At 63.9% G+C, this 54,540-nt stretch carries 57 protein-coding genes (1 of these 57 running past the window's edge); 30 read left to right on the forward strand and 27 right to left on the reverse strand.

From position 1 onward, the window contains the following. The 3 genes from EJ079_RS06765 to EJ079_RS06775 all read left to right on the forward strand — a co-directional run. Positions 1-499, forward strand: the 3' portion of a protein-coding gene (locus tag EJ079_RS06765; protein WP_127808466.1) for a LysE family translocator. 119 nt of this gene lie to the left of the window's left edge; the window shows 499 of its 618 coding nt (coding positions 120-618); the start codon falls outside the window, past its left edge; its stop codon occupies positions 497-499. 177 nt (positions 500-676) lie between these two features. Further along, on the forward strand, positions 677-1,657 hold the full coding sequence (gene cysK, locus EJ079_RS06770; RefSeq protein WP_127808468.1) for a cysteine synthase A: 981 nt from the start codon (positions 677-679) through the stop codon (positions 1,655-1,657). Positions 1,658-1,787: 130 nt separating this feature from the next. Further along, entirely contained in the window at positions 1,788-2,414 is a 627-nt protein-coding gene (locus tag EJ079_RS06775) for a glutathione S-transferase family protein (RefSeq protein WP_127398827.1), read from the forward strand. A 3-nt stretch (positions 2,415-2,417) separates the two neighbouring features. Here EJ079_RS06775 and EJ079_RS06780 read toward each other — a convergent pair whose 3' ends face one another. After that, the gene (locus tag EJ079_RS06780) at positions 2,418-3,662 is read right to left on the reverse strand and encodes an RNA polymerase sigma factor (RefSeq protein WP_127382779.1); all 1,245 of its coding nucleotides are present in this window, start codon (positions 3,660-3,662) and stop codon (positions 2,418-2,420) included. A gap of 7 nt (positions 3,663-3,669) precedes the next feature. Continuing rightward, the gene (locus EJ079_RS06785) at positions 3,670-4,038 is read right to left on the reverse strand and encodes a YciI family protein (RefSeq protein WP_127267556.1); all 369 of its coding nucleotides are present in this window, start codon (positions 4,036-4,038) and stop codon (positions 3,670-3,672) included. A gap of 259 nt (positions 4,039-4,297) precedes the next feature. On the opposite strand from EJ079_RS06785, the gene EJ079_RS06790 reads away from it, so the two are divergent. From EJ079_RS06790 to EJ079_RS06800, 3 genes are all read left to right on the forward strand, one after another. Continuing rightward, positions 4,298-5,257, forward strand: coding sequence for a TAXI family TRAP transporter solute-binding subunit (locus EJ079_RS06790; RefSeq protein ID WP_127395885.1), 960 nt, complete (start codon positions 4,298-4,300; stop codon positions 5,255-5,257). Between the two features lie 86 nt (positions 5,258-5,343). Next, positions 5,344-7,449 carry a TRAP transporter permease gene (locus EJ079_RS06795; protein ID WP_127808470.1) on the forward strand — a complete coding sequence of 702 codons (2,106 nt, stop codon included), beginning with the start codon at positions 5,344-5,346 and terminating at the stop codon, positions 7,447-7,449. After that, on the forward strand, positions 7,446-7,829 hold the full coding sequence (locus EJ079_RS06800) for a DUF1850 domain-containing protein (protein WP_127808472.1): 384 nt from the start codon (positions 7,446-7,448) through the stop codon (positions 7,827-7,829). Before EJ079_RS06795 ends, EJ079_RS06800 begins: the two co-directional genes overlap by 4 nt. Before the next feature lie 49 nt (positions 7,830-7,878). Here EJ079_RS06800 and EJ079_RS06805 read toward each other — a convergent pair whose 3' ends face one another. Together EJ079_RS06805 and EJ079_RS06810 are read right to left on the reverse strand one after the other, a co-directional pair. After that, positions 7,879-8,265, reverse strand: coding sequence for a DCC1-like thiol-disulfide oxidoreductase family protein (locus tag EJ079_RS06805; protein WP_256754965.1), 387 nt, complete (start codon positions 8,263-8,265; stop codon positions 7,879-7,881). 254 nt (positions 8,266-8,519) lie between these two features. Beyond that, a complete protein-coding gene (locus tag EJ079_RS06810) occupies positions 8,520-8,660 on the reverse strand; it encodes a hypothetical protein (RefSeq protein WP_013528645.1) in 141 nt (46 codons plus the stop codon). Positions 8,661-9,037: 377 nt separating this feature from the next. Here EJ079_RS06810 and EJ079_RS06815 point away from each other — a divergent pair, with 377 nt between their 5' ends. Together EJ079_RS06815 and ligD are read left to right on the forward strand one after the other, a co-directional pair. Further along, positions 9,038-9,907, forward strand: a complete 870-nt coding sequence (locus tag EJ079_RS06815; protein WP_127808476.1) for a Ku protein — start codon at positions 9,038-9,040, stop codon at positions 9,905-9,907. Between the two features lie 12 nt (positions 9,908-9,919). After that, the gene (ligD, locus tag EJ079_RS06820; RefSeq protein ID WP_127808478.1) at positions 9,920-12,436 is read left to right on the forward strand and encodes a DNA ligase D; all 2,517 of its coding nucleotides are present in this window, start codon (positions 9,920-9,922) and stop codon (positions 12,434-12,436) included. A gap of 12 nt (positions 12,437-12,448) precedes the next feature. Here ligD and EJ079_RS06825 read toward each other — a convergent pair whose 3' ends face one another. Then, complete coding sequence (locus EJ079_RS06825) at positions 12,449-13,123, reverse strand: winged helix-turn-helix domain-containing protein (protein WP_127331372.1); 675 nt, start codon at positions 13,121-13,123, stop codon at positions 12,449-12,451. Positions 13,124-13,191: 68 nt separating this feature from the next. Between EJ079_RS06825 and EJ079_RS06830 the strand changes: the two genes are divergently transcribed. The 3 genes from EJ079_RS06830 (at position 13,192) to EJ079_RS06840 (ending at position 14,133) form a co-directional block, all read left to right on the forward strand. Beyond that, positions 13,192-13,395: a DUF1127 domain-containing protein gene (locus tag EJ079_RS06830; protein WP_127808480.1), complete on the forward strand. Its 204-nt coding sequence runs from the start codon at positions 13,192-13,194 to the stop codon at positions 13,393-13,395. Positions 13,396-13,459: 64 nt separating this feature from the next. After that, the gene (locus EJ079_RS06835; protein ID WP_127808482.1) at positions 13,460-13,792 is read left to right on the forward strand and encodes an NIPSNAP family protein; all 333 of its coding nucleotides are present in this window, start codon (positions 13,460-13,462) and stop codon (positions 13,790-13,792) included. Beyond that, positions 13,789-14,133 carry an antibiotic biosynthesis monooxygenase gene (locus tag EJ079_RS06840; protein ID WP_127808484.1) on the forward strand — a complete coding sequence of 115 codons (345 nt, stop codon included), beginning with the start codon at positions 13,789-13,791 and terminating at the stop codon, positions 14,131-14,133. The genes EJ079_RS06835 and EJ079_RS06840 overlap by 4 nt, the downstream gene beginning before the upstream one ends. A 165-nt stretch (positions 14,134-14,298) precedes the next feature. On the opposite strand, the gene mbfA is transcribed toward EJ079_RS06840, so the two are convergent. Beyond that, positions 14,299-15,282, reverse strand: coding sequence for an iron exporter MbfA (mbfA, locus tag EJ079_RS06845; RefSeq protein WP_127269751.1), 984 nt, complete (start codon positions 15,280-15,282; stop codon positions 14,299-14,301). Between the two features lie 176 nt (positions 15,283-15,458). On the opposite strand from mbfA, the gene EJ079_RS06850 reads away from it, so the two are divergent. The 3 genes from EJ079_RS06850 to EJ079_RS06860 all read left to right on the forward strand — a co-directional run bounded on the left by EJ079_RS06850 (position 15,459) and on the right by EJ079_RS06860 (position 17,758). Next, positions 15,459-15,782: a hypothetical protein gene (locus tag EJ079_RS06850; protein ID WP_127808486.1), complete on the forward strand. Its 324-nt coding sequence runs from the start codon at positions 15,459-15,461 to the stop codon at positions 15,780-15,782. 295 nt (positions 15,783-16,077) lie between these two features. Continuing rightward, complete coding sequence (locus tag EJ079_RS06855; RefSeq protein ID WP_127808488.1) at positions 16,078-17,061, forward strand: threonine/serine dehydratase; 984 nt, start codon at positions 16,078-16,080, stop codon at positions 17,059-17,061. A gap of 97 nt (positions 17,062-17,158) precedes the next feature. Then, positions 17,159-17,758 carry a DNA-3-methyladenine glycosylase gene (locus EJ079_RS06860; protein ID WP_127808490.1) on the forward strand — a complete coding sequence of 200 codons (600 nt, stop codon included), beginning with the start codon at positions 17,159-17,161 and terminating at the stop codon, positions 17,756-17,758. A gap of 83 nt (positions 17,759-17,841) precedes the next feature. On the opposite strand, the gene EJ079_RS06865 is transcribed toward EJ079_RS06860, so the two are convergent. The 4 genes from EJ079_RS06865 to EJ079_RS06880 are packed head-to-tail and all read right to left on the reverse strand — an operon-like array spanning position 17,842 to position 21,545. Then, complete coding sequence (locus EJ079_RS06865; RefSeq protein WP_127808492.1) at positions 17,842-18,978, reverse strand: ABC transporter permease; 1,137 nt, start codon at positions 18,976-18,978, stop codon at positions 17,842-17,844. Further along, a complete protein-coding gene (locus tag EJ079_RS06870) occupies positions 18,975-19,895 on the reverse strand; it encodes an ABC transporter ATP-binding protein (RefSeq protein ID WP_127808494.1) in 921 nt (306 codons plus the stop codon). The genes EJ079_RS06865 and EJ079_RS06870 overlap by 4 nt, the downstream gene beginning before the upstream one ends. Beyond that, positions 19,892-20,845, reverse strand: coding sequence for an HlyD family efflux transporter periplasmic adaptor subunit (locus EJ079_RS06875; protein ID WP_023813487.1), 954 nt, complete (start codon positions 20,843-20,845; stop codon positions 19,892-19,894). Before EJ079_RS06875 ends, EJ079_RS06870 begins: the two co-directional genes overlap by 4 nt. Before the next feature lie 13 nt (positions 20,846-20,858). Then, entirely contained in the window at positions 20,859-21,545 is a 687-nt protein-coding gene (locus tag EJ079_RS06880) for a CerR family C-terminal domain-containing protein (RefSeq protein WP_127397826.1), read from the reverse strand. A gap of 90 nt (positions 21,546-21,635) precedes the next feature. Here EJ079_RS06880 and EJ079_RS06885 point away from each other — a divergent pair, with 90 nt between their 5' ends. The 3 genes from EJ079_RS06885 to EJ079_RS06895 all read left to right on the forward strand — a co-directional run bounded on the left by EJ079_RS06885 (position 21,636) and on the right by EJ079_RS06895 (position 23,926). Then, positions 21,636-22,109 carry a CYTH domain-containing protein gene (locus EJ079_RS06885; protein WP_127268427.1) on the forward strand — a complete coding sequence of 158 codons (474 nt, stop codon included), beginning with the start codon at positions 21,636-21,638 and terminating at the stop codon, positions 22,107-22,109. After that, entirely contained in the window at positions 22,106-23,038 is a 933-nt protein-coding gene (locus tag EJ079_RS06890) for a CHAD domain-containing protein (protein ID WP_127268426.1), read from the forward strand. Before EJ079_RS06885 ends, EJ079_RS06890 begins: the two co-directional genes overlap by 4 nt. An 81-nt stretch (positions 23,039-23,119) precedes the next feature. After that, positions 23,120-23,926 carry a YiiX/YebB-like N1pC/P60 family cysteine hydrolase gene (locus EJ079_RS06895; RefSeq protein ID WP_127808496.1) on the forward strand — a complete coding sequence of 269 codons (807 nt, stop codon included), beginning with the start codon at positions 23,120-23,122 and terminating at the stop codon, positions 23,924-23,926. 72 nt (positions 23,927-23,998) lie between these two features. Here EJ079_RS06895 and EJ079_RS06900 read toward each other — a convergent pair whose 3' ends face one another. Continuing rightward, the gene (locus EJ079_RS06900) at positions 23,999-25,000 is read right to left on the reverse strand and encodes an AraC family transcriptional regulator (protein ID WP_245481821.1); all 1,002 of its coding nucleotides are present in this window, start codon (positions 24,998-25,000) and stop codon (positions 23,999-24,001) included. A 146-nt stretch (positions 25,001-25,146) separates the two neighbouring features. Between EJ079_RS06900 and EJ079_RS06905 the strand changes: the two genes are divergently transcribed. The 4 genes from EJ079_RS06905 to EJ079_RS06920 are packed head-to-tail and all read left to right on the forward strand — an operon-like array spanning position 25,147 to position 26,560. Further along, the gene (locus tag EJ079_RS06905; protein ID WP_127808498.1) at positions 25,147-25,290 is read left to right on the forward strand and encodes a hypothetical protein; all 144 of its coding nucleotides are present in this window, start codon (positions 25,147-25,149) and stop codon (positions 25,288-25,290) included. Between the two features lie 11 nt (positions 25,291-25,301). Beyond that, positions 25,302-25,646 carry a hypothetical protein gene (locus EJ079_RS06910; RefSeq protein WP_127808500.1) on the forward strand — a complete coding sequence of 115 codons (345 nt, stop codon included), beginning with the start codon at positions 25,302-25,304 and terminating at the stop codon, positions 25,644-25,646. After that, complete coding sequence (locus EJ079_RS06915; protein WP_127808502.1) at positions 25,639-26,157, forward strand: hypothetical protein; 519 nt, start codon at positions 25,639-25,641, stop codon at positions 26,155-26,157. The genes EJ079_RS06910 and EJ079_RS06915 overlap by 8 nt, the downstream gene beginning before the upstream one ends. A 1-nt stretch (position 26,158) precedes the next feature. Next, positions 26,159-26,560 (forward strand): hypothetical protein, encoded by a 402-nt coding sequence (locus EJ079_RS06920; RefSeq protein WP_127808504.1) that lies wholly within the window; start codon positions 26,159-26,161, stop codon positions 26,558-26,560. Positions 26,561-26,687: 127 nt separating this feature from the next. On the opposite strand, the gene EJ079_RS06930 is transcribed toward EJ079_RS06920, so the two are convergent. The 5 genes from EJ079_RS06930 to EJ079_RS06950 form a co-directional block, all read right to left on the reverse strand. After that, the gene (locus EJ079_RS06930; protein ID WP_127808506.1) at positions 26,688-28,064 is read right to left on the reverse strand and encodes an adenylate/guanylate cyclase domain-containing protein; all 1,377 of its coding nucleotides are present in this window, start codon (positions 28,062-28,064) and stop codon (positions 26,688-26,690) included. 339 nt (positions 28,065-28,403) lie between these two features. After that, on the reverse strand, positions 28,404-30,125 hold the full coding sequence (locus tag EJ079_RS06935) for a SulP family inorganic anion transporter (RefSeq protein WP_127808508.1): 1,722 nt from the start codon (positions 30,123-30,125) through the stop codon (positions 28,404-28,406). Positions 30,126-30,194: 69 nt separating this feature from the next. Then, positions 30,195-30,473: a helix-turn-helix transcriptional regulator gene (locus EJ079_RS06940; protein ID WP_127808510.1), complete on the reverse strand. Its 279-nt coding sequence runs from the start codon at positions 30,471-30,473 to the stop codon at positions 30,195-30,197. A 242-nt stretch (positions 30,474-30,715) separates the two neighbouring features. Then, positions 30,716-31,435 (reverse strand): phosphatase PAP2 family protein, encoded by a 720-nt coding sequence (locus EJ079_RS06945; RefSeq protein WP_127267185.1) that lies wholly within the window; start codon positions 31,433-31,435, stop codon positions 30,716-30,718. A 14-nt stretch (positions 31,436-31,449) separates the two neighbouring features. Then, entirely contained in the window at positions 31,450-31,791 is a 342-nt protein-coding gene (locus tag EJ079_RS06950) for a hypothetical protein (RefSeq protein ID WP_013528672.1), read from the reverse strand. A gap of 171 nt (positions 31,792-31,962) precedes the next feature. On the opposite strand from EJ079_RS06950, the gene EJ079_RS06955 reads away from it, so the two are divergent. Together EJ079_RS06955 and EJ079_RS06960 are read left to right on the forward strand one after the other, a co-directional pair. After that, the gene (locus EJ079_RS06955) at positions 31,963-33,357 is read left to right on the forward strand and encodes a sensor histidine kinase (RefSeq protein WP_127808512.1); all 1,395 of its coding nucleotides are present in this window, start codon (positions 31,963-31,965) and stop codon (positions 33,355-33,357) included. Then, positions 33,354-34,013 carry a response regulator transcription factor gene (locus EJ079_RS06960; protein WP_023813468.1) on the forward strand — a complete coding sequence of 220 codons (660 nt, stop codon included), beginning with the start codon at positions 33,354-33,356 and terminating at the stop codon, positions 34,011-34,013. Before EJ079_RS06955 ends, EJ079_RS06960 begins: the two co-directional genes overlap by 4 nt. Positions 34,014-34,293: 280 nt before the next feature. Here EJ079_RS06960 and EJ079_RS06965 read toward each other — a convergent pair whose 3' ends face one another. Further along, on the reverse strand, positions 34,294-34,752 hold the full coding sequence (locus EJ079_RS06965) for a hypothetical protein (protein WP_127808514.1): 459 nt from the start codon (positions 34,750-34,752) through the stop codon (positions 34,294-34,296). A gap of 197 nt (positions 34,753-34,949) precedes the next feature. After that, entirely contained in the window at positions 34,950-35,132 is a 183-nt protein-coding gene (locus EJ079_RS06970) for a hypothetical protein (RefSeq protein WP_127808516.1), read from the reverse strand. A 177-nt stretch (positions 35,133-35,309) separates the two neighbouring features. Here EJ079_RS06970 and EJ079_RS06975 point away from each other — a divergent pair, with 177 nt between their 5' ends. After that, a complete protein-coding gene (locus tag EJ079_RS06975; protein WP_127808518.1) occupies positions 35,310-37,313 on the forward strand; it encodes a PhoX family phosphatase in 2,004 nt (667 codons plus the stop codon). A 225-nt stretch (positions 37,314-37,538) separates the two neighbouring features. Next, positions 37,539-37,763, forward strand: a complete 225-nt coding sequence (locus EJ079_RS06980) for a hypothetical protein (RefSeq protein ID WP_013528677.1) — start codon at positions 37,539-37,541, stop codon at positions 37,761-37,763. On the opposite strand, the gene EJ079_RS06985 is transcribed toward EJ079_RS06980, so the two are convergent. Next, positions 37,755-38,945 (reverse strand): NAD(P)/FAD-dependent oxidoreductase, encoded by a 1,191-nt coding sequence (locus tag EJ079_RS06985; protein WP_127808520.1) that lies wholly within the window; start codon positions 38,943-38,945, stop codon positions 37,755-37,757. The two genes, EJ079_RS06980 and EJ079_RS06985, sit on opposite strands and share 9 nt — an antisense overlap. Before the next feature lie 352 nt (positions 38,946-39,297). Between EJ079_RS06985 and EJ079_RS06990 the strand changes: the two genes are divergently transcribed. Beyond that, complete coding sequence (locus EJ079_RS06990) at positions 39,298-40,335, forward strand: phosphatidylglycerol lysyltransferase domain-containing protein (protein ID WP_127808522.1); 1,038 nt, start codon at positions 39,298-39,300, stop codon at positions 40,333-40,335. A gap of 192 nt (positions 40,336-40,527) precedes the next feature. Here EJ079_RS06990 and EJ079_RS06995 read toward each other — a convergent pair whose 3' ends face one another. Further along, entirely contained in the window at positions 40,528-41,289 is a 762-nt protein-coding gene (locus EJ079_RS06995; RefSeq protein WP_127268577.1) for an ABC transporter permease, read from the reverse strand. Next, entirely contained in the window at positions 41,286-42,212 is a 927-nt protein-coding gene (locus EJ079_RS07000) for an ABC transporter ATP-binding protein (RefSeq protein ID WP_127268578.1), read from the reverse strand. Before EJ079_RS07000 ends, EJ079_RS06995 begins: the two co-directional genes overlap by 4 nt. Positions 42,213-42,472: 260 nt before the next feature. Here EJ079_RS07000 and EJ079_RS07005 point away from each other — a divergent pair, with 260 nt between their 5' ends. Both EJ079_RS07005 and EJ079_RS07015 read left to right on the forward strand, forming a co-directional pair. Beyond that, positions 42,473-43,834: a cytochrome ubiquinol oxidase subunit I gene (locus EJ079_RS07005; RefSeq protein ID WP_127808524.1), complete on the forward strand. Its 1,362-nt coding sequence runs from the start codon at positions 42,473-42,475 to the stop codon at positions 43,832-43,834. A gap of 295 nt (positions 43,835-44,129) precedes the next feature. Continuing rightward, on the forward strand, positions 44,130-45,134 hold the full coding sequence (locus EJ079_RS07015) for a cytochrome d ubiquinol oxidase subunit II (RefSeq protein WP_127397543.1): 1,005 nt from the start codon (positions 44,130-44,132) through the stop codon (positions 45,132-45,134). 88 nt (positions 45,135-45,222) lie between these two features. Here EJ079_RS07015 and msrA read toward each other — a convergent pair whose 3' ends face one another. The 4 genes from msrA to EJ079_RS07040 all read right to left on the reverse strand — a co-directional run bounded on the left by msrA (position 45,223) and on the right by EJ079_RS07040 (position 48,545). Continuing rightward, positions 45,223-45,954: a peptide-methionine (S)-S-oxide reductase MsrA gene (msrA, locus tag EJ079_RS07020; protein WP_127319767.1), complete on the reverse strand. Its 732-nt coding sequence runs from the start codon at positions 45,952-45,954 to the stop codon at positions 45,223-45,225. Positions 45,955-46,272: 318 nt separating this feature from the next. Next, entirely contained in the window at positions 46,273-46,551 is a 279-nt protein-coding gene (locus EJ079_RS07030) for a hypothetical protein (RefSeq protein ID WP_127808528.1), read from the reverse strand. A 101-nt stretch (positions 46,552-46,652) separates the two neighbouring features. Next, entirely contained in the window at positions 46,653-47,345 is a 693-nt protein-coding gene (locus EJ079_RS07035; RefSeq protein WP_127808530.1) for a DUF1223 domain-containing protein, read from the reverse strand. Positions 47,346-47,492: 147 nt separating this feature from the next. Further along, the gene (locus EJ079_RS07040) at positions 47,493-48,545 is read right to left on the reverse strand and encodes a TadE/TadG family type IV pilus assembly protein (protein ID WP_127398809.1); all 1,053 of its coding nucleotides are present in this window, start codon (positions 48,543-48,545) and stop codon (positions 47,493-47,495) included. Between the two features lie 273 nt (positions 48,546-48,818). Between EJ079_RS07040 and lepA the strand changes: the two genes are divergently transcribed. Further along, on the forward strand, positions 48,819-50,624 hold the full coding sequence (lepA, locus tag EJ079_RS07045; protein ID WP_127808532.1) for a translation elongation factor 4: 1,806 nt from the start codon (positions 48,819-48,821) through the stop codon (positions 50,622-50,624). Between the two features lie 121 nt (positions 50,625-50,745). On the opposite strand, the gene EJ079_RS07050 is transcribed toward lepA, so the two are convergent. Beyond that, positions 50,746-51,813, reverse strand: coding sequence for a cyclic nucleotide-gated potassium channel (locus EJ079_RS07050; RefSeq protein ID WP_127808534.1), 1,068 nt, complete (start codon positions 51,811-51,813; stop codon positions 50,746-50,748). A gap of 289 nt (positions 51,814-52,102) precedes the next feature. On the opposite strand from EJ079_RS07050, the gene EJ079_RS33185 reads away from it, so the two are divergent. Continuing rightward, positions 52,103-52,615 (forward strand): hypothetical protein, encoded by a 513-nt coding sequence (locus EJ079_RS33185; RefSeq protein WP_164873743.1) that lies wholly within the window; start codon positions 52,103-52,105, stop codon positions 52,613-52,615. 212 nt (positions 52,616-52,827) lie between these two features. On the opposite strand, the gene EJ079_RS07065 is transcribed toward EJ079_RS33185, so the two are convergent. Further along, the gene (locus EJ079_RS07065) at positions 52,828-54,468 is read right to left on the reverse strand and encodes an ABC transporter substrate-binding protein (protein ID WP_127808536.1); all 1,641 of its coding nucleotides are present in this window, start codon (positions 54,466-54,468) and stop codon (positions 52,828-52,830) included. Positions 54,469-54,540 lie beyond the last annotated feature (72 nt).

The raw sequence follows: 54,540 nt of genomic DNA on the forward strand, positions 1-54,540 counted from the left end.
GGCGATGTCCTTTGGCCTGATGGTTGGCGACATCACCTATCTGACCGCCGTGGTGCTCGGCCTCGCCTTCGTCGCACAGAGTTTCGGCATGGTTTTCCTGGCCATCAAATGGCTCGGCGTCGCCTATCTCGCCTTCCTCGGCTGGCGCTTCTGGAACAGCGGCATCACGTCCGAGACCGTCGAAGCCCAAACGGGCAGGGCGGGATTGCTGTCGAGCTTTGCCGCCGGCCTGACTGTCACGCTCGGCAATCCGAAGACGATGATCTTCTATCTCGCCATCACGCCGACCATCGTCGACCTGAAAACCATCACGCTGGCAGACTATGGTATCCTCGTCGCGCTGACCGTTGTCGTGCTGTTGGTGGTGCTGGTGCCGTATCTTGCGCTGGCCGCCAAGGCGCGCTGGTTCCTGAAATCTCCGCGCGCGCTCAAGGCGCTGAACCGCACGGCTGCCGGCTTCATGGTCGGTGCCGCTGCAGCGATTGCCGCCCGCCAATAGCGGGCTTTCGGCCAAAGCATTTCGCAAACGGGCCTTTGCGGGAAATGCTTTTCCGAGACGGCACTGTTTTAGACACAGGTCCCACTCGGATATTTTCAATCGACAGTCTATCTTGCGCGGTCGAAGGTCCTATCTTGCCTGCAATTCCACTTGCCTGAAGTTCTGGGAGCGAAACAAATGAAGAAGCCCGCCACATCAGCCCGCGTGCCCGGCCGCGGCCGCGTCTACGATTCCATCACCGACACGATCGGCGATACGCCCCTGGTGCGGCTCGACAAGTTCGCCCGGGAAAAGGGCATCGTCGCCAATCTCATCGCCAAGCTCGAATTCTTCAACCCGATCGCCTCGGTCAAGGACCGCATCGGCGTGGCGATGATCGAGGCGCTGGAGGCGTCGGGCAAGATCTCTCCCGGCAAGACCACGCTGATCGAACCGACGTCGGGCAACACCGGCATCGCGCTTGCCTTCGCCGCTGCCGCCAAGGGCTACAAGCTGATCCTGACGATGCCCGAAACGATGTCGATCGAGCGCCGGAAAATGCTGGCGCTGCTGGGCGCCGAGTTGGTGCTGACAGAAGGCCCGAAAGGTATGAAGGGCGCCATCGCGAAGGCCGACGAACTGGCAGCGACGATCCCCAATGCGATCATCCCGCAGCAGTTCGAGAATCCGGCCAATCCGGAAATCCACCGCACGACGACAGCCGAGGAAATCTGGAACGATACGCATGGCGAGGTCGATATCTTCGTCGCCGGCATCGGTACCGGCGGCACCATCACCGGCGTCGGACAGGTGCTGAAGAAGCGCAAGCCCTCCGTGCATGTCGTCGCCGTCGAGCCGGACTCCTCGCCTGTTCTGTCGGGCGGCCAGCCCGGCCCGCACAAGATCCAGGGCATCGGCGCCGGCTTTGCGCCCAAAATCCTCGACACGACGATCTATGACGAGATCGTCAAAGTGTCGAACGAGGATTCCGTGGCCAATTGCCGCCTCGTCGCCCGCCTCGAAGGCGTGCCTGTCGGCATCTCTTCGGGCGCCGCCCTGCAGGCGGCCATCGTCGTCGGCTCGCGGCCGGAGAACAAAGGCAAAAACCTTGTGGTGGTCATCCCGTCCTTCGCCGAGCGTTATCTGTCGACCATCCTGTTCGAGGGGCTGGGATCGTAATCCGACGCTTCTTCGTGACCAAGCTGGCCCGCTGAAAAAACGCCCGTGGCCGCCATCGGCGGCTTGAGCGCCACACCGCTTCCGGTTCATATCTCCCCCGGCCTGCTTTGCGCGGGCCGGGGGAGAATTTATGTACAAGCTTTATACCCGTCCCGGCAGCGGCGGCTTCGTGGTCGAGGCGGCGCTGGCGCTGGCCAATGTACCATTTGAGCAGATCGACGTGCCGAAGACCGACCGGCCCGATCCCGCCTTCCTCGACATCAGTCCGTTGAACCAGGTGCCGGTGCTGACCTTGCCCGACGGAAGCTCGATGACCGAATCCGCAGCGATCTGCATCGTGCTTGCCGAGCGCCACCCCAACGCCAATTTGGCGCCGGGAGCAGAAGCGCCTGCCCGCGCGGATTTCCTGCGCTGGATGGCCTTTATGTCGTCTGTGCTCTATTCGGCGGTGCTGCGTTTCTACTACGCATACCGCTACACTGCCGATCCCGAAGGCACCAAGGCGGTCAAGCAGGCGGCCGTGGCCGAGATGGACCGCGGCTTTGCCGTTCTCGATGCCGCGCTCGAAGGCCGTGACTGGCTGGTCGGTGACCGGATGTCGCTGGCCGACATCTATCTGGTCATGCTGGTGGCCTGGTATCCCGACATCGACAGCGCGCGGACGGCATGGCCGAACATCGAACGCCTGTGGGCGCGGCTGCGCGACCATCCGCTGATGAAGACGCTCAACACCTCGCACGAGATGTGGCCGGGCTGAAGCTCAATTTCTGAGCACCGCTCTTTTTCCTTGCAGGAACCGGCGCACCGCCGGGTCGCGCTCGAGGCCGATCGCCCGGTCATAGGCTTCGCAGGCTTGCGGTACCTGACCAAGCCTGGCCAGGAGACCGGCGCGTGCGGCCCAATAGGGCTGGTACTCGTCAAGCCGCTTGTCGTCGCCCAGCACGTAAAGAGCCGCCAATCCGGCCACTGCGCCCTCGGCCTCGGCGATCGCCACCGCGCGGTTTATCGCCACCACCGGCGATCCTGCGATCGAAAGCAGCGCGTCGTAGAGTTCCTGGATCGCCACCCAGTCGGTGCGGCCGGTGAGCCTTCGTGCCGCATGCGCGGACTGCACGGCCGCCTCAAGCTGGTAGCGGCCGATGACGCCCTTGGCCGCGGCGTGGGAAAGCAGCGCTTCCGCCTCGTCGATGAGGGCACGGTCCCATAGAAGGCAATCCTGCTCCGCCAACGGCACGAAGTCGCCTTCGGCGCTGCGCCGTGCGGCGCGGCGAGACTCGGCAAACAGCATCAGCGACAACAGGCCCAGTGCCTCCGGTTCCTCCGGCATCAGCGAGGCCACCAACCGGCCGAGCCAGATGCCTTCGGTCGCCAGGTTGCGGCGCCGCGTTTCGGTGCCGGCCGGATCGGACCAGCCTTCGGCGAAGGCGGCATAGATCGCCTCCAGCACCGCGTCCAGCCTTTCGCCGAGTTCGGCCCGCTCCGGCACGCGGAACGGAATGCCGGTTTCACGGATGCGGCTCTTGGCCCGCACCAGGCGCTGGCCCATGGTTGCGGGGGAGACCAGGAAGGCGGAGGCGATCGTCGCGGCGTCGAACCCCAGCACCGTCTGCAGAATGAGCGGCGAACGTACGCTCGATTCGATCGCCGGATGGGCGCAAGCGAACATCAGCCGCAGCCGATCGTCGGGCAGGTCTTCCTCGGTCATGCGTGCCTCCGCCTCCTGCGCAATCAGCTTGAGATGCTCGCGACCGGCCTCGCTGGTGAGCCGCCGCCGCACCGCATCGACACGGCGCCGCCGCGCCACCGCCAGCAGCCAGGCTTCCGGCTTTTCCGGCACGCCGGTTCGCGGCCAGCGCTCGAGGGCGGCGGCAAAGGCATCGGCCAGCGCGTCCTCGGCGGCGGCCACGTCGCGCGTGCGCGCAGCGAGCCAGGCGACCAGCTTGCCGTAGCTCTGCCGGGCGGCAGCCTCGGCGGCCGCCCGGGCGGTCTCGGAGCGACTGTCCATCACATCGTCATTTCTCAGACAGGTACTCGGTCAGTTCCCAGATCGGCCGCAGCTCGACAGTGCCGGCGCTGGCCGCCGGGCAGCGCGCCGCCCAGGCGATCGCGGCGTCGGCATCCGCGGCCTCGATCATGTAGAAGCCTGCAAGCTGCTCCTTGGTGTCAGCATAGGGGCCGTCGAGGACGTTGGTCTTGCCACCAGCCACCCGAACCGAGGTGGTCGCCTGACTCGGGCGCAGCCGGTCACCGGCCAGCCACGCGCCGGATTTCTTCAGGGCCTCAGTATAGGCGCCATAGGCGGCACTCATCTGGTAGGTCGCCTCGGCCGGGGCATTCGCCATCGCGGCTTCGTCGGCGTAAATCAAAATCATGTATCGCATGGTCTTCTCCCGTTGTTTCGAAGGCCGCGTCGTTGCGAGCCGGACGTATGTCGCGCGGCAGCGCACGATTTCGACAGGCTGCGGAAAAACTTTCCGCTCCGACGGATTTTTGTGCAAGCCGCCATCTGCTTCCCGATCTCTCAACCGTTCGTCTAACGAGCACAATTGCGGGTTGGCATTTCCGGCCCACTGTCTAAACTCGCCCCGGTTCGCACCTGGGAGGCGGTGCGGTCGTCGATATTTCAGGGAGGGAAATCGGATGTTTCATTTCAGAACGAAACTTGTTGCAGCCGGCGCTGTGGCGCTGTCACTTGGCCTTGGCGCTGTGTCGGCAGGAGCCCAGGAATTCATCAACGTGCTGACCGGCGGCACATCCGGCGTCTATTATCCGCTCGGCGTGGCGTTGTCGGAAATCTACGGCAAGGGCATCGAAGGCGCGCGCACCCAGGTGCAGGCGACCAAGGCTTCGGTTGAAAACCTCAATCTGCTGCAGCAGGGCAAGGGCGAGATCGCTTTTGCGCTCGGCGATTCCGTCAAGATGGCCGCCGAAGGCAATGCCGAGGCCGGTTTCCCAGGCAAGCTCGACAAATTGCGCGGCATCGCCGCCATCTATCCCAATTACATCCAGATCGTCGCCAGCCAGGAGTCCGGCATCAAGACGCTGGCCGACCTCAAGGGCAAGAGCCTGTCGGTCGGCGCACCGGCGTCGGGCACCGAACTCAATGCGCGCGCGATCTTCGCCGCCGCGGGGCTGAAATACGAGGATCTCGGCCGAGTCGAATACCTGCCCTTCGCCGAATCGGTCGAGCTGATCAAGAACCGGCAGCTCGACGCCACGCTGCAATCGGCCGGGCTCGGCGTCGCCTCGATCCGCGACCTCGCCACCTCGGTGCCGATCAATGTCGTGGCGGTGCCGGCCGAGGATGTTGCGAAGATCGGCTCGCCCTATCTTTCGGTGGTCATTCCCAAGGGTACCTATGAGGGCCAGAGCGAGGATGTCGCCACCGCCGCCGTCGGCAATTTCCTCATCACCCGCGCCGATGTCTCCGACGAAACCGCCTATCAGATGACCAAGCTGATGTTCGACCATCTCGACCAACTGGCCGCGGCCCATGCCGCCGCCAAGGCGATCGACCCGGCCAAGGCGCTCGCCGGCATGCCGGTGCCGCTGCACCCCGGCGCTGAGCGTTATTACAAGGAGAAGGGGTTGTTGAAATAGCGGAGCATGGCTCGGCTATCTGAGATGCCCGGCAGGGCAGAGGGGGGCGCCTGGCGCTACAATTCGCTTGCTTTGGAGTGCGTCGGATGAGCGAAATAACCGACGGCAAATCCGCCACCTTCCATCTGCCTGCCGTCGAAGAACAGGTCGAAGGACTGCCACCCGGCTTCGGCGACGGCATCGCCGGCAAGGCCGCCTTTCTCATCGCCGTCGCCTTTTCCGTGTTCCAGATCTATGTCGCCGCCTATGGCAGCATTCCGAGCCAGGTGGTGCGGGCCATGCATGTCGGCTTCCTGCTGCTGCTCGGCTTCGGCCTGATCGCCAACCTGCGCGCCAAGAGCATGCCGGCCAAAGCAGCGTTCTGGGCGCTCGGCGCGCTCGGCTTCGGCACCGGCCTGTACAATTGGGTGTTCTACACCGACCTCATCCGCCGCTCCGGCTTCCTGACCACGCCGGATCTCATCGTCGGCGCGGTGCTGGTGGTGCTGGTCTTCGAGGCGGCGCGGCGGCTGATGGGGCTGCCGCTGGCGATCATCGCCTTCATCTTTCTCGCCTACTGCTTTTTCGGCAACCATCTGCCGCCGCCGCTCGTCCATCGCGGCTATGATTTCGCCCAGCTGGTCGACACCTTCGCCTACGGCACCGAAGGCATCTACGGCACGCCGATCTATGTCTCGGCCGCCTACATCTTCATCTTCGTTGTCTTTGCCGCCTTTCTCGAACGCGCCGGCATGATCGCGCTGTTCAACGATTTCGCGCTCGGCCTTGTCGGCACGTGGCGCGGCGGCCCGGCGCAGGTCTGCGTGCTGTCGTCGGCGCTGATGGGCACGATTTCCGGCTCGGGCGTCGCCAATGTGGTGGCCAGCGGCCAGTTCACCATCCCGCTGATGAAGCGCTTCGGCTTCCGCTCGGCCTTTGCCGGTGCCGTCGAGGCGACCTCCTCCATGGGCGGCCAGATCATGCCGCCGGTGATGGGCGCGGTCGCCTTCATCATGGCCGAGACGCTGAACGTGCCTTATGCGGACGTGGTCAAGGCGGCGATCATCCCAGCGCTGCTCTATTTCGGCGCGTGCTTCTGGCAGGTGCATCTGGAAGCCGGCAAGGCCGGGCTGCACGGCATGGCCAAAGCGGAGCTGCCCAATCCATGGGACGCGGTGCGGCAACACTGGCCGCTGGTGCTGCCACTGGCAGCCCTGATCTACCTGCTGTTTGCCGGCTATACACCGATCTTCGCCGGCACGATGGGCCTGGCGCTGACCATCGTGCTCATCCTCGGCACGCCGCTGGCAGCAGCGATCGGACCGCTCGCCTTCCGCATCGTCTTCTGGATAGCGCTCGGGCTTGCCGCCGCTTCGTTCATGAAGTTCGGCGTCAACCTCCTCGGCCTGGTGATCGCCGCACTGGTCGTCGCCTGCTTCACGTTCAGGGGCGGCCGCGAGACGTTGCAAATCTGTGTCGACTCTCTCGCAGAAGGGGCGAAGAACGCACTGCCGGTCGGCATTGCCTGCGCCATTGTCGGCATCGTCATCGGCACGCTGACGCTGACCGGCATCGCTTCGACCTTCATCGGCTGGATCATCTCCATCGGCGAGAACAATCTGTTCCTGTCGCTGTTGCTGACCATGCTCACCTGCCTGGTGCTCGGTATGGGCATCCCGACCATTCCCAACTACATCATCACCTCGTCGCTGGCCGGGCCGGCGCTACTCGAGCTAGGCGTGCCGCTGCTGGTCAGCCACATGTTCGTCTTCTATTTCGGCATCATGGCCGATCTGACGCCGCCAGTGGCGCTGGCCGCCTTTGCCGCGGCACCCATGGCTAGGGAAAGTGGCCTGAAGATCGGCATCCAGGCGACTAAACTCGCCATTGCCGGCTTCGTCGTGCCGTTCATGGCGGTCTACACGCCGGCTCTGATGCTGCAGGACGCCGGGCCGATCGCCGCCCAGTTCGGCTATCCCGTCGAGGTCGCCTACATCGTCGCCAAGGCGTGCATGGGCATCGTGCTGTGGGGTGCCGCCGCCGTCGGTTTCCTCGCCAGCCGCATGGCATTGTGGGAACGGCTCATCGCCTTCGCGGCCGGCGTGCTGCTGGTCGCCGCGGTGCCGCTGACCGACGAGGCCGGCTGGGCGCTGGCGCTGGCCTGGATCGGCTGGCACTGCTTTCGTTCGCGGCAGGCTTCAGTCAAAACATGAGCCTTTGCATCCTGGCCGCCGGCAAGATGGTGACGTTCTCCGTCGCCGCCTTTACGCTGTCCTGGACGCATTCGGTGGAACGGTCGCGTTGGGAGGAAGACTGGAAGGTCACGCCTATCGGCCTGCAGCTGGTCGAGGCGCGGGTCAAGGGCTCGGGCGCCGGCATGGAGCCTCCGGAAGATGCGGTGCTGAAGGAGGGTTGGTGGAGCTATGCGCCAAAGATCGGTCCACAACGACGCGTCATACTCGCCGCCTCTGGCGCAACCGGCGACGGCTGGACGCTGTGCTCGGTTCAAGGCTGCCGGGAATTGGGCAAGGGGGCCGGCGACGCGATCGTGCTGAAGCCGTGCGAATCCACCGGTTCGAGCCAACCGCGATAACGCCCGATCAATGCGCTGAGCGGCGGCTCGTTCTCCAGCAGCCACATCCTCAGTCAAGGAACCGCTCGCGCAGCTCCGGAGAAGGAACCTCGCAGCTGTCCTTCCTGCCGAACAGCGCGTAGCGATTCCTGGCAACGCGCTCATAGAGCCAGTCGCGCAGCGGGCGCGGCAGCAGCAGCAGCGTTTTTGCGGCCCGCCAGGGCCAGCCGAGTTCCGCCATGACAGCGACGAAGCTGTCGAGCCGCGTGAAGGCGACGCCGTCGATCAGGACGAGGTTGGTTTCGTAAGAGTCCGTGCGCAGTCCATGCTTCCGGAACAGCGTTTCACCGAAGGGCGACTGCGCGGTGGCGAAGCGGAAACGGCCTTGGCGATCGAGCCTGACCACCATGCGCACGAAGCCTGAGCAGAGCACGCAGACGCCATCGAAAACGATCAATCGATGGCGTGCGTCGAGAGTTGTTGCGGAGGGACGATTTGACTGGGGTCGACTGGGTTGGGAATGGTCGGTCACGCTGGCCTCGGCTGCTCGTGTCCTATGACACTAAGCCGGCCAGCGTCGGTATCAAAGCCGTGGCGTTGTCGCACGGCGCCTGTCGGCGAGAGCGGGACGCTCGGCGCGATAGGTGGTGGCGCGGATAGAGGCGGCCGGCCTGCAGATCCTGCTGTCGTGGCGATTTTCGAAAGCCATGATCAGTGCGCGCCCAGCGAGTTGCCGCGACGGGCGCAAGCAGGGCCGGGCCCGCGCATGTAATAGCGCTCGGGCCGATATGTCGGCGCGACGAATTCGCGGATGGCGGCGGCATAGCCGATGAGGTGCGCGAGGAAGTTCATTACCCTTGTCCCTGTCCCGATTTTCGGATGTCCCTTCCGAATTGCGGTCATCATAGCGTCGAGGCGTGAATAGTCGGTGAACGTGATGTTAATATCTGGTCGAAAATGCCTCGCTTCGTGGCTGGATTGCGGCTGATTCGGGGTCTTTCGGTGCAGTTCGTCGGCATTCCGGCCAATGTGACTTTTGCATCACATATGTTTCGTTTGAATGTCGCGCGCGCGCGGTTCTGTTTCAACTTTTGCTGCGCCCGCAAAATTCAGGTGCTGACGGCCATAAGGCCTCGGGCGCGCCCTGGCGTCCAGATCGGTCCGTGAGCGCGGAACTGGAGCGCGGTCTGTCCGTTCTCACCTGCATCTGGTTGTGGAAGGGAGATATCATGGCGCCGCGTCCGGCCTGGAGAGGCTATTTAAAGCTTTCGCTGGTCACCTGTGCCGTCGAACTCACCAATGTCGTCACCCACACGGAGCGGGTCTCGTTTCGGATTCTCAACCGCAAGACCGGCAACACGGTGAAGCGCCTCTATGTCGATGCCGAAACCGGCAAGCCTCTGGGGGAGGATGACGAGATCAAGGGCTATGAACTCGACGATGGCGATTTCATCCATATCGAGGAAGACGAGATCGAGGCGGTGCAGATCGAATCCTCGCACACCATGGCCCTCGACGGTTTCGTCGACAAAGCTTCGATCCAGCAGATCTATCTCGATACGCCCTATTATGTCGCCCCGGCCGACAAGGTGTCGGAAGAAGCGTTCGCCGTCATTCGCGACGCGATGGCGGGCAAGAAGATGGCCGGGTTGGCGCGTATCGTGCTCTACCGACGCGAACGGCCGGTGGTTATCGAGCCGCTCGGCCAAGGCATGGTGCTGACGACGCTGCGCTACGACAACACGGTGCGCCAGCCGGACACCGTCTTCGGCGACATCGAGTCGGTGAAGACCGATCAGGAGATGACCGACCTCGCCGAGTTGATCATCGACAAGAAGAAGACGAAGTTCGATCCCTCGAAATTCGACGACAAATACGAGGACGCGCTGCTGGAACTGATCCGCGCCAAGAAGGCTGGCCACAAGGCGCCGAAGGCCAAGGCGGCGCCAAAACCTTCCAATGTCGTCAATCTGTTCGACGCGCTGAAGAAGAGCCTGTCAGATTCCGGATCATCGAAAAGGTCTTCGTCGGCGAAAGCCAAGCCGGCGGCCAAACGCGCCAAGCCGAAAGCCAGCGCGCCCAAACGCAAATCGGCCTGAGGACACCAACGAATGGCCAGCCTCGAACAATATCACTCCAAGCGCGATTTCAAGAAAACCGCCGAACCGGCCGGCAAGGTCGCCCGGACCAAGCAGGGCGGCGCGGGCGGCATCTTCGTCATCCACAAGCATGCCGCGACGCGGCTGCATTACGACCTGCGGCTCGAGCATGACGGCGTGCTGTGGAGCTGGGCGGTGACGCGCGGCCCGAGCCTTGATCCGCATGAGAAGCGACTGGCCGTGCATGTCGAGGATCACCCGATCGACTATGCGCCGTTCGAGGGCACCATTCCCAAGGGCGAATATGGCGGCGGTTCGGTCATCGTTTGGGACGAGGGCACCTGGACCCCCGAGATCGACCCGGCCAAGGCGATGAAGAAGGGCCATATCAGCTTCGAGCTCAGGGGACACAAGCTGCATGGGGCATGGCATCTGGTGCGACTGAAGCCGCGTGCGGGTGAAAAGCGCGACAACTGGCTGCTGATCAAGTCGGACGATGCCGCAGCGCGTCCCGGCGAGGACATCCTCAAGGAGGCGCCGGAATCGGTGAAATCGGGTCTGACCATCGAGGAGGTCGGCGAGGGCAAGACCGCGAAGGGTGAGAAGCCGAAAGTCTGGCATTCCAACAAGCCGGCCGCCGGCAAGACGAAGGCCGCGGGCAAGAAACTCGACTTCATCGAGCCGCAGCTGGCCACGCTGGAGCGCGATGCGCCGCCGGGCAAGGACTGGCTGCATGAGGTGAAGTTCGACGGCTATCGCATGCAGGCACAGATAGCCGGCACCGACGTGCGGCTGCTGACCCGCACGGGCCTCGACTGGACGAAGAAATTCGGCGGCGAGATCGTCGCGGAGCTGGCCGGGCTGAAGTGCAGCGACGCCATCATCGATGGCGAGGTGGTCGTGCTGGCCGACAGCGGCGTCTCGTCTTTCGCGCTGTTGCAGCAGGATCTGTCGGCGAAGCGGACAAATCGCTTCATCTATTACGTATTCGATCTGATGCGCCTCGATGGAAGGGATTTGCGGCGCGAGCCGCTGGTCGAGCGCAAGCAGGCCTTGCAGGATTTGCTCGGCAAGCAGTCCGACAATCCGGCGGTCCGCTTCAGCGACCACTTTTCCGAACCCGGCAAGATCATGCTGGAGCATGCCTGCCGGATGGGCCTGGAAGGCGTCGTCTCCAAGCGTGCCGATGCACCCTATCGCAGCGGCCGCGGCCCGACCTGGGTGAAGTCGAAATGCACGGCGCGGCAGGAATTCGTCATCGGCGGCTATCTGCCGTCGGACAAGACCGGGCGCGGCCTGCGCTCGATCCTGGTCGGCTTCCACGAGGGCGGCAAGCTGCATTATGCCGGCCGCGTCGGCACTGGTTTCTCCGGCAAGGGCGCCAACGAGCTGAAGGCAAAACTCGATGCATTGACGGCAAAGACATCGCCCTTCTCCACCGCCGTGCCGAAGGGCAAGGGCCTGGTCTGGGTCAAGCCCGAACTTGTCGGCGAAGTGGAGTTTCGCAGCTGGACCTCGGACCGTATAATACGCCACGCCTCGTTCCAGGGATTGCGCGAGGACAAGCCGGCGGAGGAAGTCGTGCAGGAAAAGCCCAAAGCGTCGACAGGCAAGCCATCGACAGGCGAGAGCACGGCCAAGCCGGCATCGGGTGGCAAAGCCGCCGGATCGATGACGACCACGGTAAAACTCTCGCATCCCGACAAGCTGCTGTGGCCGGACGAGAACATATCCAAGCAGGGCCTGCTCGACCATTACGCGCAGGTTTGGCCGCGCATGGAACAGTTTGTCGTCAACCGGCCGCTCAGCCTGGTGCGGGCGCCGGACGGTGTCGGTGGCCAGCGTTTCTTCCAGAAACATGCCTCGGCCGGTATGAGCGACAAGATCGCGCGCATGAAGGATCCGACTGACGGCGAGGAGATCTTGTACATCCGGGATTTCGATGGTGTCGCCGCACTGGTCCAGTATGGCGTGGTCGAGATCCACATCTGGGGGTGCACGATCGACGAGATCGAAAAGCCCGACCAGATCATCTTCGATCTCGATCCCGATGAAGGTGTCGACGTGAAAGCGGTCCGCGAGGCGGCACTCGATATCAGGGGCAAGCTCGACGAGCTGTCGCTGCCGAATTTCGTCAAGACTTCGGGCGGCAAGGGTTTTCACGTCATGGTGCCGCTGAGACCAGCGGCGGATTGGGATGAGGTCAAAACCTTCGCCCATGATTTTGCCCGTGCGCTGGAGCAGGGTGCCCCCGACCGCTACACGGCGACGCTGTCGAAAAAAGCGCGCACGGGAAAGATCTTCGTCGACTATCTGCGCAATGGCAGGGGCTCGACGACGGTCGCGCCCTATTCGTCACGCGCCAAGAAGGGCGCCACCGTGTCGATGCCGGTGACCTGGCCAGAGATCGATGCCGGCTTGGCGCCGAACGCTTTCCCGATCGGCGGCAAGACTACGCTGAAACAGCTGGCGAAAGCCGATCCGTGGTCGGATTTCTTTAAGCAGGGCAAGGCTCTGAGGCGGGGTTAACGCTTCGCCCGTTCAAGACAGAAACACCCTCTCAAACGCCTGTCTACCCGGCGGCGAGAAGATCACCGCGCGGCTGTCCTTCTCGCGGCGCGCCCATTTCTCGGCCAGGATCTTCTCGAGGATGGCGGCGCCCAGCGTGCCGGCGAGGTGCGAACGGCGCACGCTCCAGTCGAGGCAGGCGCGGCACACCGGCCGGCGCGGCTTGGTATAAACGTCGATGCCGATCGCCGCGAAATGCGAAGCCGCCGATGGCCCGAGCCTGATCTCCTGTTCGTCGCGGACCAATACGTTTTTGGCGACGAGCCGATCGAGCATCGCCACCGCCTGCTCGCCGGCGAGGTGATCGTAGCAGACGCGCGCCACGCGCATGGCGCCATCGCGCGGACCCGGGCGCACACGCTTTGGACCGACGGCTTCCGCGACGCCTGTGATGGCTTCGATCATGCCCGCCACCTGCGGTCCGGCGAGGCCGTAATAGCGATGCCGGCCCTGGCTCGCCACCGTGAGCAGCCCACCTTCCATCAGTTTGCCCAGGTGCGAGCTGGCGGTCGGCAGCGAAACGCCGGCCTCGAGCGCCAGTTCGCTCGCCGTCAGCGCCGTGCCGCCCATCAGGGCATTCAGCATGTTTGCCCGTGCCGGGTCGCCGACCAGGCTGGCGATGCGGGCGATGTCGGGTCCTTCACGCATAGTTCGTTCCTCATCGAAGCGTTCTTGTCAGATAATCACTATTCTCAGGTGAGATCAAGGAGACGACGATGGCCGAACGAACCGCTTTCCCCTCAGCCCCGCTCCCCAGCCGTCAATTCTTCCCGTTCGTCAGCTGGCTGCGTTCGCGGCTGCTGGCCCGCTGGTATGACCGCCATTTGCAGCGTCTGGACCTTGCCGAGATCGATGATCATCAGCTGCGCGATCTTGGGCTGACGCGTCGCGAATGCGCGAAGTCCTTCTGGCAGCCCTAGCAGACCAGACGACACAACGTTTCGACGCCGCTCGAACTATCGACGCAACCCCAAGGAGATCACAATGACCATCACCTGCTTCATCCGCTACGAGATCGACCCGTTCGGCAAGGCGGCCTTCGAGGAGTATGCGCGCAATTGGGGCCAGGCCATTCCACGCTGCGGCGCCGATCTGATCGGTTACTACGCGCCGCATGAGGGCTCGGCGACGACCGCGTATGCCGCCTACAACATCGAGAGCCTGGCGGCCTACGAAGCCTATCGCGCCCGGCTTGCCGCCGATCCCGCCGGCAAGGCAAACTATGAATACGCCAAGCGCGAGAGATTCATCCTGAAGGAGGATCGCATGTTCCTGAAACTGGCCTCAGGCCCGCACGCGAAACTGGTGCTGCCGTGATTGCCGTCATCTTCGAAGTCGAGCCGGCGGAAGGCCGGCGCGACGCCTATCTGAGCATCGCCGCGGACCTGCGTCCACTGCTCGACGGCATCGACGGCTTTCTTTCCATCGAGCGTTTCCAGAGCCTGGCCGATCCGAACCGCATCCTGTCGCTGTCATTCTGGCGCGACGAGGAAGCCGTGAAGGCCTGGCGCAACACCGAGGAACACCGGCAGGCGCAGAAGGCCGGCCGTGGCGGTATCTTTTCCGGCTACCGATTGCGCATCGCCCATGTGGTGAGGGATTATGGGCTGACGGAGAGGGACGAGGCGCCTAGGGATAGCCGGGCGGTGAATGGGTGAGTGGCAAGTTTCTTCCTTCTCCCCCTGTGGGAGAAGGTGTCGCCGCAGGCGACGGATGAGGGGTGTTCCCGGGAACGCCAACGTCTCACTCCGCTGGAACACCCCTCATCCGTCTCGGCGCTGCGCGCCGATCCACCTTCCCCCACAAGGGGGGAAGGGAAAAAACTATGCATTCCCGATCAGCACGCCGGCCGCGAACACCAGGGCGCCGCCCAGCACCACCTGGAAGGCGGCACGCAGGAAAGGCGTCTGCATGTAGCGGTTCTGGACAAAGGCGATCGCCCACAATTCGAAGAAAACCACCACCGCGGCAACCCCGGTGGCCGTCCAGAAATGCGGAATGACATAGGGGAGCGCGTGTCCGAGACCACCCAGCGTCGTCATGATACCGACGGTCAGACCGCGCTTGATCGGCGAGCCGCGGCCCGACAGCTTGCCGTCGTCGGAAGCGACTTCGGTGAAGCCCATCGAAATGCCGGCGCCGATCGAGGCGGCAAGCCCGACCAGCAGCGTCTGCCAGGTGTCGTGCGTGGCAAAGGCAGCGGCAAAGATCGGCGCCAGAGTGGACACCGACCCGTCCATCAGCCCGGCCAGCCCTGGTTGCACATAGGTGAGGATGAACTGGCGCTGCTCGGCGCTGGCCTCCTCGGCCTTGACGGCGCCCGGCACATGTTTCTGTTCCAGCCGCTGCGCCAGGGTCTCATGGCCCAGTTCGGCCACCGCCAGATCGTCGAGCAGTTTTCGCGTCGAAGCATCTGCCGTGCGCTTGGCCGCCTCGACATAGAAAAGGTAGGCTTGCCGCTCCATCGCCTCGGCATGGCTGCGCACGTGCTCGATGCCGAGCGGCCGGACCAGCCAGTCGGGCTTGCGCTCGTAATAACCCTTCACATGTTCGCGCCGGATCAGCGGTATGCGCTCGCCGAACCGCTTGCGGAAAAGCTCGATCAACGCATCGCGATGGCCATCCTCTTCCTCGGCCATCTCCTCGAACACTTTTGCCGATTGCGGGAAGTTTTCCGTCAGCCCGTCGGCATAGGCCCGGTAAATGCGACCGTCATCCTCCTCGGAGGAAATGGCCAGCGCCAGGATCTCCTGTTCGGAGAGCGATTCGAAGGGGCGGCGGCCGAAGCCGAAAACACGGGAAAGCATGAGGAATTCACCCTAGTTTAGAATAGTTCTAAACTAGGGTTTTGAACACCTTCGGTCAATTGCGCGCTTGGGTCGCGGTCAAGAATTGTTGAAGCCCCGCGCCCGCGGTGACTCTTCATTATCAGTGAATGTTCACCTATATTGCTGGACTCAAGCCAAGAACAAGGAACCGGCAGATGACGGCAAAACAGCCTCCGCACCCCTATGATCCCAAGCCCGTTCTCGATCTCATCGCCAGCATCGAGGCCGACCTGCAGCGCCTGAAGGGCCTGGTCGAGCAGCAGGTCGAGAAATTCGACCCCGCCAACCCGCACAACAAGGCGCCGGACGGCAAACTGACGGAGGAGGGCGTCGAGTGCTGCTACCGCATGTTCGACGAGGGCAAGTCGCGCTACTCGGTCGCCCAGCAGATGAAGATATCCTTTGCCGCTGCCAGCCACCGGTTCAACAACTGGCGCAAGCTGGGTGGGAGCAAGCGGCAGAGGGCGCTGTTGGGCTGAACATGGGGGATGTCTGCGGGACAGCGCCCCCCTCTGTCCTGCCGGACATCTCCCCCTCAAGGGGGGAGATTGGCAGCTTCGGCGTCCCGCTCACCTTGCAGCGTTAATAGGTAGCGAAGTCGACTGAGTGCGTAATCTCCCCCCTCGAGGGGGAGATGGCCGGCAGGCCAGAGGGGGGCGTGCAGCCGTGGTGTTGGCGACCGTCCCGCTAAACTTTGTAACGGTCACATTTTTCCCATGGTGCGCCACATCTGTTTGCGGGCATCATGAAAAGACCCTGTCCACTGGACCTCACATGAACGCCATATCCCTTCCCGGCATCGCCGACATCCACGCCGCCGCCGCGCGTCTCTCCGGCTTGATCATCGAAACCCCCTTGATCGAATCGCAGGAGCTGAACAGACGCTTCGGGGGCCGCATCCTGTTCAAGCCGGAGACGCTGCAGCGCACCGGCTCGTTCAAGTTCCGCGGCGCCTACAACAAGCTGTCGTCGCTCAGCGAGGCGGAACGCAGCCAAGGTGTCGTCGCTTTCTCATCGGGCAATCATGCGCAGGGCGTCGCCGCCTCGGCCGCGATGTTCGGCGTCAAGGCGGTGATCGCCATGCCTTCGGACGCGCCGGCGATGAAAATTGCCAACGTGCGCAAGATGGGCGCGGAGGTGGTCCCGTTCGACCGCTTTCGCGACGACCGCATGACCGTGATCCGCCCTTACATGGAAAGAGGCATGGTGCTGGTGCCGCCTTTCGACGATCCGGCCATCATTGCCGGCCAGGGCACGATCGGTCTCGAATTGATGCGCCAGGCAAAAGCGCTTGGCGTCAACCTCGACGCGGTGATCGTCCCCTGTGGAGGCGGCGGCTTGTCGAGTGGCATCTCCGTTGCCGTCAAGGACGCCTCGCCTGACACCGCGATCTGGGCCGTGGAGCCCGAGCATTTCGACGACACCCGCCGGTCGCTGGCCGCCGGTGCCAGGGTTTCGAACGAGCCCGGCCATAGCTCCATCTGCGACGCGCTGCTGACCGCCGAGCCTGGCGTGATCACCTTCGAGATCAACCGCAGGAACCTCACCGGTGGCATCGCCGTCTCGGACCAGGCGGCGGCGCAGGCGATGCGCGACGCCATGGCTTATCTCAAGCTGGTGGTCGAGCCCGGCGGCTGCGTGGCGCTGGCGGCACTGTCATCGGGTGAGATCGAGCTGTCCGGCAAATGCGTTGCCGTGGTGCTGTCCGGCGGCAATGTCGATTTCGGGACGTATGCCGGGATCATGGCGGCTGCTTGAGACGGCGATGTCCAAGGGTATCTGATGTGGAGTATCTGGCGACAGGCTCCGCCTTGGATCACTCCTCGCCCGCCGCCAAATCGTCGCCGCGCTGAGCATGGTCATCTACCGCCCGCTCACGCGTTCCGAGCTGCCCGACGATACGGCATCCCTTGCCCGCACCCTCATCGGCAAGATCGTGGTGCGCGAACTGCCCGAAGGCATCGCCAGCGGCCGCATCGTCGAGACCGAGGCCTATGTGACCGGTGACGCCGCCGGGCATGGCTACCGGGGGATGACGCCGCGCAACCGTTCGCTGTTTCTCGAACCCGGGCACGCCTATGTCTATCTCGCCTACGGCATCTCCTACATGCTCAACGTTTCGAGCGAGATGGCAGGGGTCGGAACCGGCGTGCTCATCAGGGCGCTCGAGCCGCTCGAAGGCATTGCGCTCATGCGGCTCAATCGCGGCATCGACCGCTTGCGCGACCTGGCGCGAGGACCGGGAAGGCTGGCCCAGGCATTGCGGATCGATCGTTCCCTCGACGGGCTCGATCTTTGCCGCAAAGGCCCGCTATGGCTGGCAACCGACGAGCATCAAGCCGGCGACATCGCCCAAGGCGTCCGGATCGGCATTACAAAGGATGCCGATCGCCCGCTGCGGTTTTACGTCAAGGGGAGCGCCTTCGTCAGCGGCCCGAAATCGCTCAACGGTTAGTGGCAGTTACAAACCATGGAGATTGGCGAAAGCATTTCTCCCTTCCGCAAAGGCTGGTGCCAAGACTGGAGGTCGTGCGGCATCTAATCCAGCGTCCGCCTGAACCGCACCAGTGCCACGCCGGCAAACAAGACCACGAACACCACCAGCCAGCCGATCTCCGTTGACACTGCCGGCAGTTCCGCGCCCTTCAGCATCACCGCGCGGGTGATGCGCAGGAAATGCGTCAGCGGGAAGATCTCGCCGAAGATTTGCGCCCAGTCCGGCATGCCGCGATAAGGAAACATAAAACCCGACAGCATGATCGACGGCAGGAAGAAGAAGAAGGTCAGTTGCAGGGCCTGCATCTGCGTGCGGGCGATGGTCGAAATCGTATAGCCGAGCAGCACCAGCGCCAGCACGAAGATCAGCACGGCGGTCAGGAGCAGCGACATCGACCCGGTGAAGGGGATTGCGAACAGAAGCTTCGCCGCCGCCAGCACCACCACCACCTGCACGCCGCCGACCGCCAGATAGGGCAGCACCTTCCCCATCATGATCTCGAGCGGACTGGACGGCATGGCCAGCAGGTTCTCCATCGTGCCGCGCTCGGTCTCGCGCGTCAGCGCGATCGAGGTCATCATCACCATGGTCATCTGCAGGATGACGCCGAGCAGGCCGGGTACGATGTTGTATTGCGAGATGCCTTCGGGATTGTAGCGCCGGTGTACGACGACATCGAGCTGGCCCTTGGCGGCCTCGGCGGCGGCTTCCTGCGTGCCTTGCGCCCTAAGCAGCGCCTGGCTGGCGACGGTGCCGAGCGTCGAGATGGCGCCGCTGGCCACCGCCGGGTCGGTGGCGTCGGCCTCGATGAGTATCTGCGGGTTGTTGCCGCTCTCCACCCTCCTGGCGAAATCGGCGGGGATGGTGACGACGAAGGCGACGTCGCCGCGCGATATCAGGAACTCGGCTTCGGCGGCACTTTGTGCGACATGGTCGAAACGATAGTAGCCGGTGGTCTGCAGCGCCGCGACAATGGCCCGCGTGTAGGGATCGTTGCTCGTCGCCACGAGTGCTGCCGGCAGGCTTTTCGGGTCGTTGTTGATGGCGTAGCCGAAAAGCACCAGCTGTATCAGCGGCACGCCGAGCATCATGGCGAAGGTGATGCGGTCGCGCCGCATCTGGATGAATTCCTTGATCAGCAAAGCGCCAAGCCGGGCGAAGGAAAAGACGCTGTTCATGCCATGTTGTCCTTCGACCCAGACATGAACTGGATGAAGACGTCCTCGAGGCTGGTTTCGCCGGGCGAAACTTTCACGCCCTTGTGCTCTTTCTCGACATCGGCGAGTGCGGCTTCGAGCTTCTTCTTGTCGGAGCCGACGACATGCAGCGTCGCGCCGAACGGCGCCACCTGGTCGACGCCGGGGCGGCCCTGAAGCGCTTCGGCGACCTGATCGAGCCGCGGACCCTGCAGGACGAAGGTGGTCAGCCCGGCATTTTTCACCACCTCGGCGACCGTGCCGGTGGCCAGCATCTTGCCGTAGGAGATATAGCTGATGCGGTGGCAGCGCTCGGCTTCGTCCATGTAGTGGGTGGAAACCAGCACGGTCAGCCCGCCGCTGGCCAGGCGATGGATCTCGTCCCAGAACTCGCGCCGCGCCTTCGGATCGACACCTGCTGTCGGCTCATCGAGCAGCAGCAATTTCGGCTTGTGCATGATGCAGGCGGCCAGCGCCAGCCGCTGCTTCCAGCCGCCCGACAAGGTGCCGGCCAGCTGGTTGCGGCGCGACGTCAGGCCGAGGTCCTCCAACGTGCGCGCGACATGGTCTTCGACCGGCTTCAGCCGATAGAGGCGCGCCACGAATTCGAGATTCTCGCCGATCGTCAAATCCTCGTAGAACGAGAATTTCTGCGTCATGTAGCCGACTTCGCGCTTGATGCGCAGGCTGTCGGTGCGGATGTTGAAGCCGAGTACCGTGCCTTCGCCTTCGTCCGGCGTCAGCAGGCCGCACATGATGCGGATGGTGGTGGTCTTGCCCGAACCGTTGGGGCCGAGAAAGCCGACGATCTCGCCCTCGGCGACCGACATCGTCACATGGTCGACGACGGTCTTGTCGCCAAAACGCTTGACCAGGCCATGGACGTCGATGGCGTTCATCTTGCGCTGTCCGCGAGATCAACATCGACGATCTGGCCGGGCTGCAGCGGCCCGGCATCGCCCTCCGGCCGCGCCTCGACCAGATAGACCAGCTTCTGCCGGTTCTCCAACGAATAGATCACCGGCGGCGTGAATTCCGGATCCGGCGACACGTAGCTGACGCGCGCCTTCACATCCGGGCCGCAGCCGTCGCAATGGACGCCGAGCAAGGTGCCGACCTTGACCGAGGAGAAGGCGCTCTCCGGGATGTAGACGCTGAGCTTGACCGCACCGTCGGGCAGGATCGAAATCACCGGCGCGGTCGGACCTGATGTGTCGCCCGGATTGCGGATGACATCGTTGACGCGGCCCGGCGAAGGCGCTGCCAGCACACGCTTCGACAGCCGCCATTGCGCCTGCTCCAGGGCCGCCTGCGCCTGCTTGACCTGGTTGTCGGCGGCCTTGATCGTTTCGGGCCGTGCCGGCAGGCCGCCGACCGCGAGATTGGCATTGGCCTGGCCGACCTGCGCATTGGCCGTTTCGAGCGTGGCCGACGCGGTGTCGAAATCGGCCTGCGTACCGGCGCCGCGCTTGAACAGATCGGCGGCGCGGTCGTATTTGCGCTTGGCGTCGGCGGCCTGGGCGCTGGCCATGTCGACCTCGGCCTTCAGCACGGCGATCTCTTCCGGCCGCTTGCCGATCTGCAGGTCGGCCAACTGCGCCTGCGCCTGGGCAAGGCCGGCCTGCGCCTGCGCAACCGCGATCTTGGCATCGGCACTTTCCAGCGTCACCACGGTCGTGCCAGGCACCACACGGTCGCCGCGCTTCACCGTGACGGTCTCGACCTGCGCCACCTCGATCGGTGCCAGCAGCACATAGTCGCCTTCGACATAGCCGACGGCCAGCGGGGCAGCCGGGGCACAGGCCGAGAAGAGCTGCGCGGCGAGCGGCAGCGAACACAGAAAGCTCATGGTCTTTGCCCCTTCATGCTTTGCTCTTTTTGGAAGCCAATATGGCCTTGAGATTACCCGATGTGACCGCCACCACCTTGGCCGCCTCGGCGGCGCCGATGTCTTTCCAGCCCATGCGGCGCATCACCGCCTCGCGGCCGATGCGGAAATAGATGACCTGGCCAATCAGCGTGAACACGGTGAGCCTTGTGGCCTCGCTTTCGGCGGGCTCGCCGGTCGCCTGTTCCCAGAGCTGGCACAGCCGGCGATGCGTCGGCTCGAAGACGCCGTCATAGATGCGGTCGAGGGCTGCCGTCGGATGCGAAAGCTCACGCAACACGAACTGCACGATCTCGCCGGCCTGCGGGCTGGCCACGACAAAGCCGACCATCCGCTCCAGCGCCGCGAAGAGTAGCGCTTGCGCCGCCTCCGGATTGGCTGGTCCCGGCGCAGGCGCCTGTACATTGCCGAGCGCCTGGCCGGCTACACCCTGGATGGTCTCGACGATAAAGTCGGCTGCAGCGGCGCGAAGACCCTCCTTGCCGCCGAAATGATAGGCGATCGAGCCTATATTGGCTCGCGCCTCGGCGGCGATCTCGCGCGTCGAGGTGCCATCGAAGCCCTGCCTTCCGAACAGCTTCAGCGCCGCCTGGACAAGGGCCGCGCGCGTCATCTCGGCGGGCTCGCGGCGAAGAATGTTGGGCTCAGGCAGTTTGACCATGAGCGCAATTTAATCAATCGATTGATTAAAGTCAAGTTCTGTTCGTCATTATCTTGCCATCGACGGCGGCAAACGCTTTAGTGCGCGGCCATGGGCAAGGAAGTCGAACGAAAATTCCTGGTCACCAGCACCGCATGGCGGGAACTGGCCGAGGCCAATATCCGCATTCTCCAGTTCTATCTCGCTGCCGGCCCCGGGCGCACGGTGCGTATCCGCATCAGCGATGGCGGTTCCGCCAAGCTGACACTCAAATTCGGCAGCAAGGCGCGCGAACGCGACGAATTCGAATACTCGATCCCGCTCTCGGAGGCGGTGGAGATGCTGGACTTTGCCATCGGACGTGTCATCGAGAAGACACGTCACCATGTTAGGCACCGTGGCTATCTCTACGAAATCGATGTCTTCGGCGGTCCGCTTGCGGGACTTGTGATCGCCGAACTTGAGACGCCGGAGGACGTGCCGGACGAAATGCTGCCTGATTGGCTCGGCCGCGAAGTCACCGGCGAGTCAAAATTCTACAACGCGTCGCTCGCCCTTGGGGGGATACCGGAGATCGCCGCATGAGCTTTCGTATCGATCCGCGCCTGCCGCTGACCGGCGAGGTCAGGCGTATCCTTGCCGAGGAAATCGGCAAGGCGCTGCATCACCTTGACGCCGCACGGAGCCGGCCGGAACAGGCGCTGCACAAGTGCCGCAAGCGGCTGAAGAGCGCCCGCGCCCTGCTGCGGCTTGTTCGTTCCGGCGACGAAACATTCTGCGAGACCGAGAACCAGTGCTATCGCAATGTAGCCGGCCTGCTTGCCGGTCCGCGCGAGGCGACAGCGCTGATCGAAACCATCGACCGGCTGGCGGCGAGCTTTCCCAAGGAGAGCGCCGACGATGGGCTTACTGCTGCGCGCGACAGGCTGATCGCGCGCCAGCATGAACTGCACGAAGGCAGCGGGCTCGAGGCGGCGATCGGCGCGGCGACCGCCGCTTGCGAGGATGGCCTCAAACGCGTCGAAGCGTTGGCCTTGCCCGACCAGCCGGAACAGGCGGCCGACGTGCTTGCCGAAGGTGCCCGCGTCACGCTGCGCCGTGCCAGGAAGGCGCTCGACAAGGCCAGATCGCGGGGCGCGGCCGATGATTTCCACGATTTGCGCAAGGCGGCCAAGACCCACGGCATGCATCTGTCGCTGCTCGGCAGGCTGTGGCCGACACCGATCAAGGCCCGGCGCAAGGCGGTCGACGAACTGGGCGAGCGGCTGGGCGACCTGCACGATGTGCTGGTGATGCGCGCGCTGCTCGAGGCCGACGACCAGCCGCTCGGGCTGCCCGAGGACACGAAACTTCTGGGCAAGCTGTTGAAACGGTCGGAGAAGCAGCTGAAGAAGAGCTGCCTGGCCGAAGCGGCCGAGCTGTTCGGCGACAATCCCAAACGCTCGACACGCAAACTGGCCCGCAAGGCGCGCGACGATCTGGCTGCGCCGCCGGAAGAGGCCGCGGCATCGTAGGACGCTCTTCCTCGCGCTCCGGACGGGGGAGGAAGGCGTGCGCTAGCCCTCATTACCCGCCCATGCTAATCGCCATGGGGCATGACCGAGCCCGGCGACACGCTTCTGGATCGACTTGGCCGCTGGCTTGCCGGCCGGCTGCAGGGAGAATCGTCCGGCTACGAGCCCTACACTCCGTCCGATGCCGAAACGCTGCGCCGCACGCTTGAGCCGGGCGACATCCTGCTGATCGAGGGCAACCAGAAGATCTCGGCGGCGATCAAGTACCTGACCCAGTCGACCTGGTCGCATGCGGCCTTCTATATCGGCGATGCCTTGCCCGCGCCGGAAGACGGCTCGGAGCGGCCGCGCCTGATCGAGGTCACGATCGGCGAAGGCTGCGTCGCCGTGCCATTGTCGCGCTACCGCACCTACAACACCCGCATCTGCCGGGCGAGCGGGCTGGCGCCGGAGGATCGCGACAAGGTCGTCGCCTTCATGATCGGCAGGCTCGGCCTGAAATACGACCTCAAGAACATTTTCGACATGCTGCGTTTTTTCTTGCCCACACCGCCGGTGCCGGTGCGCTGGCGCCGCCGCATGCTGGCCTTCGGCTCCGGCGATCCGACACGGGCGATCTGCTCGACGCTGATCGCCGAGGCCTATGGCCAGATCCGCTATCCGATCCTGCCCGAAATCACCCGTGCGCCCGGCCGAGCCTCCGCGCAGTCGAACTATTCGCGCAAGGAAATCCTGCACATCCGCCACCACTCGCTCTACACGCCGCGCGATTTCGACCTGTCGCCCTATTTCCGCATCGTCAAACCGACGCTGGAATATGGTTTCGACTACCGGCAGATGGTCTGGGACGACAAGGTTGCCGATCCCGGGGCAAAGGCCGCCGAATAGACGCGATCAAATGAGTCCAACGGCATGGACGGCACGGCACGGCAGCGCCGCCCGGCAGGCGGCGCTTTGGCGTCAGTGCTTGCAAGCCGCAGCGCGCACGTCCGAGGGAGTGGCGTCATAACGGCGGCGGAACGCCCGGTTGAAATAGGAAAGATCGTTGAAGCCGGCCTCGTAGGCGATCGCGGTGATGCTGCGTCCGGCATGGCGCGGATCGCCGAGCATGCGATGGGCACGCGCCAGCCGCTGGTTCATCATGAAATCAATCAAGGATGTGCCATCGCTCTCGAACAGCTTGCGGACATAGCGGGCCGACAGTCCGTGGCGGGCGGCGACGTCCCGCGCCGACAGGTCGACATGGCCACCATGCGCGACGATATCGGCCTTGATGGCGCGCAAGCGGGCAACGCTGACGCCACGGCCGCGCGCGATCTGGGCCGCATCCCTGGTCGCGCCCATGGCGAGTGCGGCAAGGTCGAAGACATGCGTCGTCGCAAGGTGGCAGGCCTCCGCAGTCAACTCGTCTCCGACCTCCTGGATCGAGCTGATATAGTCGAGCAACAGCCGCATCGCCCCGCTTTGGGTCGGCAAGGGCCGCATAAGGACCGCTGCCGGATCGCCGATCAGAGGCGAAAGCTGCTTGCGCGAAAAACTCATATTGATGAAGCGGAACCCGCCGGCGCCGATCAGGTTGAGGCCAACCTCTTCACCGCTCATCATCAGCGCCTGGCCGTTGCCGACCGCCTCCTCGCGGCCGCGGTGCTTCATCACGCTGCCCCCATCGAGGGCCGCCAGAAGAACGAAGTCGTCGTTGTCGATCAGCGACGATGTGCGATGCACCCGGAATTCCGATGAGCTGCCGGTGGCGATGCCGAGGCCCGGCAACGCGCGCACCCGCATGTCGATCTGCGCCGGCGCCAGCGGATCGAGGTCCACCCTCAGAACCGTGCGGCCGTAAACCTCGCGCGTAATCTCGACGCGATCCCGCTCCGGAAACATCTCCGTCGCCAGCCTGAACGAAGCTGACGGCCCCATCGTCGCAGTCATCGACACCCCCATGCCAAGAAGCGCGGTCATATGCGCCGCGGCCTGCAAAACGTCAATACCGGGCCGTTTTGGCCGCTTTCAGTGCCGTTCTGTCCAAGCTGTCCCCCTTCGATGCCCCTAGTTTGCGGCGCGATTCCGAAACCCGAACCGTATTGGCGGCAATCCAAGGGGGCACGATGTTTCATTTGCAACTGTTCAAGACGCTGTCGGCACTGGCCGCGGCGGGCTTCAATCCGCGTGCCTATCTGCTGTCGATCGCCTTGGGCAACACGGTGACCGATCACCGCGAGGTCAAGCTGCCGCCGCGCGCTACCCGATGATGAGGAGCACCATGAAAAAAAGCTTTTTCGTGGCCCTGACCGTTGCCCTGGCGGGCTGCCAAACGGGCCAGGCCGACAGCAACCCGGCATCGATCGCGAGCGCGGCCGGCAGCAACAAGGCCCGGAACGAACCATCGACGGAAACCGCCTGCGCCGAGGCCGCCAAGAAGGCGGCGAAGGCGCAGACCAATGCGGCTCTGCTCGGCGGTGTCCTGTCGATGGCGGGGGGTCTTGGCGGTCTGGCCGGCAATGGTGGGGTCATTGCCGGCCAGGCCGCCTCGATCGGCGGCTCGGTTCTGCAGTCCCAGGCGACGAGCAGTGCCCGGGCCGGCGTTGTGGAGGACTGTTATGGCTGAGCGGCGTTTCGCAGCCATGCGCCGGCTGTCCGGCGCGCTCGCACTTGCCGGCATGATGTTCGACAGCCCGCATGCCTTGGCGCTGACAGCGCGGGATGCGTCGGCGGTCGTCGGCCTGATCGAGGCCTTGCAGCCCGAATTCGGTCAGTTCGCCTATGACGAGGAGATCGCCGCCGACTGGTACGAGCGCGATGCCGCGGACAAGGGCTTGATCGGCACAGCCGGCTTCACCGCCGACAGCTGGAAGGTCGCGCTTGGCGAGACCATTCGCGGGTTCCTGGCGACGATGCCGGTCGCGGAACTCGATGCCATTTTCGTCAAGCTCAGGAATGCCATATCCGGCATGAGGGAGCTGACCGACGCACAGAAGACGGAGACCATCGCGGCCATCGACGAAGAGGTCGAAGGGTTGATGGCTTTGCGGGCCGAGGGCGACCCCTTCGCCGATGTCGTCAGGCCGCTGACGCCAAAAATCCGCAGCCTCATCCTCGGCCCGGCGATGGGGCGATAGGATGTTGGGCAACAGCAAACGGGTGGCGGGAAAAGCAACTCCGAGCGGGAGCCTCGAGGCCGAACATCGCGGCATTTTCCCAGCCACGGCACGTGTCAGGCGGGGCACCCCGATCGCGATGCTGGTCTGTCTGCTGGCATCCGGCTGCAGCCAGACTGCCGCCAGCCCGCCGATCACGCCAGACCAGCATGCGCAATTGGCGGAGCTGGCGGCCGGCCCGGACTCGCCGGAAGGTCTTGGCGAAGCCCTGGCTGCAGTCGAGGCGACCAGAAAAATGCAGGATTGCCGGGCGCGCATGAACGAGACCGCCGGGCAGATGAAGATGATGAGCGCGGTCAATGGCGCCGTCGGCACCGCCGGGGCCGTGCGCGGCCAGCTCAGCCGCCAGATGCAATCATGCTGAGACGATTTCGCACTCCTCGAGATCGCGCAGATAGAGGAACATCGACGCCTCGCTCAGTGCCTGCGAACGCATGATGCCTCAGGCGTGAACTTTCCGGCAGATGCAGGCGTTTCACATGGCGGCTATATCACGCCGAAACCGCAACAGCACCCTGGTTTTCGGCTCTGTGTTCGACCCAGACATGGACCGGTTCATCCCGACCGCGGATGCTCACCGGCCCATGATCGCGCGCATTCAACTGTGTCCTGGGCGATTCCGCCTTCGCGGCTTCTATCAGTCGTGACCCAAAGCAAATGTTTGCCTGAAGTTCACGGCAAAGCGCCTGCAAACGGCTGGCGACGTTGACGGTGTCGCCCACCACCGCGAAGGAAAGATTGCGCTCGCTGCCGACCGCACCGATGACGACTGCGCCATATTGTGCACCGATCCGAACGTCCAGCGACGGGTATCCCCTGGACACCCGCTGCACATTCCAGTCTTCGAGAGCGGCGATCATCGCTTCAGCGCACTGGATGGCTCGGGTTGCGTCGTTATGGCTGGCTTGCGGAACCCCGAATGTGGCCATGATGCAATCGCCGATATAGTTGTCGACGGTGCCATGGTGGTCGAAAACGACCTGCTCCATGCGACGGTGGAACTGACGCAGAAGTTCGAACACTGCTTCGGCCGGATGATCCTCGGAATAGTGTGTGAAGCCGACGATGTCGGCGAACAGTACCGCGATATCCTGCCGGCGGACCGGACCGAAGGGCTCGTCATCCGCGGCGAGCTGGTCGACGACATTTGGCGAAAAATGCCGGGCGAGATTGGCGCGGGCGCGCTCTGCCTTGACATAGTCTTCCGACAGATGTCGAGAACGAGAGACGACCAGCGCCATGATCGCGCCGATAATCAGCACTACCAACACGTTGGTCGCCTGCGCGAATGTGTCGACGAAATTGGGATTAAGATAGAGGTTCAGTCGCTCTGTCGTCGGCAGCGAATAGAGGTTCGTCGCCGGAAGGACGGTTCCCGCATGAAGAATCACCCATCCCACCCCGATCGTCCACGTCAAGGCTGCGAGCGCTCCGAGATAGAGCGCCAATCGGGTCGAAAGGGTCAGCGCGCCAAGGCACACGAAAATCAACAGGAATTTGAAGCTGCCTTCGCGCAGTTGCATCGCGGCCGGCGCGACCTCCAGGGAAAACGGGTTGGGCGTTACCAGCAGAACGGTCAACAGAACGATGTCCAGCGTGCCGACGAGATAACCGATCCACCATGGCGCGTTGCGACGGCGCGCAAAGCGAAACTGGATCAGGCCGACGAGCTGGAACAACATGAGGCCCGCCAGCACGAAGAGCAGAGAGGCATCCCAGCGGCTGATTAATGAAAAGAAGCAGGAGATCACGGCGAGCGATGCCGTACGCGCCCAGAACTGCAATGCAGCACCTTGGCGTTCTGCGCGCTCTCGCAAATTTCTCAGCCGTGAATAGCGGCGAAGTTCAAGTGTTGGCGCGGTCGGCATAGGATCACTTCGATTTCGCGGGGACGTGTCACGCATTTGGCAAACCCGCCTTCTACTGGCAAATCAGTGCGCGAACTCTACCATGATTGCGGTTTCATTTTTGAAACGCGGCTGCAAAGAGTAAAATGTCCGGACAAAGGACCACGGTGAAAGCTGAAGCAGGATAGGCGGAGGCTTCCCTGTTCAGGTCACGAAGATTGGTGGCATTCGACGCCGCCGCGAAGCGACTTTCCTTGCATCTGGGACTAAAGTGAGCCCGCTCGCCTAAAGCGTGCTCCCCGCTTGCTTGAGATCAAAAAGTTGACGTTCAAGCGACCGCCGGCCGGCAAATCCCGGCCCCTACCGCACCTCGATCTTGCCTTTCAGCTGCGCCCGCGCCTCCTCGATCGACGCGGCATAGGCCACCAGCGGGCGCTTGACGCCGTGGTTGATCAGCATGCGCCGGATCTGCGGCGCGGCACCTGATATGATGAAGCGGACGCCGGCGCGTTTCGCCTTGTGGGCGGCGCCCTCGATGACGTTGGCCGCCGTCGAATCGAAGAACGGTACGGCCGAGCAATCGAGGATGAAGTTTTTGCGCTGGTCGGCGATGCGGTCGAGCACGGTGCCGACGGTCGAAGCGGCGCCGAAGAAGAAGGCGCCGGAGATGCGGTAGACCACGGTGTCGGCGTCGGTCGCCTCGCTGGCATCGTAGGCGTTGGCGCTGTCGGCGACATCCTCCTGCACCAGCGGCTGATCGGCCTCGACCGCAATCGACTTGGCCATGCGGTCGATGAACAGGATCGAGCCCAGCACGAAGCCGACGACGATGCCTTCGGTGAGATCGCGGAAGATGACGAGCAGGAAGGTCGCCATCAGCACCAGCGCATCGCCGCGCGAGGCACGCAGCAAGGTGGCGAAGGCCTGCTTCTCGAACATGTTCCAGCACACGACCGCCAGCACGCCAGCCAGGGCGGCGAGCGGGATGTAGCTGGCGAGCGGCGCCGCCACCAGCATCAAAGCGAGCAGGATGGCTGAGTGGACAATGCCGGAAACCGGTCCGTGGGCGCCGGCCCGCACATTGGTCGCGGTGCGGGCGATGGTGCCGGTGGCGCAGATGCCGCCGAACAGGGCGGACGCGATGTTGGCGAAGCCTTGCGCCACCAGTTCGCAGTTGGAACGATGCCGCCGGCCCGTCATCCCGTCGGCGACCACCGCCGACAGCAGCGATTCGATCGCGCCGAGCAGGGCAAAGGCAATGGCATCCGGCAGCACGTCAATCATCCTGCCCAGGCTGATCGGCGGCAGAGCGGGCATTTGCAGGCTACGCGGGATGCCGCCAAAGCGAGTGCCGATCGTCTCCGCGGGCAGCGAGAGAAGCGCCACGACCAGCGATGCCAGCCCGATGGCGATGAGCATGGCAGGCCATGTCGGCCGCCAGCGCTTCAGGCCGGCGATGGTGAAGATGGTCAACACCGCCACGAAGGTCGCCGCAAGATTGATGGTGCCGGCCGCCTCACCGACCGCGATCAACTTCGGCACCAGCGGTCCCGGCTCCCTGCCGGCAAGCTTCAGCCCGAACAGTTCGACGATCTGTCCTGAAAAGATGATGACGGCGATGCCGGCGGTGAAGCCGACCGTCACCGGATAGGGAATGAACTTGATGTAGGTGCCGAGACGAAGATAGCCGATGGCGAGCAGGAAGACCCCTGCCATCATCGTTGCCAACAGCAGTCCATCGATGCCGACCCGAGCAACCGTCGCGGCCACCAGCACGATGAAGGCGCCGGCCGGACCACCGATCTGGAAGCGGCTGCCGCCGAGCGCCGAAATGATGAAGCCGCCGACGATCGAGGTGTAAAGGCCGCGCTCGGGAGCCACGCCCGAGGCGATCGCAATCGCCATCGACAAGGGCAGCGCGACGATGGCGACCGTCAGCCCGGCAATGGCGTCCGCCTTGAAGTCGGCGAACGTGTAGCCCTCGCGCCAGACCGTCACCAGCTTCGGCGTGAACAATTCGGAAAATGTCGGTTTTACCGGCCTATGGGCCGGTTGATGCACTGCCCGCTGCGTCTGATCCATGGACTGCCTTTCGCACCCTGAAAGGCGGCGGGATCGTCGGCAGGGCTGTCGGCGGTCGCCGTCGCGACTTTATGCCGGCTCAGCCTTGGGATCCCGCGGCACGGCAGGCTTGAGGCGCACGCCCCGGCCGCCGCGCTCGCTGGTCTGGTTCTCGCCGATCAGTTCCACCCCGGCCTCGTCGAGAGCCTGGATGACCTTCATCAGCGTGTCGACCACGCCCCTGACCACGCCATCGCTCGCCTCCATGCGCTGGATGGTCGGAAGCGAAACGCTGGCGCGCTCGGCGAGCGTCTTCTGATCGATGCCGGCCAGCGCCCTTGCGGCGCGCATCTGCGCGGCAGTGATCATCGGCCGGAATCCCCGTCTGAGTCTGCAGGAATAAGGTATAATACCATCATTGTGATGTTTCAAGCATTAGGATGAACGTCTGAGGCGTAAGGGGGCGGCTGACCGATCATGATACTTCCCGGGATTGTGCCTAGGGTGTCCATCTAGGCAGGGGGTAACGCGGTTGAATTCTTCAAGACCTTCATGACCTGGGCGGCCTTGCTGTCGGTGGGCTGCGGGCACGGACTGATCAACCGGCTGATCTAGTCTCCAGTCTCGCTGTCGCCGTTCAGGCGCTGCCCGCGCCATCGCTGCCACGCCCGGGCAGCGAGCCAGCACAGCATCGCCCAGACGAAGCCGGCGCACCAGCCGGCAAGCACATCCGATGGCCAGTGGACGCCAAGATAGATGCGGCTGATGCCGACCAGCAGCGTCGTCAGCACCGCCAGCGACAGCACATAGATCTTCGTCGTTCGACCGGGCAGGAAGCGTGCCGCCAGCGCGCCGAGCGTCAGATAGGTCACGGCCGACAGCATGGCGTGGCCGCTCGGAAAAGACAGCGTCGTTTCGTTGACGAGATGCGAGACGAGTTCGGGGCGCGGCCGGTCGATGCCGGCTTTCAGCAGGCTCGACAGCACCTGACCGCCGGCCACCGCCACGAAGATGAAAAGGGCGGTCGCCGGCCTGCGGATAAGCAGGAGATAGACGATTACCGCCGTCACGATCAGCACCAACACGCTGCCGCTGCCAAGACTTGTGATGTCGCGCATCGCCCCTTGCAGCCACAGCGGGCCGATCGGGCTGTCAGGGCGCCCCGCCTGGCGGAAGGCGAGCAGGATCTCGGTGTCGAAGGCGTGCGGCGTGGTGGCGCGCGCAATCTCCATCAGCTCCTCGAATCCCCACAGGCCGGCGGCGATGACCAGGCCGGCCAGCAGCACCGGGAATTCGACCCGGTTGAGCAAAGCGTTCGCGGCGTTCTTCATCGGCAATTCGCCCGTTACAGCCGGCCTTGCAGATAGGGTCCCAGCGTGATCAGCGCCACCGCTGCGATCGCCAGCATGATGCCGGTCGCCTGCAGCGCATTGACGCGCTCGCCGAAGAAGACCAGCGCCACGACGTTCACGGAGACCAGCTGGATGACGGCGGAAAGGCTGAACGACACCGACATGCCGAATTCGCGGATCAGCCGCAGCATGATCAGATTGCCCAGCGAATAGAGCGCCAGCGTCAGCGCTATCTTGCCAAGGCTCGGCGCAAGGCCCCATTGCTTGGCGGCTGTCGCCGCCAGCAGGAAAATGACCGTCGAAAAGCCGAGCTGCAGCAATCCCGAAAAACTCAACGTTTCGTCCCTCTCGAAGCGGCCGCCGCCGCGTGCGTCGCGGACGTTGTTTCCCAAGCGCGCCGGGACGTCAAGCGACCTCGACCAAACGAAGCTCTTGGCAATGGCAAGCCGGAAGCTCAAAGTACTAACATCGCCCAATCTGTCGGTTCGAAGGGCGGTCAGGGGCTCATGATTCGCAGTTTTCAAAACCTGGTGCGGCGCTGGAGCGAGCTTTCCCTTGCCCTGCAATTCGTCGTTGCCGGCGGCTTTGGCCTGCTGGCTGTCATGTTGGTGGTGGGCACCTGGGTGACGGCGCAGATCCGGGACGGCGTCATCCGCAATTCGGCCGCCACGACGGCGCTCTATGTCGACAGCGTGATTGCGCCGCTGCTTCCCGACTTGCGCAAGGACCAGGAGCTCAGCGAGTCCGTCAAGCAGGCGCTGGACGAGACGCTCGGCCAGGGTGCGCTCGGCAAGCGCCTCGAATCGTTCGTGCTCTGGCGCCGCGACGGCACGGTTCTCTACGCCAAGGAGGCGTCCCTGATCGGCCGCCGCTTCGGTCCGAGCGAAAATCTGCGTTCCGCCTTCGAAGGCAATGTCGTCGCTGAATTCAATACATTCGATGATGATGAACGCGAGGAGAAGGCTACCGGCTTGCCATTGCTGGAGATATACAATCCCGTGCGCGAGCCCTGGTCGGGCGAGGTGGTGGCGGTCACCGAGTTTTATGAGATCGCCGACGATTTCCAGGACACCCTGGCGTCCGCCCTGTGGTCGAGCTGGCTGATCGTGGCCGGCGCGACGCTCGCGGCATTCCTGCTCCTGTCGGGCATCGTCCTGCGCGGCAGCCGCACCATCGACGATCAGCGTGGGGCACTGCGCCGCCAGGTCTCGGAGCTGCAGGGTCTGGTGGCGCAAAACAGTGCCTTGCGGCTGCGCGTGCAACGGGCGTCCCGCCGCGCCACCGCGCTCAACGAAAGATATCTGCGCCGGATCGGCGCCGACCTCCATGACGGCCCGGCCCAACTCGTGGCACTGGCGGCGCTGCGCATGGACAGCCCGATTTTTTCCAGCGACGGCCATTCGAGCGTAAGCCGTTCGACCGAGGTCGCAATGATCCGCAAGACACTGGAGGACGCGATGCGCGAAATACGCGGCATCTGCACCGGCCTTGTTTTGCCGCAGATCGAGACGGCTGCCGCAACCGACATTCTGCGGCTGGCGGTCAAGGAACACGAGCAGAGGACGGGAACGTCGGTGACGCTGACGCTGACCGGACACTTGCCGGAGCCCGGCGCCTCCGAGAAGATCAGCATCTATCGTTTCGTCCAGGAAGGGCTGAACAACGCCTATCGCCACGGGTTGGGCAAGGATCAGGCGGTGAGTGCGGGGATGAAAGGTGGCCGGCTTTTTGTCGAAGTGTCGGACGGCGGGCCCGGTTTCGATCCGGCGGCACGGGTCGAGGGTCTCGGCCTCGCCGGCCTCAGGGAGCGGGTCGAAAGCATTGGCGGACAGTTCGAAACCTTGACCGGGCCGCAAGGTACGCGTTTGGTGATCCGTCTATCGGTCGAGGAGCAAGCATGACTGGGACCATTCGCATCGCCATTGTCGACGATCACCCCCTCTTTCGCGAAGGTGTGACGCGCAGCCTGTCGGAGATCGGAGGCTTCGAGATGGTTGGCGAGGGCGCCACGGCGCAGGATGCCGAACGCCTCGCCACGACGGTGCGGCCCGACATCTTGCTGCTCGATATCTCCATGCCGGGCGGCGGGCTGACCGCCGTCGCAAGCATCCTCGCCAGCCATCCGGCCCAGAAGATCGTCATGCTGACCGTTTCGGAGGCCAACGCCGATGTGACAAAGGCGCTGAACGCAGGGGTGAATGGCTATGTCCTCAAAGGCGTCGGGTCGCGCGGGCTCGCCGACATCCTGCGCAATGTTGCAGCCGGCGAAAGCTATCTGTCGCCGACGCTATCGGCCCGGCTGCTTTCGGATCTCCAGTCCCAGCAGCCGACCGACGGCATTGCGGAACGGCTGCGGCAGCTCACCGATCGGCAGACGGAAATCCTGCGGCTGGTGGCGGAGGGGCTGAGCAACAAGGAAGTCGCCTTGCGGCTTGAGCTGCAGGAGAAGACCGTCAAGCATCACATGACCGGGGTGCTGTCGAAGCTCAATGTGCGAAACCGCACCGAAGCGGCCTTGATGATGCGTGAGTTGCGCGACCGCGACAGGCCTTCCTAGAGCAACGAGAGCATGATGCCGAAAGGTGTGAAGCGGTTTTCGGAAGACATCATGCTCTATCTCTTTGATTTAGAGGCGGATTCAGTTTTCAGGCCGCTTCGACCTGAAATCATCCGGATTGCGCAAAACAATAATTGAACGGTTGCGTGCCTCCGCAAGGTGCGGACCGCGCAAAGCGCGTCGCGCCTCGGGACCGGCGTGGCACCGCCAAAACGATGTCACCTCCGCCGGGGGGCGGCGGAGGTGACGTGCAAAGCTGACCGTTGCCTGTTGGCCAGCTTCACAAGGCCTTGAGACGATCGGCATCGGCCGGCGTGGCCTGGCGGTCGATGATCGTGCGACCGAGCGCGTCCTTCATGCTGAAACGTCCGTTCTCGAGCTTTTCCGTTATGCCGTCGGGATGCCGGACCGTGATCTTGTTGCCGGTCACGTCGATCTTGTCACCGGTCTTTGCATTGACATGGCTTCCGCTCTTACCCTGATTGGATCCCGATTTGCCGCTGTTGCCGCTATTGCCGCTGTTGCCATTCCCGCTATTCCCGCCATTGCCGCCGCCGGAATTGCCGCCGTTGCCGCCGCCACCACCGCTGTTACCGCCACCCTTGGCGTATGCGCTGGCGGTGTGGATGCCGGGAACGGAGCCCTCGAAGACAATTTGGCAGGGAGCAATCGTCAACGCCAGCGCCGCTGCCGATTTGAGCGCCAGCCGGCAGCAACGGGTCGTGACCGATCTGTGCATTTTGATCTCCGACGACTGAGCCCGGCGCGCCCCACCCCAACGTTGCAGTGCAACAACATTGCCGAAAGACGCGGCGCCCGGAAGCGACCTCCGACCGTTGCGGTTGTCAACTAGGACCTTTGCAAGCGCAAGATTGGACTAAAGTCCCAAGCGTATGCTACATTAGCTTTGCATGAACGGCGCCGCGACCGCCATCGCTAAATGGGAGACTCGCTTTCCCTACGCTGACGACGGCAGACGCCGAACATCAAGTCACCTCCGCCGGGGGCGGCGGAGGTGACTTTGTCGAGCCGGCTTTGTCCGTTGATCGGTTGCAGCGGCTGACGCCATGCGCCGTCGCAGGATGCGCGGCGAAACATGCCGCCGAAGGTCTCCTTCATCTCGAAGACCATTCCGGAGCAGTTCACGGCCTTCGGGAAGGCTGAGCCAGCGCTGCGCGTAATGCCAGTCGCGTCTGAAAGGTCCCCCAATGTCACGAAAATGTGACCCGGCGATTATAAGGGGGGTCCAACAGGTACCCCACGCTCCAGCCACCCAACAGCCAGAGGCAAGCCACCATGACTGACCTTCGCTCCCCCGACACCCGATTCCGCACCAGCCTGCTCGAGGAAAACGACGGCCCGGCCATCAACGCCTCCGACAACCGCACCATGGGCGAGATCATCGCCGCGCGGTTCTCGCGCCGCGGCTTCCTCAAGGGCTCGCTGGCCGTCTCGGCCATCGCCGCCACCGTCAGCCCGCTGGCGCTGATCAGCGCCGAAGAGGCCAGGGCAGCGGAAGGCTCCGCCTTCGCGTTCGACGAACTCGAGGCCGGTATCGACGACAAGCACCATGTCGCGCCGGGTTACGATGCCGATGTCCTGCTGCGCTGGGGCGATCCGCTTTTTGCCGATTCGCCCGACTTCGACCCGACGAAACAGTCGGCCGAGGCCCAGGCGAAACAGTTCGGCTACAACAATGACTATGTCGGCTACATCCCGATCGACGGCTCAGCCGAACATGGCCTGCTGGTGGTCAACCACGAATACACCAATCCGCATCTGATGTTCCCGGGCATCGTGAAGATCGTCGAAAAGGACGGCAAGAAGTCGGCAGAAGTCGCGCCCCTCTCGAAGGAGCAGGTCGATGTCGAGATGGCCGCCCATGGCGGCACCATCGTCGAGATCCGCAAGGACGGTGGCAAATGGCAGGTGGTGCGCGACGGCAAGCTCAATCGCCGCATCACCGCCAACACCGAAATGGCGCTGTCCGGCCCGGTTGCCGGCCATGACCGCGTCAAGACCAAAGCCGATCCGTCCGGCACCAAGGTTTTCGGCACCGTCAACAATTGCGCCGGCGGCGTCACGCCCTGGGGCACCTATGTGATGGCCGAGGAGAACATCCATGGCTATTTTTCCGGCGAGCTGCCGGAAGACCACAAGGAAGCCGCGAACTACAAGCGTCTCGGCATTCCCGAAGGCGCCTATGAATGGGCGGCGCATTACGAGCGTTTCGACCTCGCCAAGGAACCCAACGAAGCCAACCGCTTCGGCTGGATCGTCGAGGTCGATGTCAACGACCCGACCTCGACGCCGAGGAAGCGCACCGCCATGGGCCGCTTCAAGCATGAGGGCGCCGAATCGATCGTCGCCAAGGACGGCCGCGTCGTCTTCTATCTCGGTGACGACGAGCGCTTCGACTATGTCTACAAGTTCGTGACCAGGGCCGCGTTCAATCCGAACGACCGTGCCGCCAACAAGGACCTGCTCGACGATGGCACGCTGCATGTCGCCCGGTTCGCCGAAGACGGCACGGTCGAATGGCTGCCGATCGTGTTCGGCCAGGGGCCGCTGACGGCTGAAAACGGTTTCACTGGCCAGGCCGACGTGCTGATCGAGACGCGCCGCGCCGCCGACCTGCTCGGCGCCACCAAGATGGACCGCCCGGAAGACATTCAGCCCAATGGCGTCAACGGCAAGGTCTATGTCATGCTGACCAATAATTCGAAGCGCAAGGCCGACCAGGTCGACGCCGCCAACCCGCGCGCCGAAAACGCCTTCGGCCACATCATCGAGATCGCCGAGGACGGCGGTGATTTCACGGCCGCCAAGGGCAAGTGGGAAGTGCTGCTGAAATGCGGCGATCCCTCGGTTGCCGATGTCGGTGCCACCTTCTCGACGGCAACGACGGCCAATGGCTGGTTCGGCATGCCCGACAATTGCGCGGTCGATTCGGCCGGGCGTCTCTGGGTCGCGACCGACGGCCAGGGTCCGAAAGCCACCGGCCGCACCGATGGCTTATGGGCGGTGGACACGGAGGGGGCCGCGCGGGCGACCTCGAAACTGTTCTTCCGCGTGCCGATCGGCGCCGAAATGTGCGGTCCGCTGTTTGCGCCCGACGACCAGACCGCCTTCGTCGCCGTCCAGCATCCGGCCGACGGCGGAGAGGACTGGGAAGCGTTCGGGCGCCCGTCCTACTATGAGGACCTGTCGACGCGCTGGCCCGACTTCAAGCCCGACATGCCGGTGCGGCCGTCGGTCGTCGCCATCACCAAACAGGGCGGCGGCAAGATCGCGGTCTGATTGCCCACTCGCATGGGCAGCAGCGGAGCAGAATTTGCGCCGCTGCTGCGCCTTGAGCCGCGGCATGTATCCCTTGGGCTGCGGAGCAGCTCCTGGGGTCTGCGCCGCGTCGCTTCGCCCCTTGCTCCGCCCCAGGATGGCGAGGCGACGGGGGGAAGTCGGTCAAGCCTCGGGAAAGATTGGCAATTTAAACATGGCGCTCTAGGTCTTTATCAGGAGATCGCCATGTCGAAGTCCGTCTATGACCGTGGCTTGCTCAAGCCAGCCGATATCGCCAAGCTGCAGCGCGTGTTCGACGAGGCCTGCCGGCGGCGCGAGGCACATCCCGATTCCGCCGACGCGCGGGAAATCGCGCTTAACCTGCTCGCCTTGCACAATGCCGGCATGGTGGAAGAGGACATGCTGATGGAAGCCGTCGGTTTCCGGCGGCTGGAACCGAAATCAGCGTGATGCGCTGGATTGGTGCGAGGCCGACCTTGCAATTCGTTTGGCGATCGCCTTGGCCAGGATGCCGGCATTGGCGAAGCAGCCGCGAATGCTTGGCCGCATGCCGGTAAACCACAGACCGGGCAATTTTGGATCGGCTTCACCACCGTTGAAGAGCGGAACGCCCTTGGCGTCGAGCACGCCGAGCTTGCCGACCATGGGCTCCAGCCCCGTGCGGTAGCCTGTCGCGGCAATGACGATGTCGGGATAGATCGGGCTGCCATTGGCCAGGATCACGCCATCGCGGGTGAATTCCCGTATGCCCGGCACGACGGTGATCTTGCCGGCCTTGATGGCGCCGACGGCGCCGTCGTCGGCGGCGATCGCGGTGTAATCCGAGCTCAGGCGGCTGGCGCCGCCCGCAGGCGCGGGCGGCAGACCGAATTTGGTCAGGTCGCCGAAAACCAGCCGCTGCGTTGCCGCCATCACCGCATCGGCGAGCCGCAACGGCAAGCGCGCCATGATCGGCGAAAGCCGGTGCACGGCGATCTTGCAGATGCGCTTGGGCAGCAGGGCGGGACCGTTGCGGGCCGACAGCCAGATGGCGGCCGTGTCTATGCCGGCCAGATGATTGAGCGCATCGAAGCCCGAATTGCCGGCGCCGACGACCAGCACTTTTTGGCCCGCATAGGCTTGCGCGTCACCAAAATCCGCCGAATGGATGATGCGCCCGACGAAATCCTTCATGCCTTTCCATTCGGGCGTGAACGGCTGCCTGTCGCGGCCGGTAGCGATGACGACATTGCGGGCCAAGCGCGGTCCGGCGCTGGTGCGCAATGCCCAGTGATCGCCCTTGAAGGTGATCTCTTCGACCGCGACGCCAAACTGCACCGGCAGCCGGTTCTCCTTCTGGAAATCGTTCATGTGGCGGATGACGACCATTCTTTGCGGAAAGGCGGGCGTGCCAGGGGGAAAGGCGAGACCAGGCAGCGAAGAAAGATCGCGATGGGTGTTGAGATGCAATTGCTGGTGGCGCCGGTGCCAGGGCTCGGCCAGCCGGCTTTCCTTTTCCAGGATCGCCGTAGGCACGCCGGCGTTCATCAAGGCATGCGCGGCGGCCAGCCCGGCAGCACCGGCGCCGACAACGATTGCCGGCTCGACCGTGGCCGGCAGATCCGCAACCGATCTGATTGTCGTATCAGTCATTCACTCGAATCCCATTGGACGTCCCGCCGTAAGGCTCGCAGGACGCTGTAACCGTTTGATCGCGCGCAGGATCCCCTGCAGCAAACCGCGGCCGAATTTCGAGCGATGCGATTTAGCGCCACACGCCGGGCCGCGGTTGCGCTCTATATGGCATATGCGCGATATCAACGGTAATCAGGTCGCGGCAATGTGATTGATTCGAGGCCTTGGGTGGCTGGCGGGTCTCGGTTATCCCCCACGCGCATGCCCGAAATCGAGTCCGATTTTCGAGTCATGCGCAGAATCAAAGTGTTACAGCACCTTGGCGCGTCCTGGACGGCCGGCGCTGTAGGCGGCACGCGGAATCTCGACCATGCCCTCCTTGCGGTTCTATTTCGACAAGATCCTTGAGGCCGCCGCGCCCGAGGTCGAGCGGCAGGCGCTGACCCATATCGAACGCCTGGCACTGGTGCGCCGCTATGGCGACTTCTCGCTCGCCTATTCCACCGCCGTGCAAGGCAAGCTTTCCTATTTCGGCGACGCCGATGGCTACATCGCCTTCGGTACCAAGATGAAGCACCATTTCGCGCTCGGCGACCCGGTGGCGGCTCCGGTGCGTCGGGCCGATTACATCAACCGTTTCGTCGAGACCGCCGGCAGCCCATGGTTCGTGCAGGTCGGCGAGGACACCGCACGCGTGCTGGCCGGCCTTGGCTACAAGGTCAATCGCCTCGGCATCGACACCCGCCTCGCCCTGCCCGAGCATGATTTTTCCGGGAAGCGCAACGAGACCGTGCGCTACTCCGAGCGCTGGCTGCTGAAGAAAGGCTTTTCGTTCGAAGAGGACAAGCGCACGATCTACCTCGACGAGATCGCCCGGCTTTCGGAAAACTGGCGCGGCGACCGCATCGTCAAGCGCTGGGAGATGGGTTTTCTTAACCGCCATTTCGCCGACCATCTCGGCACCGACATGCGCCGTTTCGTCCTGCACGGTCCCGATGGCGAACTGGTCGCTTTGCTCGACTTCGACCCGTTGTTCGCCGACGGCAAGGTCATCGGCTACACCACCGCCTTCAAGCGCAGGCATCTCGACGCCTCACCGCATGCCGAGATCGGCCTGACCAAGTTCGCCGTCGACCGTTTTCGCGAAGAGGGCATCTCGGTGGTCACGCTCGGCCTGTCGCCGCTCGTCGATGTGGGCCCGAGCGGATTTGCCGAAAGCGATTTCTGGCGCAATGCCTTCCAGCGCGCCTATTCTTCGCCCTGGGTCAATCGCCGCAGGTTCAACCTGCAGGGCCAGGCGGCGTTCAAGCGCCGCTTCCACGGCGTCGAGGAGCCGGTCTACATCGCCTTCCGCCAGGGAACGTATGTCGAGATGCTGGGGCTGCTGCGGCTGATCAAGGCGATCTAGGTCTGGCGATATTCAGGTGAGGCCGGCCTGCAAATGGCGGCTTCCTGCGCTTCCCTAGTTCTACTGCCACGCAGTAGAACTGAGCTCACGTACAAAAAGTACGCTCCGCTCCGGTTCTCGGAATCCACCATTTTCGACTCGGCCTGACCTGAATCTCAACAGACCTAGCGGCGCTCAGGGCGCTTTCGCCGCTCAGTTCCTGAGCCGGTAGCCGGTCCTGAATATCCAGGCGACGATCGCTATGCAGATCAGCAGAAAGACGATCGTCATGCCGAGGCTGATACCGACCGAGACATCGGATTTGCCGTAGAAGCTCCAGCGGAAGCCGCTGATCAGATAGACGACCGGATTGAACAGCGTCACCGTGCGCCAGATCTCGGGCAGCATGTTGATCGAATAGAAGCTGCCGCCGAGGAAGGTCAGCGGCGTGATGATCAACAGCGGCACCAGCTGCAGCTGCTCGAAACTCTTCGCCCAGATGCCGATGATGAAGCCGAACAGGCTGAAGGTCACCGCCGTCAGCACCAGGAAGGCGAGCATCCAGAACGGATGCAGGATGGTCAGCGGCACGAACAGCGAGGCGGTGGCCAGGATGATCAGACCGAGAAGGATCGACTTGGTCGCGGCACCGCCGACATAGGCGATGACGATCTCCAGATAGGAGACCGGTGCCGACAGAAGCTCGTAGATCGAGCCGACGAATTTCGGGAAATAGATGGCAAAGGAGGCGTTGGAGATCGACTGCGTCAACAGCGACAGCATGATCAGACCCGGCACGATGAAGGCGCCGTAGCTGATGCCGTCGATCTCGGTGATGCGCGAGCCGATGGCCGAGCCGAAGACGACGAAATACAGCGACGTCGAGATGACCGGCGAGACGATGCTCTGCAGCACGGTGCGGAAAGCACGCGCCATTTCCATGCGGTAGATCGCCCATACGGCGCGAAGGTTCATGGCTCCCTCCTCACCAGATTGACGAAGATCTCCTCGAGCGAAGAGTTTTGCGTGTCGATATCGCGGAACTGGATGCCGCCGGCCTCGAGATCGCGCATCAACGAGGCGACGCCGGGCCGCTCGGCCTGATTGTCATAGGTGTAGGTCAGCTGCCCGCCATCGGGCGACAACTCCAGCGCATAGCGCGAGAGCGCCTCGGGAATGGCCGTCAGCGGATTGCGCAGTTCCAGCACCAGCCGCTTGCGGCCGAGCTTGCGCATCAGTTCGGCCTTGTTCTCGACCAGGATGATCTCGCCGCGGTTGATGACGCCGACCCGGTCGGCCATCGCCTCGGCTTCCTCGATATAATGCGTGGTGAGGATGATCGTGACGCCGTCCTCGCGCAGCCGGCGCACCATCGCCCACATGTCCTGGCGCAGCTCGACGTCGACGCCGGCGGTCGGCTCGTCGAGGAACAGGATGCGCGGCTCATGCGACAGCGCCTTGGCGATCATCAGCCGGCGCTTCATGCCGCCCGACAGGGTGATCGCCTTGGCGTCCTTCTTGTCCCACAGCGACAGGTCGCGCAGCACCTTCTCGACAAAGCCGGGGTTGGCCGGCTTGCCGAACAGGCCACGGCTGTAATTGACCGTCGCCCAGACGCTCTCGAAGGCGTCGATGGTCAGTTCCTGCGGCACCAGCCCGATCAGACCGCGCGCGGCGCGATAATCCTTGTTGATGTCGTGGCCGTCGACGGTGACGGTGCCCGACGAACGGTTGACGATGCCGCAGACGATCGAGATCAGGGTCGTCTTGCCGGCGCCATTGGGTCCAAGCAGCGCGAAGATCTCGCCGCGCTGAATGTCGAGATTGACTTCCTTGAGCGCGGTGAAGCCGGTGGCGTAGGTCTTGGAGACCCCGGAAATGGACAGGATGGAAGGCATGGATGAAAACGGCTGCTTGAAAGAGGTCCCCTGATATAGGCCGAATGTCGGTGCTTGCAACCGCAAGTCAATGCCCTGCTGACAGTTCTCGACAATCGTGCCGGCCGGCCGTTGCAGGTGCGGCGCACAGGCCCGGAGTTGCACGGCACGCAACCGGCAAAATTGTCCTGTGGCGTTCAGCCTCGCGGCAGGACGCCGCTTTGACCTGAACTCGCTTCGGGCCTATCCTTCGCGAGTATTTGCAGCAGCCGGAGCCCATCATGGACCCGCTCATACTTTCGCGTATCCAGTTCGGCGCGAATATTTCATTCCATATTCTATTTCCGACGATCACCATTGCGCTGGGTTGGGTGCTGCTGTTCTTCAAGTTGCGTTACAACGCGACCAACGATTCCGCCTGGATGCGCGCCTATTTCACCTGGGTGAAGGTGTTCGCGCTGTCCTTTGCCATGGGCGTGGTTTCGGGCGTCACCATGAGCTTCCAGTTCGGCACCAACTGGCCGGGCTACATGGAAAAGGTCGGCAACATCGCCGGGCCGCTGCTGGCCTACGAAATCCTCACCGCCTTCTTCCTCGAAGCGGCCTTTCTCGGCATCATGCTGTTCGGCTTCCGCCGCGTCTCCAACCGCATCCACACGCTGGCGACGGTGCTGGTCGCCGGCGGCACCACCGTCTCGGCATTCTGGATCATCGCGCTCAATTCCTGGATGCAGACGCCGGCCGGATTCGAGATGCGCGACGGCGTGGCGCATGCGGTCGACTGGTGGGCAATCATCTTCAATCCGTCGATGCCCTACAGGCTGACCCACATGCTGCTGGCGTCGGGGCTGACGGTGTCGTTCCTGATATCAGGCCTGTCGGCGCTGCGCTATCTCACCGGCGACCGCTCGGAATCGATGTGGAAGGCGCTGCGCACCGGCGTCTTCACCGCGGCGATCCTGATCCCGATCCAGATCTTCGCCGGCGACCAGCATGGGCTGAACACGCTGGAGCATCAGCCGCAGAAGATCGCCGCCATGGAGGCCAACTGGAACACCGGCCCCAACGTGCCGCTGGTGCTCTTCGCGCTGCCCGACGAGGCGGCGAAGGAAAACAAATTCGAGATCGCCATTCCCGATGGAGCCAGCCTGGTGCTGCGGCACTCGACCAGCGGCGTGGTGCCGGGGTTGAACGACTATCCCGGCAACCATCCGCCGGTCTTTCCGGTGTTCTGGGGTTTCCGCATCATGGTCGGCACGGGCATATTGATGCTGCTCGTCTCATGGTCGGCGGCCTTCTTCCTCAAGCGCCGGCACAGCCTGCCGAAGCCGCTGGCCATGCTGATGGTGCCGATGGCGCTGTCGGGCTGGCTGGCGACGCTGGCCGGCTGGTACACCACCGAAATCGGCCGCCAGCCCTGGCTGGTGACGGGCGTGCTGAAAACCGCCGACGCGGTCGGCCCGGTGGCCGGCAGCCATGTCGCGCTGACGCTCGCCATATACCTCGTTCTCTATGTGCTGTTGCTGATCGCCTATCTCGGCGTGCTGGTGCACCTGGCGCTGAAGGCGGCGAAGGACGGCGACAACTCGCCGTTGCCCGGCGTGCTCAACGCGCCGATGTCGCAGCCGGCTGCGGGGGAGTGATTTGATATGGCACTCCAGCCGGGCGCCGGCGCGGCCCCTCACCTGCCTGCCGGCATCCTCTCCCCTTATAGGGACGGGGAGAGGGGCGCTCMCATCGYRGGTTTCGCCAATCACCAGCGTTGCAAGAAAAGCGCCGAGATTGCGGCCAGCCCCCTTCTCTCCGTCCCTATACGGGGAGAAGTGCCCGGCAGGGTGATGAGGGGCGGCGCCGACTTCGGCAATCGATCTGAAGCCTCGATAGAGCCCCATCCGATCACATCGCGATTAGCCGGCTCTGGTGAGTGAGGAGAAAAAGATGACCTTCGACTGGCCAACCGCGCTTCCGCTGATCTTCGCCGGCCTGATGGGCCTCGCCATCCTGATCTACGTCATTCTCGACGGTTTCGATCTCGGCATCGGCATTCTGTTCGCGGCAGCCGAGGATGCTGAACTGGACACGATGATCGCCGCCATCGGCCCGTTCTGGGACGCCAACGAAACCTGGCTGGTGCTGGCCGTCGGCCTGCTGCTGGTCGCCTTCCCGCTGGCGCATGGCGTCATCCTGACGGCGCTCTACATTCCGGTCTTCGTGCTTTTGCTCGGGCTGATCCTGCGCGGCGTCGCCTTCGATTTCCGCGCCAAGGTGCCAGCTGGCCGCAAGCATCGCTGGAACCGTATTTTCTTCCTGGGTTCGCTCATCGCCTCGCTGGCGCAGGGCTATATGCTGGGCGTCTATGTGCTCGGGCTCGATGTCGGCCTCGGCGGCACGGCGTTCGGCGTGCTGGTGGCGTTCTGCCTTGCCGCCGCCTACGCGGCGATGGGCGCCGCCTGGGTGATCTACAAGACCGAAGGCGAATTGCAGAAGAAAGCGGTGCGCTGGCTGCGCACCGCGCTGGTGCTGACCGCGCTCGGCATGGCGGCGGTGTCGCTGGCGACGCCCTTCGCCAGCCCGCGCATCTTCGACAAATGGTTCGTCTGGCCGGAAATGCTTTATCTGTCGCCGCTGCCGATCCTGTCGGCGCTTTTGTTCCTGTGGCTGTGGCGGCAGACCTTCCATCTGCCGAAGCCCGACGACCGCCATTCGCTGATGCCGTTCCTGACGCTGGCCGCCATCTTCGCGCTCGGCTTTGCCGGTCTCGCCTGGTCGTTCTACCCGTTCGTGGTGCCCGATCGCCTGACCATCTGGCAGGCGGCTTCCGCGCCGGAGAGCCTGGCCATCATCCTCGCCGGCACCGTGGTCGTGCTGCCGGTCATCATCTTCTATTCGTTCTATGCCTACCGGGTGTTCGGCGGCAAGGCGACGGATCTGACGTATGATTGACCTGCCGATGCAGGCGCGAGGCACCCCTCTCTGGCCTGCCGGGCAGAGGGGGGTGCTGTCCCGCCGACGCCTCCTCAATAAAGCCGACTCAATTGCTCGCCGACAGCACCAGCACCGGCTTGTCGCTGTAGAGCGCCGGGAACAGTGCCTTCAAATTCGCCACCTTGGGCAGGTCGTTGTAGACGATGTAGGGATAGGTCGGGTTCAGCGTCAGAAAATCCTGATGGTAATTCTCGGCCGGATAGAAGGTCTTGCCGGTTTCCAGCGTAGTGACGATCGGCTCCGGGAACACCTTGGCCTGGTCGAGCTGGGCGATGTAGCTTTGCGCGATCTTCTTCTGTGCATCGTTTTCGGCGAAGATCGTCGAGCGGTATTGCGTGCCGGAGTCCGGACCCTGGAAATTCAGCTGGGTCGGGTTGTGGGCGACCGAGAAATAGACCTGCAGCAGCTGGCCATAGGTGATTTTCGATGGATCGTAGGTGATCTCGACGGATTCGGCATGCCCGGTGCGGCCTGAGCCGACCGTCTCGTAGACGGCGGTGTCCTTGTCGCCGCCGGAGTAGCCGGAGACGGCCCTGGTGACGCCCTTGACGTGCTGGAAGACGCCCTGCACGCCCCAGAAGCAGCCGCCGGCGAAGATTGCCTTTTCAGTGCCGGTGGCCGCCTTCTCGTCGATTGCCGGCGGCGGGATCTTCACCGCGTCCTCGGCCGAAACCGCCGGCGTCAGCCAGAAGGCGGCGCCCGCTGCGGCAAGTGCAAGCGCGGCGAGGGCGCCTTTGACAAAGCCGAGCGAACGGTTTGAAATCTTGATGTTGGTCATGGTTGCACTCCTCGTGGCTTCCATAGGGATCAGTCTATTGCATCAAATAGTGCGGCGCGACGCACATTCGCGTGCGCCGAATGCGGAATCTTACCGTCAGCGCTGCCCCTCACTGTCCTGCCGGACATCTCTCCCCGTAAAACGGGGAGAGAGCGACTGGCCGCGACGCTGGCGTTTCTACCTGCAACACCGATGATTGGCGAAACCGTCGATGAGCGCCCCTCTCCCCGTCACTATACGGGGAGAGGATGCCGGCAGGCAGGTGATGGGCAGCGCCAAGGGCCGCCCTTGTGAATGAACGGCTGAGACGCGGCAGAACTAGTTGGCCGGAGCCATCGCATCCGTTGCCGGTTTCATCGCATCCGTCGCCGGCTTCATGGCGTCGGCGGCCGGCTTCATGGAATTGGTTTCCATCGGATCGGCCGGCTTCATTGCATCGTTTGCAGGCTTCATCGCATCCGCGGCCGGTTTCATGGCATCTGCAGCCGGCTTCATCGCGTTGGTCGCGTCGTCGGCGCGAGCGATGCCGCCGGCAAACAGCGCCGTCGAGCACAAAGCGAGAGCGAGCGCCGGCAGCGTCAGGCGGGAAATGGTCATGATGATCTCCTTGGGTTGGTCGTCAAGGCGCGCCCTCTTGGCGGCCGTGCTATGCGGCGCCGCTCCATGCGGCGTTGCGCAATCTCTTGTTGAAGCGTGATCTAGTTTGTCGCGGCGGCCAGGATCGGTCCGCCACCGGGCGACTGCACGAGCACGGCGGTGCTCAGGCCGCCGGATGCGGCGGGCAGCGGATACGTCGTGGCCGCGCCGGTCCAGCCGCCGAGTTTTTCGAGCGCGTGCACGACATTGGCGTGCGGCAAGGTGCGGCCGGTGTTTTCGCCGCGCGACACCGGCACCTCGACGACGCCCTTGGCATAGTGCACCAGCCAGACATCGGCGTGGCCGCCAGGTACGGCGCCGGCGCCGATGCTGATCTTGCCGCCATCGAGCGACAATGCCGGGCCGCTCGTCCGGCCGCTCACCGAGATCAGCTTTTCGATCTCGCCAGGTGCGGCGCCGACGACATCGGCATGGCCGTTGACCACCACTTGCGGCGTGAACGGCCCGTCATGACCGAGCGCCGGCTCGTAATTGACCTGGCGCCGGGTGAATTCCTGTTTTCCGAAAATGTCCTTCCAGCCGAGATAGTCCCAGTAGGTGACGTTGAACGACAGCGCCAGCACGCCGGGCTGGTCCTTGACCCTGATCAGATTGGCGTTGGCCGGCGGGCAGGACGAGCAGCCCTGGCTGGTGAACAGCTCGACCACGCTGAGCGGCTGGGCGGCGGCCGCACCGAGCGACGCCGCCAGCGCAAGCGCTGAGAGGCTGGACACTGTGACGAACTTGCGGGACATCGGCTTGCTCCGTGGGCGGCGGCGCCTGAATGCACCGCTGATATCCCCACTTCGCCGCTGTCGGCGCCTTCGTTACAGCGCTCACCGGTTTGTAATCGCTAGCGTTCTTCCTTCTCCCGCAAGGGGAGAAGGCAAGAAGAGCAGCATCTACTGCGTCAGCCGCGTGTTGTTGGGCCGCTTGTTGAAGTCGCACTTGCCGGTGACGTTGTAGAAGAAGTCGGCGTTGCTGACGGGTGCCGGGACCGGGTTGCCGCCGTCTTCCCAGGCTTGGTAGCCTGTCGAGCCACAAGGCACGAGGCCAAAGATATCAACGATCTGGCCGGTCGCCATTTCGGCCAGGGGGATGTCCGCGCTTGTCGAGCTATAGAGCCGGTTGGACGTGGCCGGATCGTTCGAATAGAGGTTTTTCGGGTTACCCGATGGCACGTTCATCTGCAGATAGAGGCTGGCCATCTGGCTGACGTCGATTGACGCACCGGCGGTGTTGCCGGGAGTCATTGTGTCGACACAGTAATATTTCGTGCCAGACTGGTCGGTGTTGAGCGTCACCCCGTTGGGCGGGTTTTTGCCGACCTTGCAGACCTGCGTCTGGATCACCGTGGGGACGCCCAGACTGTCGATCTTGCTGACGGTGGTGGTTCCGTAACCTTTGGGATCCGTGCCGCCGCCGTATTTGTAATCGATCGTCATCAGCGGCTTGCCCGCTGCGGCACCGAACATCGTGCCGTAGAGCGTCATTGTCTTGTTCCAGTAACCCGACACGCCGGTGACCTTGAAGGTCGCCTCCACCAGAGCCGGCGCCTTGTTCACCGCCGAATTGACGCCGATAGCCACCGTGGGGATCCTGGCGATCTGCATGAACACGGTCTTCATGGCGAAACTCGCCGAGGCCTGCGCGGTGGCGGTGCCGTTGGCGCTGACGTCGAAGCTGTTCAGCGTCGCTGCGCCCTGTCCGCCGTTTTCTCTGTAGGTATCCTGGAGCAGCACCTGGCGCTGCGGCTTCGTCGACGTGGTATCCATCGTGGTGATGGACAGGATCGCGGCGTCGAGTGCCGCCTGCTCGGTCGACCTGGTCTGGACAGCGGAGGTGTAGTCGACGGAAAAGCCGACCGCGGTGATCAGCGGTATCATGGCGAGAACAAGTATCGGTGCGAACGAGCCGCTCCGCGACTCGATAAAACTGCCTGCAAGCCCCCGCATGCCTTCGTCCTTACATGAGATATTTCCCTCCGCTAACATGCCGATCACAAATTATGCTCTAACGCACGTGGTTAACATTTATCGATTTTTCGAGGAATCCGGGGGAAAAGGCGACGAGTGCCCGCGCCGCTTGCCCTGCAATGGCCGCCGCTTGCCTCGACAGCCGCCTGCTCTGCTTTCCCGGCAACGGCTGTACGGCTTGCCGGGCAACGGGCCGCGCCACATGTGCGGCGGCCGCTTGCTCGGGCAAGCCACCCCTGCTAAACGCGCGCCATGAGCACGCCCCTCGACCACATCCGCAATTTCTCCATCGTCGCCCATATCGACCATGGCAAATCCACGCTTGCCGACCGGCTGATCCAGCTGACCGGCGGGCTGGAGCTGCGCGACATGAAGGAGCAGGTGCTGGACTCGATGGACATCGAGCGCGAGCGCGGCATCACCATCAAGGCGCAGACGGTGCGGCTGAAGTACCACGCCAACAATGGCGAGGACTATATCCTCAACCTGATCGACACACCCGGGCATGTCGACTTCGCCTATGAAGTGTCGCGTTCGCTGGCCGCCTGCGAGGGTTCGCTGCTGGTCGTCGACGCCTCCCAGGGCGTCGAGGCGCAGACGCTGGCCAATGTCTACCAGGCGATCGACAACAACCACGAGATCGTCGTGGTGCTGAACAAGGTCGACCTGCCGGCCGCCGAGCCCGAGCGCATCCGCGAGCAGGTCGAGGAGGTGATCGGCATCGACGCCTCCAACGCCGTGCTGATCTCGGCCAAGACCGGCCTTGGCATTCCGGATGTCCTGGAGGCCATCGTCCACCAATTGCCGCCGCCGCGCGAAGGCGACGCCACGGCGCCGTTGAAGGCGATGCTGGTCGACAGCTGGTATGACGCCTATCTCGGCGTCATCGTGCTGGTGCGCGTCATCGACGGCGTGCTGAAAAAGGGCCAGACCATCCGCATGATGGGTACCGGCGCCAAGCACCTGGTCGAGCGCACCGGCGTGTTCACGCCGGCCCGCATCAATGTCGACGAGCTCGGCCCCGGCGAGTTCGGCTTCTTCACCGGCTCGATCAAGGAAGTGGCCGACACCCGCGTCGGCGACACCATCACCGAGGACAAGCGCACAACCGCCAAGGCGCTGCCCGGCTTCAAGCCGGCGCAGCCGGTGGTGTTCTGCGGCCTGTTCCCGGTCGACGCCGCCGATTTCGAGGATCTGCGCGCCGCGGTCGGCAAGCTGCGCCTCAACGACGCCAGCTTCTCCTTTGAAATGGAAACCAGCGCCGCACTCGGCTTCGGCTATCGCTGCGGCTTCCTTGGCCTCTTACATCTGGAAATCATCCAGGAGCGGCTGGAGCGCGAGTTCAACCTCGACCTGATCGCCACGGCACCGAGCGTCGTCTACCGGCTGGCTCTGACCGACGGCTCGATGAAGGAATTGCACAACCCGGCCGACATGCCCGACGTGGTGAAGATCTCGGCGATCGAGGAGCCATGGATCCGCGCCACCATCCTGACGCCCGACGACTATCTCGGCGGCATCCTGAAACTTTGCCAGGACCGGCGCGGCATCCAGGCCGACCTCTCCTATGTCGGCAAGCGCGCCATGCTGATCTACGATCTGCCGCTCAACGAAGTCGTCTTCGACTTCTACGACCGGCTGAAGTCGATCTCCAAGGGCTACGCCTCCTTCGACTATCACCTGACCGACTACAAGGAGGGCGACCTGGTAAAAATGTCGATCCTGGTCAATGAGGAGCCGGTCGACGCGCTCTCCATGCTGGTGCACCGCACGGCGGCGGAAAAGCGCGGAAGGCAGATGTGCGAGAAGCTGAAGGAGCTGATCCCGAACCATCTGTTCAAGATTCCGATCCAGGCCGCCATCGGCGGCAAGGTCATTGCGCGGGAAACCATCTCGGCGCTGCGCAAGGACGTCACCGCCAAATGCTACGGCGGCGACGTCTCGCGCAAACGCAAGCTGCTGGACAAGCAGAAAGAAGGCAAGAAGCGGATGCGGCAGTTCGGCAAGGTGGATATTCCGCAGGAGGCGTTTATCCAGGCGCTTAAGATGGGCGACTAAGCGGTTCGGCCTTCGGCCGAACGCATCGACCCGGTTGGTCGATGCGAGCACAAGTCCGGGTGGGAGCTGCCGGAGGCAGCGCGCACCCTGCCAGCGCGGCGGTGGAGCTGCACGATTGGGATCAAGCCATCGGTGCCGCGCCGCGGCGCTCGAGCGCGGTCTTGCGGATGATTTCCGCGATCTCCGGGCTGCTGCTACACAGCATCTGGAAATCCGCCGCGTGCAGCGACAGGAGGGAGACCGCTGTCGCGGCGTTGACGGTCGCCGAACGCGGTTCGCCGCTGATCAGCGCCATCTCGCCAAAGAAGGAGCCAGGGCCAAGCTCCACCGGGTTCGGCGTCGCGACGCTGACGCGCCCCTCCACGACGAAGAACATCCGATCCCCGGTCTCGCCACTGCGGCAGATCACGGCGCCCGCCGGCAAGTTGCGAGGTCTTAGCGCGCGCACGATCTCGACCAGCACGGCCGGGCCGAGCTTCTCAAACAAGGGCACGCCGGCGACCAATTGCCAATTGCGGACGAAATCCTCGCGACGGATTTCCTGATAGAAGCCGGAGGCAAGAATGCCGGCCCAGAGCGCGAAGATGCCGATGCCAGTCATCATGACCGCCCCGGCAAGGACGCGGCCGGCGAAGGTTTGCGGAATGTGGTCGCCATAGCCGGTGGTGGACAGCGTGACCACCGCCCACCACATTGCCTCGGGGATGCTGCCGAACTTTTCCGGTTGGATGTCGCGCTCGATGACATAGGCGGCGAGTGCGACACCAAACAGAACGACGCCGAAGAGCGTGGTGACGCCGATCAGGTTGCGCGCTTCGTTGGCCAGCACCCTGCCCAGCACCGGGAAGAAGGTCGAGTCGCGCAGCGGTTTCACCAGCCAGACACCACAGTAGAGGCTCCAGTCGGGCGTGCCGCCGAGCAGAAATGCGGCGAGTGGAACCAAAACCGCGAGCACATCGATGGCGATTGCCGGCGTCCTGTCCCGAAGGTCTCCCGCCCGGTGCTTGAGCAGCGTCGCGGCCATCTGCAGAAGATAGGCGCCCCAAATGACCGCGAGCAGTGCGGTCAGAGCCAGTCTGCTTCGTCCGGACAGGTTCGGTGTCGTGAGCGCAGCCACCACCAGAAGCCCAGGGGCAGCCAGCACCGCGTTGAGCGGCGCGTAAATTCTCAGGAAAGGCAGTACCGACATTCTGTGCCCACGAGCGGCTACTATTTGCCAAAGTAGGCTGCCTTCAAGGCAAGCGTAAAGGTGCTTGCTGCGATCCGCCGATATCGGTTCTCGGGCAAGGCTGACTTTGTCAACTGCGGACGCGCTGCGGACCGCTCTCTCGACAGTCTCTGCCTTCACGCCTTGTCGATTTCGGGCTGACACTGGAGCCGCGTCGGGAAGTCAAACAGGTGAGAGCGCCTCGCCATCGGCGAGCATTGGATCAGACACCGTCCTGCGGTATCCTCGAGCCAGCTTGGGGAGACATCAAATGCGCACCACTTTAGACACCATCGCCGCGATCGGCCTCGCCATCGGCGGTGCCTTCGGCCTAGCCGGCACCTTCGTCGCCAGCGCCCCGCTGCGCGAAACGCTCTGGACGATCGACGGCGTGGCACTCGTGGTGGCGACCGCCCTGCTGACCATGAAATATCAGCGGTTGGGCAATGACTGCATAGCTGCCGGCTTCCTGACCTTCCTCGCCGGCGAGACCCTGCTGCTGGCGGGCAATGCGGCAGGACTGGAGGCCAGCGTGCCCTCCTATGTCGGCGGCATCTCGCTGTGGGCGGCGGCACTGGTCATGGTCAGCGCGCCGAAGACTTTCGCCCTGTGGATGCGGCTCACCGCGCTGGTGGCTGCCGTGCTGTTTGTCATCTCGGCTTGCATGATCCTCTGGGGCGCGCCCTTGCTGCCGACGTCGGCGCCGCTGCCCGCCGCCGGCTATCCGTTCCTGGTACTGACCTTTGTTGGCTGGATCTGGACGCTACTGAGGCCGGCGCGGTGAGCCTTTGTCCGCTTCCGTACCAAACGTCCGGCCTGGTTGATCGGGCATTAGCGGGGCGGTAAAGAATCCGGGCGGCGGACCCTTATCAGGTCGCCAATGGCCGGCGCGGGCTCAGGCAACTGCCTCACCGGCATTCGCGCCGGCCATTTCCAACCCGCACATGATCGCAGCGATCCACCGGCCTGCGCCGCACTTGAAGGGGCGCCGACGCCTCAAGACTCGATCCAAACCTTCTCGAAATGCTGCTCCAGCGCCTGGTGCTGTTCGCAGCCTTCGACACCCTTGCGATACGTCCGGTAGACCGAGCGCCAGTAGGGTTGGATGATGATGCCTGAGTCACGCAGAATCTGCTCGATCTTGGCCATGATCTCCTTGCGCGCCTTGGCGTCCGGCGTCGCCAGCGCCTTGTCGAGCAGCGTGTCGAATTCGGGGTTGGCGTAGGCGCTTTCGTTCCAGGCGGCGCCCGATTTATACGCCAGCGCCAGCACCTGGACGCCGAGCGGGCGGCCGAGCCATTCGGTGCAGGAGAAGGGATATTTGCTCCAGTCGTTCCAGAAGGTGGCGGCCGGCAGCACGGTGCGCTTGATCTTGAGGCCGGCCTCGCGCATCTGCGCGCCGATGGCGTCGCCGGTGCTCTTTTGCCATTCGACGTCGACGGAGATGAGCTCGAATTCGTGGTCGGCCCTGCCGGCCTCGGCGAGCAGCTTCTTCGACTGCTCGACGTCGCGCCTGGCCGGGCCGATATCGGCATATTCGGGGTGCATGGGGCCGACATGGTGGTTGTCGGCGGGCTTGCCGCGGCCGCCGAGGCCGAGCGCCAGCACGGCGGAATTGTCGACGGCGAGCTGGGCGGCGCGGCGCACCTTGACGTCGTCATAGGGCGCGTTGGCGACATTGAAGCGGGCGACGATGGTCGAGCCGGTGGCGATCTCGGAATTCATCAGCCCCATCTGCTCGGTCTGCGAGACGGCGTCGGAAGCGGTCTCGTGGTCGGTGTCAATCTCGCCGGATTCGAAGGCCGACAGCATGGCGTTGGGGTCGGAGCCGTAGTCGACCCATTTGATGCCGTCGAGATGGAATTCGCCCTTCCACCAGGGTTTTTCCTTGCGCTTCACCTCGGCGCCCGTCTCCGCATCCCAGCTGACCAGCTCGCAGGGGCCGGTGGTGATGGCAAGCGCCTTCATGGGGTCGCCATCGCCCTCATAGGAGCGGTGCATGATCAGCGCCGGATAGTCGGCCATGCCGGCGATCAGCGAGATGTCTGACTTGGGCAGATTGAGCTTGATTGTGAAGTCGTCGACCTTGGCGATGCCGCCGTCGACGACCTTCTTGGTGTCGGCATTGACCAACGCGCCCATGCGCGCGGCGACCGAATTGCCGGGCACCGAGGCATCGCACCAGCGGGTGAGGTTGTGGATGACGTCGTCGGCGTTGAAGGCATCGCCGTTCGACCAGGAGATGCCCTTGCGCACATGCAGGGTGAGGGTCCTGGCGTCGTCGCTCGCCTCCCAGCTTTCGAGCAGCCAGGGCTCGAAGGAGAAGTCGGTGTTCCAGCGCACCAGATATTCGTTGCAGTGGCGGGCGACATTGGACATTTCGACGCCGTCGAAGGTGCGCGGGTCCTTGAAGCCCTTGACGTTCATGGCGACGCGCAGGACGCCGCCCTTCTTCGGTTCTGCCGCGCGGGCAGGGGTGGGGGCGAGCCCGCCCAGCGCAAACGCGCCGGCGGCACTGACACCGAGGCCGGCCATGAGCGCCAGATATTCGCGGCGGTTGATGCCGCCGGTCCTGAAATCATCGGCGACGGGTTTGGCTTGCGGGTGGAGTTTGCGGTCGGTCAGCATGAATTTCATCGTCGTTCCCCTGTTGTTGATGCATGCCGCCCAAAAGTGCCCAGCGGTTTTGGGACAACGGCATGCACAGAA

Origin of the sequence: Mesorhizobium sp. M7A.F.Ce.TU.012.03.2.1, assembly GCF_004006095.1 — a bacterium.
Taxonomy (GTDB): Bacteria; Pseudomonadota; Alphaproteobacteria; order Rhizobiales; family Rhizobiaceae; genus Mesorhizobium.

Bases quoted from the DNA above. Each gene is read 5' to 3' on its own strand.
- cysK (WP_127808468.1), top strand. From the start codon at position 677: ATGAAGAAGCCCGCCACATCAGCCCGCGTGCCCGGCCGCGGCCGCGTC.
- EJ079_RS06775 (WP_127398827.1), top strand. From the start codon at position 1,788: ATGTACAAGCTTTATACCCGTCCCGGCAGCGGCGGCTTCGTGGTCGAG.
- EJ079_RS06780 (WP_127382779.1), bottom strand. From the start codon at position 3,662: ATGGACAGTCGCTCCGAGACCGCCCGGGCGGCCGCCGAGGCTGCCGCC.
- EJ079_RS06785 (WP_127267556.1), bottom strand. From the start codon at position 4,038: ATGCGATACATGATTTTGATTTACGCCGACGAAGCCGCGATGGCGAAT.
- EJ079_RS06790 (WP_127395885.1), top strand. From the start codon at position 4,298: ATGTTTCATTTCAGAACGAAACTTGTTGCAGCCGGCGCTGTGGCGCTG.
- EJ079_RS06795 (WP_127808470.1), top strand. From the start codon at position 5,344: ATGAGCGAAATAACCGACGGCAAATCCGCCACCTTCCATCTGCCTGCC.
- EJ079_RS06800 (WP_127808472.1), top strand. From the start codon at position 7,446: ATGAGCCTTTGCATCCTGGCCGCCGGCAAGATGGTGACGTTCTCCGTC.
- EJ079_RS06810 (WP_013528645.1), bottom strand. From the start codon at position 8,660: ATGAACTTCCTCGCGCACCTCATCGGCTATGCCGCCGCCATCCGCGAA.
- EJ079_RS06815 (WP_127808476.1), top strand. From the start codon at position 9,038: ATGGCGCCGCGTCCGGCCTGGAGAGGCTATTTAAAGCTTTCGCTGGTC.
- ligD (WP_127808478.1), top strand. From the start codon at position 9,920: ATGGCCAGCCTCGAACAATATCACTCCAAGCGCGATTTCAAGAAAACC.
- EJ079_RS06825 (WP_127331372.1), bottom strand. From the start codon at position 13,123: ATGCGTGAAGGACCCGACATCGCCCGCATCGCCAGCCTGGTCGGCGAC.
- EJ079_RS06830 (WP_127808480.1), top strand. From the start codon at position 13,192: ATGGCCGAACGAACCGCTTTCCCCTCAGCCCCGCTCCCCAGCCGTCAA.
- EJ079_RS06835 (WP_127808482.1), top strand. From the start codon at position 13,460: ATGACCATCACCTGCTTCATCCGCTACGAGATCGACCCGTTCGGCAAG.
- mbfA (WP_127269751.1), bottom strand. From the start codon at position 15,282: ATGCTTTCCCGTGTTTTCGGCTTCGGCCGCCGCCCCTTCGAATCGCTC.
- EJ079_RS06850 (WP_127808486.1), top strand. From the start codon at position 15,459: ATGACGGCAAAACAGCCTCCGCACCCCTATGATCCCAAGCCCGTTCTC.
- EJ079_RS06855 (WP_127808488.1), top strand. From the start codon at position 16,078: ATGAACGCCATATCCCTTCCCGGCATCGCCGACATCCACGCCGCCGCC.
- EJ079_RS06860 (WP_127808490.1), top strand. From the start codon at position 17,159: ATGGTCATCTACCGCCCGCTCACGCGTTCCGAGCTGCCCGACGATACG.
- EJ079_RS06865 (WP_127808492.1), bottom strand. From the start codon at position 18,978: ATGAACAGCGTCTTTTCCTTCGCCCGGCTTGGCGCTTTGCTGATCAAG.
- EJ079_RS06870 (WP_127808494.1), bottom strand. From the start codon at position 19,895: ATGAACGCCATCGACGTCCATGGCCTGGTCAAGCGTTTTGGCGACAAG.
- EJ079_RS06875 (WP_023813487.1), bottom strand. From the start codon at position 20,845: ATGAGCTTTCTGTGTTCGCTGCCGCTCGCCGCGCAGCTCTTCTCGGCC.
- EJ079_RS06880 (WP_127397826.1), bottom strand. From the start codon at position 21,545: ATGGTCAAACTGCCTGAGCCCAACATTCTTCGCCGCGAGCCCGCCGAG.
- EJ079_RS06885 (WP_127268427.1), top strand. From the start codon at position 21,636: ATGGGCAAGGAAGTCGAACGAAAATTCCTGGTCACCAGCACCGCATGG.
- EJ079_RS06890 (WP_127268426.1), top strand. From the start codon at position 22,106: ATGAGCTTTCGTATCGATCCGCGCCTGCCGCTGACCGGCGAGGTCAGG.
- EJ079_RS06895 (WP_127808496.1), top strand. From the start codon at position 23,120: ATGACCGAGCCCGGCGACACGCTTCTGGATCGACTTGGCCGCTGGCTT.
- EJ079_RS06900 (WP_245481821.1), bottom strand. From the start codon at position 25,000: ATGACCGCGCTTCTTGGCATGGGGGTGTCGATGACTGCGACGATGGGG.
- EJ079_RS06905 (WP_127808498.1), top strand. From the start codon at position 25,147: ATGTTTCATTTGCAACTGTTCAAGACGCTGTCGGCACTGGCCGCGGCG.
- EJ079_RS06910 (WP_127808500.1), top strand. From the start codon at position 25,302: ATGAAAAAAAGCTTTTTCGTGGCCCTGACCGTTGCCCTGGCGGGCTGC.
- EJ079_RS06915 (WP_127808502.1), top strand. From the start codon at position 25,639: ATGGCTGAGCGGCGTTTCGCAGCCATGCGCCGGCTGTCCGGCGCGCTC.
- EJ079_RS06920 (WP_127808504.1), top strand. From the start codon at position 26,159: ATGTTGGGCAACAGCAAACGGGTGGCGGGAAAAGCAACTCCGAGCGGG.
- EJ079_RS06930 (WP_127808506.1), bottom strand. From the start codon at position 28,064: ATGCCGACCGCGCCAACACTTGAACTTCGCCGCTATTCACGGCTGAGA.
- EJ079_RS06935 (WP_127808508.1), bottom strand. From the start codon at position 30,125: ATGGATCAGACGCAGCGGGCAGTGCATCAACCGGCCCATAGGCCGGTA.
- EJ079_RS06940 (WP_127808510.1), bottom strand. From the start codon at position 30,473: ATGATCACTGCCGCGCAGATGCGCGCCGCAAGGGCGCTGGCCGGCATC.
- EJ079_RS06945 (WP_127267185.1), bottom strand. From the start codon at position 31,435: ATGAAGAACGCCGCGAACGCTTTGCTCAACCGGGTCGAATTCCCGGTG.
- EJ079_RS06955 (WP_127808512.1), top strand. From the start codon at position 31,963: ATGATTCGCAGTTTTCAAAACCTGGTGCGGCGCTGGAGCGAGCTTTCC.
- EJ079_RS06960 (WP_023813468.1), top strand. From the start codon at position 33,354: ATGACTGGGACCATTCGCATCGCCATTGTCGACGATCACCCCCTCTTT.
- EJ079_RS06965 (WP_127808514.1), bottom strand. From the start codon at position 34,752: ATGCACAGATCGGTCACGACCCGTTGCTGCCGGCTGGCGCTCAAATCG.
- EJ079_RS06970 (WP_127808516.1), bottom strand. From the start codon at position 35,132: ATGAAGGAGACCTTCGGCGGCATGTTTCGCCGCGCATCCTGCGACGGC.
- EJ079_RS06975 (WP_127808518.1), top strand. From the start codon at position 35,310: ATGACTGACCTTCGCTCCCCCGACACCCGATTCCGCACCAGCCTGCTC.
- EJ079_RS06980 (WP_013528677.1), top strand. From the start codon at position 37,539: ATGTCGAAGTCCGTCTATGACCGTGGCTTGCTCAAGCCAGCCGATATC.
- EJ079_RS06985 (WP_127808520.1), bottom strand. From the start codon at position 38,945: ATGACTGATACGACAATCAGATCGGTTGCGGATCTGCCGGCCACGGTC.
- EJ079_RS06990 (WP_127808522.1), top strand. From the start codon at position 39,298: ATGCCCTCCTTGCGGTTCTATTTCGACAAGATCCTTGAGGCCGCCGCG.
- EJ079_RS06995 (WP_127268577.1), bottom strand. From the start codon at position 41,289: ATGAACCTTCGCGCCGTATGGGCGATCTACCGCATGGAAATGGCGCGT.
- EJ079_RS07000 (WP_127268578.1), bottom strand. From the start codon at position 42,212: ATGCCTTCCATCCTGTCCATTTCCGGGGTCTCCAAGACCTACGCCACC.
- EJ079_RS07005 (WP_127808524.1), top strand. From the start codon at position 42,473: ATGGACCCGCTCATACTTTCGCGTATCCAGTTCGGCGCGAATATTTCA.
- EJ079_RS07015 (WP_127397543.1), top strand. From the start codon at position 44,130: ATGACCTTCGACTGGCCAACCGCGCTTCCGCTGATCTTCGCCGGCCTG.
- msrA (WP_127319767.1), bottom strand. From the start codon at position 45,954: ATGACCAACATCAAGATTTCAAACCGTTCGCTCGGCTTTGTCAAAGGC.
- EJ079_RS07030 (WP_127808528.1), bottom strand. From the start codon at position 46,551: ATGACCATTTCCCGCCTGACGCTGCCGGCGCTCGCTCTCGCTTTGTGC.
- EJ079_RS07035 (WP_127808530.1), bottom strand. From the start codon at position 47,345: ATGTCCCGCAAGTTCGTCACAGTGTCCAGCCTCTCAGCGCTTGCGCTG.
- EJ079_RS07040 (WP_127398809.1), bottom strand. From the start codon at position 48,545: ATGCGGGGGCTTGCAGGCAGTTTTATCGAGTCGCGGAGCGGCTCGTTC.
- lepA (WP_127808532.1), top strand. From the start codon at position 48,819: ATGAGCACGCCCCTCGACCACATCCGCAATTTCTCCATCGTCGCCCAT.
- EJ079_RS07050 (WP_127808534.1), bottom strand. From the start codon at position 51,813: ATGTCGGTACTGCCTTTCCTGAGAATTTACGCGCCGCTCAACGCGGTG.
- EJ079_RS33185 (WP_164873743.1), top strand. From the start codon at position 52,103: ATGCGCACCACTTTAGACACCATCGCCGCGATCGGCCTCGCCATCGGC.
- EJ079_RS07065 (WP_127808536.1), bottom strand. From the start codon at position 54,468: ATGAAATTCATGCTGACCGACCGCAAACTCCACCCGCAAGCCAAACCC.